This window comes from Caballeronia sp. LZ033, assembly GCF_031451265.1.
Taxonomy (GTDB): Bacteria; Pseudomonadota; Gammaproteobacteria; order Burkholderiales; family Burkholderiaceae; genus Caballeronia.
This window is the reverse complement of sequence record NZ_JARUXQ010000002.1, coordinates 965,120-1,020,120: the sequence shown is the minus strand read 5'-3', so window position 1 is coordinate 1,020,120 and position 55,001 is coordinate 965,120. Positions and strand designations below refer to the sequence as shown.

Sequence of the window (55,001 nt, the reverse complement as noted above, 5' to 3'; positions counted from 1 at the left end):
GATGATCGAGCAGCTTGCCGATGTCATGACGGGCGCGGGCGGGGTCGTCGTCGGTGGCGGCGAGCAGGTCTTCGTGATCGTCGAGCGGCACGTTGAGCGCTTCGCGGCGCGCGTGGGCGCGGAAGAAGTCCATCAGCTTGTAGCGCGCGATGGCATGCAGCCAGGCCGTCAACGGTTCTTCAGGGCGCCAGGTATGGCGCGCGTTGTGCACCGCGAGCAGGATCTCCTGCACGAGGTCTTCCACGTCATCGGGCCGATGCGGCAAGCGCTTGCGCAGATAGCCGCGCAGATGCCGCGTGAGCAGTTGCAGAAAGCCGCGATAGGCGGCCTGGTCGCCTTCGAGCCCGCCGGTGAGCAAGGCTTTCAGACGGATTTCGGCATCGTGCGCCATGGAGCGTGTTGAAGGGAAAGGGCTGGACGAATTGTTTCCAAGCGCCGCGCTGCCGCGTTTTGGATCGAGCGTTTCAGAATAGCCGATGGCATGGTGCGCCGCAATGGCGTTGTTCCGAATCATCTCCGGGCTCTCCTTTCCCTTCCCCTTTCCTTACTGTTAATTCGACGGCGGCTTGCCGGGCGTTACAGGCGGCGCCGTTAATTTTTTCGCGTCCTTGTAACCGGTGCGGCACGGGCGGCGAACTAACCCACATCGGACGAAAGGGAGAACAGGCATGGACACCTTGAATGCGCCACCCAATGCATTGCGGCAGCCCGGCGCCCCGGTGCATCCGGTCTGGCTGCGCGTCACGCATTGGCTCAATGCGTTCGCCGCGCTGATCATGATGTTCTCGGGCTGGCGCATCTATGACGCGTCGCCGGTGTTCGAACGCATCGTCATCCCGCCGTCGATCACGCTCGGCGGCTGGCTGGGCGGCGCGTTGCAATGGCACTTCGCGGCCATGTGGCTGCTGGTCTTCAACGGCTTCGTCTACCTCGCGCTCAATCTCGCGAGCGGGCGCTTCGTTTCGAAGTTCTTTCCGCTGTCGCCGCGCGCGGTGCTGCGCGACCTTGGCGCGGCGTTGAGCGGCAAGCTTTCGCATGCCGACCCGCGCCGCTACAACGCGGTGCAGAAGCTGGCTTACCTCGTGGTCATCGCTGATCTGATCGTGCTCGTGCTCTCGGGGCTGGCCATCTGGAAGTCGGTGCAGTTGCCGCTGCTGCGCGAACTGATGGGCGGCTACGACCGCGCGCGCGTCGTGCATTTCTGCGCGATGGCGATCATGGCGGCGTTCGTCGTCGTGCACGTGGCGATGGTCGCGCTCGTGCCGCGCTCGCTGCTCACGATGCTGCGCGGCCATGACTGAACACGGAATCACATCATGAAGAACGAACCGAAGCGCATCGTCCAGATAGACCGCGCGGCCGTGCTGGCGGATGCCCGACGCGAACTGGACATGCCGTCGCGCCGTCTGTTCGGCAAGCGCATGCTGACGCTCGGCGGCCTGTCGCTGCTGACCGGATGCTCGATTACCGACAACGACTCCGTGAACACCTTCCTCACGGCGGTCTCGCGTCTCAACGATCGCGCGCAGGCATTGCTGTTCGATCCGCAGCGTCTGGCGCCCACGTACACCGAGGCGCAGCTCACGCGGCCGTTTCCGTTCAATGCGTTCTATGGCATCGACGACGTCCCTGCGGTGAACGGCGACGACTATCGGCTGAAGGTGAGCGGACTCATTACCGGGCAGCGCGTCTGGACCTTGCCGCAGCTCTATGCGCTGCCGCACGCGGAGCAGATCACGCGGCATATCTGCGTGGAAGGCTGGAGCGCGATCGGACGCTGGGGCGGCACGCCGTTCTCCGAGTTCCTGCGCCGCGTGGGCGCGGACACGAGTGCGAAGTACGTCGGCTTCCGTTGCGCCGACGACTACTACGAAAGCATCGACATGCCGACAGCGCTGCATCCGCAGACGCTCCTGACCTTCGAATACGACGGCCAGCGCCTGCCCGCGAAGTACGGCTATCCGATGAAGCTGCGCATGCCGACCAAGCTCGGCTACAAGAATCCCAAGCATATCGTCGAGATCTTCGTGACGAACACGTACCCGGGCGGTTACTGGGTCGATCAGGGATACAACTGGTTCGGCGGCTCGTGAGCCCCGCGCCATTCACCGGTTCCGGATGGTCCGGATGCCATGTTTGACTGACCAAGGAGAAGCAAGATGAAACGACTGATGACGGTAGTGATCGCAGCAGCCATGGCCATCGGCACGAGCGCCGCGTTCGCGCAGACGAACGATGCGATGTCGAAGGATTCCATGGCAAAGGATTCCATGGCAAAGGATTCGATGTCGAAGGATTCGATGTCCAAGGACGGCATGAAGAAGGACAGCATGTCGCACGACTCGATGGGCAAGGGCGACAAGATGAAGAAGCACGACGCAATGGGCATGGGTCATCCGGCATCGGGCGCGATGTCGCAGTAACGCGGCGCAACACGGGGATCGGGCGCGTCCCGATCCTCCGCCACCCTTTGCGCGATGCGATCCCCGCTGGGTATGATCATCGAATCCCCACCGCACCAGGATTGCCGATGGCATCGAACAGCACACCCAAGCCCGCGCTTCCGGACAAGCACGATCTGGAAGCGATGTCGATTTTTCGCTATGAGTTGCGCAAGTTCCTGCGCGTCTCCGAGGAAATCTCGAACGCGGCGGGCATCACCACGCTTCAATATCAACTGCTGCTGCACGTACGCGGGTTTCCCGGACGGCAATGGGCCACGGTCGGCGAACTGGCGGAGCGGCTGCAAGCGGCGCCGAACGGCACGGCCGCATTGGTCTCGCGCTGTGAGGAAGCGGGCCTCGTGACCCGCAAGGCCGACAAGACGGATCGACGCCAGGTGCAGGTGCATCTGACGGCCAAGGGCGCGCGCTGCCTGCTCAAGCTCGCGGCCGAACACAAGGCCCATTACGGCTCGTTTCCCTGGGTGTTCGCAGCGCAGCCGACGTCATCTTGAAGCGCAGTTGTAACGCTTCCGCAAGGCACGAAGTCAGGACAGTTCCGATTTATGTCACAATGTGCCTTAAATTATCCTTTTCGTTTTCACGATGCGCTTCCCTGGATTCATCGACCGACGCACGATGCTGCGCGGCAGGCGGCTGTGGCTGCACTACGGCGTGTTCTGGCTGGGCGCGGTCGCGACCGGACTCATCGCGGTCCTGTATGCGCGGCTGATCGACTTCGGTTACGACGCCTTCCTGCGCTTGATTGCCGTGTATTGGTGGCTGCCGCTGCTGCTGACGCCCGCCATCTCCGCGCTGGCCGTGTGGCTCACGCGCCGCTTCTTTCCGGGGTCCGAGGGCAGCGGCATTCCGCAAGTCATCGCGATGCTGCACGACGGCCGCGAACTCGGCCCGCGACTGCTGACGCTGCGCATCCTGGTCGGCAAGATCGCCATTTCGTTTCTTTCGATTCTCGGCGGCTTCACCATCGGCCGCGAAGGTCCCACCATACATGTGGGCGCGGCCCTGATGTTCAGCCTGCGCCGCTTCTATCCGGCACGGTTGCGCAGCATGCGCGGCGGCGCGCTGGAACGTAATCTCGCGCTGGCGGGCGCGGCGGCCGGGCTCTCCGCGGCCTTCAACGCGCCGCTTGCCGGCGTTGTGTTCGCGATCGAAGAACTCACGCGCAGCTTCGAGCAACGCACGAGCGGCGTGCTCATTACAGCCATCATTTTTGCCGGTGTCGTTTCGCTTGCACTGCAAGGCAACTACACCTATTTCGGCACCATCGACCTGACCGGGCAGTTTCCCAATTCGCTCGCGCTGGCCGTCGTGCTCGTCGGCGCGCTCACGGGCGTCGCGGGCGGGATCTTCTGCTGGCTGCTGCTGAACACACATCGCTGGATGCCCACTTCAGTCCTGAGCTTTCGCCAGTTGCATCCCGTCGCGTTCGGCGCGGCATGCGGCCTGTTCATCGCGGTCATCGGCGTGGCCGCGAGCGGCCATACTTTCGGCAGCGGCTATGCGGAAGCGCGCGGCATGCTCGAAGGCAACACGCAGCTGGGCGTGAGCTATCCGCTGCTCAAGATGGCGTCGATGGTCGGTTCCTATCTGCCTGGCGCACCGGGCGGCTTGTTCGCGCCGTCGCTCGCGATTGGCGCGGGCATCGGCAACGCGCTGCATCTCGTGTTCGGCCACATGCAGTTGCCGATGCTCATCGCACTGGGCATGGTCGGCTATCTCGCGGCCGTTACGCAGAGCCCGATCACGGCCTTCGTGATCGTCATCGAAATGATCAACGGGCATGCGCTCGTTTTGTCCTTGATGGCAACCGCGCTCATTTCCAGTCAGGTTTCGAAGCTGTTTGCGCCGGCCTTGTATGAGGCGCTCGCCGAGAAATACATGAGCAAACAAGACCGCGGCACGGTCATTGCTGACTCATGATCGAGCGGGCTCTTGAGGCCTGCGCTCAAAACCCATTCAGGTCAAGGAGGGACGGATCATGAAGAAGGCAAACAGTATGCTCATCGCGGCCGTCGCCGCACTTACGCTGTCGGGCGCTGCGTTTGCACAGTCCGCCGGAGGCTCCAGCGGCGGTGGTACGTCAGGCAGCACGGCGAGCCCCGCCAATCAGGTGAATCGCGCCAACGACACAGGCGGCTATGGCACGCCGGGCATGACCAACTCTGGCAGCGGCACGGGCACGCGCGCACCGAACTCGGGTCTGCCGAGCGCGACGAACGCCAATCCGGCCGCCACGAACGCGCCGCCGACGAGCAATAACACGCTTGCCACGCCGAGCGTGAAGTCGCCTGCGGCGCAATAAGCTTCATGTAGCTGGAAGTCCGAAGCGGGTCGCGCAACGCCGCGATCCGCTTCACGCTATTGCGGCTCCGCAATGGCTCCCATGCCGATGTCCCGATTGGTTCTCCCCAACGCGCCATGCGCGTGCCTATACTGCACGCTCCCATCCGCGAGGACTTATCGACATGAGCCTTTCACTCACCATCCGCTATGCCGTTCCCGACGACTACGATGCGTGGTTGCCGCTCTGGGACGGCTACAACGCGTTCTACGGACGTTCAGGCGAGACGGCGCTGGCCCAGTCGGTCACCGACATCACCTGGGGCCGCTTCTTCGACGGCTATGAACCAATGCACGCGATGGTCGCGGAAAGCGAGGGCAGGCTTGTCGGACTGGTTCACTTCCTCTATCACCGCCATACGACGATGGCCGGTCCCATCTGCTACTTGCAAGACTTGTTCACGCTGAGTTCGGCGCGGGGCAAGGGAATTGGCCGTGCGCTGATCGAAGCGGTCTATGTCGAGGCGAAGAAGGCCAACGCGGAACGCGTCTACTGGCAGACGCACGAAACCAATGAGACCGCCATGAAGCTCTACGATCAGGTGGCGAACAAGTCGGGCTTCCTCGTGTATCGCAAGGCGCTCTGAAGACGCGTTCAGGCCGTATCGCGCGCGGTGGCCTCAAGCACGACGCCATGACGATCGCGCGCCATCTCGCGCGTCGCGTCGATTTCAGTCTGCATGCGGTCCGCGTTCCATCCCAGCGTCTGCGCGGCAATCTCCGCGACTTCCAGCAGCAAGGCATGCGTCAGCTGTCCCGAGATGGCGAGCGTCGTGCGGCGAAAGAGCAGGTCCGGGAGCCGGGTCACCATTTCGCTGCTGCACAGGTACGCAAGTTCCCGCGCGGTAAGGCCCGGTTCGCTGACGAGCGGCTTGTCCGGCCCCTGTGCGCAATATGCAGCGACGCGACTCGCGGTCGTGCCATAGCGCGTCAACAGCGACTCGGCCCGCAACGCAGATACGCCATACCGCTGCATGGCTTCATCGATCCATCCGGCGCGCGCCTTCGCATCCTGCGGAAAGCCGCGTCCGCCGCCTATCGCCTCATGCCGCGTGCCTGTCTTGCGCGCGCGGCCGAGCCGGGTCAGCACGGTATCGGCCGAGGTTTCCGCGAAGCCGCGAAACGTCGTCCACTTGCCGCCGACGAGCGAGAGCACCGGCGTCTGCGCATCGGGCAGATGGTCGGCATGCATCACGTGATCGCGGCTGACGTCGCCGGGGTTCGCGGCGTCGGAGAAGGGTAGCGGGCGCACGCCGCTATACCGGAAGCGAATGTCTGACTCCCTGAGCATCACGCCTGGAAACACCTCGCGCAAGACGTTCAGCATGTAGGCCACTTCGTCGTCGTCGCAGCGGACGTTGTCGGGATCGCTCACGCGGATATCGGTCGATCCGATCAGCAGCTTGCCCATGAACGGATAGACCAGCGAGATGCGCCCGTCGTTCGAGCCGTAGTACACCATGCGTCCCTGCAACTGCTTGTAAAGCTCCGCATGGTCGACGACCAGATGCGAACCCTTCGCCCCGCCGATGTACTTCCGCTCGATGCCAAGCGCCGCATTGACGCTGTCGATCCATGCGCCACCTGCATTGACGGTCACTGCCGGTTCAACTGCGACGAGCGTGCGCGTTTCGAGATCGCGCAGCCAGACGACGCCACCTTCCGCCCGATCCACGTTCATGTAGTTCGCTGCCGCCGAACCATCGCAGGCTGCGAGCCCGTCGGCGACGAGTTCGAAGTTCAGGCGCTCGGCGTGCGTGACCTGCGCGTCGTAGTACGTGGCCGTCGCCTTGATGGTCGGATCGAGCAGGGGCAGCGAGGCGAGCGAACGCGCTCGCAGTGCAAAATGGTGACGCGGCATCGTGCGATCGTGCCGCCCGAGAAAGTCGTACAGCGCGAGACCGATCTTCGAGATGATCGCGCCGCGTTCGGTGAGCTTCGCCTTCATGCCGAAGAAACGCCGCGCCGAAGCGATCAAGCCGCCGAAGTACGAATGAATCGGCAGGACCGTCTGCAGCGGCAACACGAAATGCGGCGCGTTCTTCAACAGGAGATTGCGTTCCAGCGTGGATTCGGCGACGAGACGAAACTCGCCGGTCTCCAGATACTTCACGCCGCCATGAATCAGCCGCGACGGCGCGCTGCTCGCGCCCGCGGCGAAATCGGTCTTGTCGATCAGCAGGCAGTCCACGCCCTGCATGGACAGATCGCGAAACAGCCCGGCGCCGTTGATCCCGCCGCCGATGATCAACACGCTGACCTTCGGGTTCTGCCTGAGCCGGTCGAGAAAGAAGTCGCGGCTTCGTTCGGTCATCGGTTCTTCTCCTTCTTCAATGCGCGCTTGCCGAGCGATCGAGCGAGGCCCACAGCGGTTGAACGGCCTGGGCAAGTTGCGTCCACAGGCGGTACGCATCGTCGAGACGGGCCTGACGCTGACGATCGGGCGTATGCGTGCGCTGCACGCGGCATGCGCGGGCGGCGGCATCGGCGAGCGATGCATACACGCCCACGCTGACGCCCGCACACAGCGCCGCGCCGAGTGCGCTGGCTTCCTGGCTTTCGGGGATATCGACGGCGACGCCGAGCGCATCGGCGAACAACTGCGCGAGCAACGGACTCGACGAGCCTCCGCCCGTCAGCCCGGCGCGCGCGGCGGGGAACGCGCTGGTCAGCGCCTCGACATGCCAGCGATGGTTGAACACCATGCCTTCGAGCACCGCGCGCGCCAGATGCGCCCGGCGATGCCACGAGCGCACGCCGAAGAACGATGCGCTCGCCGGCTCCTCGAAGGGCGAACCAAACAGGAACGGATGGAACATGACCGAACTCGGCTCGCTGAAGGCCGCTTCCACTTCGTCGCCGATCAGATCGAACAGCGAGCAGCCGCGCCGCGTGGCTTCCTGCGCCTCGTGCCGGAAGAGTTCGCGCGTGGCCCAGTCGACATTGCTCGACGACGCCGGCGAAATCGACATGTTCATCCACTGGCCCGGACGCGTGCCGTTGCGGCACGCCCAGCGCGCATCGGTGCGCGGTTGATCCGAAAGGATCTCGTTGATGCTGAACGTTCCCGCCGTGATCGAGAGCACGCCGGGTTCCGTGTTGCCCATGCCCACCGCGCTCGACGTGACATCGTGCAGCCCGCACGCGACCGGCGTTCCTTCCGCCAATCCCGTCTGCGCGGCGGCAAGTGCGCTGACCCGCCCGGCCTGCGCGGCGGACGGCACGATCTCCGGCAACGCGCCGCGCATCGCTTCGAGTCCGTAGAGCGCGAGGACATCGTCGTGATAGGTCTGCGAGCGCACTTCCGTGAACGCTGAACTGGCCTCGGTCGGGTCCGTCGCGGGCACGCCGGTCAGGCAGAGCCGCAGCCAGTCCTTGCAGAACAGCGCATGGCCGATGCGCGCAAAGCGCTCGGGCTCGTTGAGCTGAATCCATTTGAGCAGGCTCACGGCTGCATACGGATAAGGCTGCTGCCCCGTCAGCGTGAGCGCCGCATCGAGCACGCCGGCCTCGCGCCACTGTTCGCGCACGCCGAACGCGCGGCTGTCGAGCGACAGGATGCCCGGCCCCAGCGGCGTGCCCGCGGCGTCGGCGAGATAGAGACCGTCGCCATGACCCGTCACGCCGACCGCCGCAATCGACACGTCCGGCATCTGCGCCAGTGCATCGCGGATCGCGCCGCAGGCGGCCAGCCAGGTGTCGTGCATGTCGCGCTCGACATGCCGCGCGTGCGGCTGGCGCTGTTCCACACGCCGGCTGCCGGTGGCGAGCGCGCGCCCGGCGGTGTCGAAGATGACCGCCTTGGTGGCCGTCGAACCGCTGTCGACGCCCAGCAGATACGTCTCCATCGTGTCTCCGAATGATTTTTGTTGCGTCGCAGCAGGGACTGTCCGGTCTCTTCCGCCCGCGACGCTCATCTAGGGTTACTGCCGATGTTAATCGAGGTAGCACGCGAATATCGTGGGCAGACTGAAAAAAATTTCATCGCGTGGAAAAAATATCACTTCACGCAAAATGGAGAGCACATGACGAAGTCCGTCGAAAGGCGCGATGGAGATGAAAGCCTGGCGATCCGGGCGGCGTGGCTGCATTACGTCGCCGGGCAGACCCAGGCGGACGTCGCCGCGCGCCTCGGTGTGAGCAGTCTCAAGGCACACCGGCTGATCATGCGTGCCAACCAGAGCGGCGCGGTGAAGTTCTCCATCGACGGCGATGTGGCGGAATGCGTGGGGCTCGAAGCCGAACTGGCGCAGCGCTATGGTCTGAGTTATTGCGAAGTGGTGCCGGACCTGGGCGAGGACGATCTGCCGCTGCGCGCGCTCGGCGTCGCGGGCGCGCAGTTCCTGCAGCGCGAAATCATGGCGTGCCAGGACGGCGTGATCGGCATCGGTCATGGCCGGACGCTGGCGGCGGTCGTCGCGAGCATGCCGCGCATGGACGCGGGCACGGTGCGCTTCGTGTCGCTGCTCGGCGGCGTGACGCGCAAGTACACCGCCAATCCTTACGACGTGATCCACAAGCTGGCCGAGCAGACCGGCGCGGTGTCCTATGTAATGCCGCTGCCGTTCTTCGCCAACACCGCTGAGGATCGCGAAGTGCTGATGTCGCAGCGCGGCGTACGCGAGGTCTTCGATCTCGCCGCGCACGCGGATCTGATGGTGGTCGGCATCGGCACGGCGAATGCCGAAGCGCAGCTCGTCGCGTCGCAGATGATCGAGCCCGCCGAGATCAGCGAAGTGCACGAGCGCGGCGGCCGCGGCGAACTGCTGGGGCATTTCTTCAGCGCGGCGGGCGAGTCCGTCGAAACCTCGCTGGCGGCGCGCACCGTTGCGCCCGCTCTCGCCGACGTGAAGGGCAGGCGCATCGTCGCCATTGCGGGCGGCACGTCGAAGATCGCGGCGATCCGCGCGGTGCTGAAGAGCGGCCTGCTGAGCGGACTGATTACCGACGAAGCCTCCGCGCTCGCACTGCGCGAAGACTTCGACGACGCGGAGCAAGGGTGATGAACGGCGACCTTCTGATCGGCATCGATGCGGGCACCTCGGTCATCAAGGCCGTGGCCTTCGACCTGACGGGACGGCAGATCGCCGTCGCGTCCGTGCCGAACCGCTATGCAACGAGCGCCGACGGCGCCGCGACGCAATCGCTCGATCAGACCTGGGCCGACTGCGCACAAACGCTGCGCGATCTCGGCACGAAGGTCGACGGACTGGCGCAGCGCACGCTCGCGCTGGCGGTCACGGGACAAGGCGACGGCACCTGGCTGGTCGGCGCGGACAACCGTCCGGCGGGCGATGCCTGGCTCTGGCTCGACGCACGCGCCGCCGCCACCGTGCGGCGTTTGCAGGAAGCGCCTGCCAGCTGGGCGCGCTTCGAAGCGACGGGCACCGGCCTCGCGTCATGCAGTCAGGGCGCGCAGATCGCGCACATGGCCGCGACGACGCCCGAGGTGTTGCAGCGGACCGAAGTCGCGCTGCATTGCAAGGACTGGCTGTACCTGAAGCTGACCGACGTGCGCGCCACCGATCCTTCGGAAGCGAGCTTCACGTATGGCAACTTCCGCACGCGCCGCTACGACGACACGGTGATTGACGCACTCGGCCTGACGTCGTTCCGGCGCCTGCTGCCGGAAATCGTCGATGGCACGGAAACCACGCATCCGCTCTCGGCCGAAGCCGCGGCGGCGACGGGCCTCGCCGAAGGCACGCCCGTGTGCCTGGGCTTTGTCGATATCGTGCTGACCGCGCTGGGCGCGGGCATCCACACGGAAGGCGCGGCGGGCGCGAGCTGCTCGATCGTCGGCTCGACGGGCATGCACATGCGCGCGATGCGCAACGAAGACGTGCATCTCAATGCCGAAGGCACGGGCTATGTGATCGCGCTGCCGCTGCCGGGCATGTCGGCGCAGGTGCAGTCGAACATGGCCGCGACGCTGAACGTGGACTGGGTGCTGAACCTCGCGTCGGACCTGCTGCAACAGTTCGGCACGAGCCTGTCGCATGCGGACCGGATGAAGTGCATCGACGGCTGGCTGCACGCCGGCCGTCCGGGTGCGCTTCTGTATCACCCCTATATCTCCGATGCCGGCGAGCGCGGCCCGTTCGTGGATCCGAACGCGCGCGCGGACTTCATCGGCCTGACGAGCGAGAGCCGCTATCCCGACCTGTTCCGCGCGGTCGTCGAAGGGCTCGGCATGGCCGCGCGCGACTGTTATCTCTCGATGGGCGTACCGATGCCCGAAGAACTGCGCCTCACCGGCGGCGCGACGCGTTCGCGTGCGTTGCGCGGCGTGCTCGGCGCGGTGGTCGGCGCGCCGACGCGTATCTCCACGCGCGACGAAGCCGGCGCGGCGGGTGCGGCGATGATGGCGGCCGTCGCGCTGGGCGTGTATCCGGACATGGAGGCGTGCATCGCCGAATGGGTGACGCCTTTGCTCGGCCAGCCCGAGACGCCCGACGCCGACCTCATGCAGTTGTATGCGCGGCTCTTTCCCGCGTACCGGCAGGCGCGGCAGGCGCTGGTGCCGACGTGGGACGAAACCGCGCGGCTGCTGAAAGCGCGGCAGCGGCCCGAAACACTGCCCGCGAGCCTGAACTAACGTCGAACATGGAACGCTGAGATGAGCAACAACGACATGGTGGACCTGTGTGTCATCGGCGGCGGCATCAACGGCGCGGGCATCGCGCGCGATGCGGCGGGTCGCGGGCTGTCGGTGATCCTGTGCGAGAAGGACGATCTGGCGCAAGGCACGTCGTCGCGCTCCGGCAAGCTGGTGCATGGCGGGCTGCGTTATCTCGAGTACTACGAGTTCCGGCTCGTGCGCGAGGCGCTGATCGAACGCGAAGTGCTGCTCAACGCCGCGCCGCACATCATCTGGCCGCTGCGTTTCGTGCTGCCGCACAGTCCCGGCGACCGGCCCGCATGGCTCGTGCGCACCGGACTGTTTCTCTATGACCATCTCGGCGGCCGCAAGAAGCTGCCGGGCACGCGTTCGCTGGACCTGCACCGCATGCCCGAAGGCGCGCCGATCAAGGACGAGTATCGCCGGGCGTTCGAGTATTCGGACTGCTGGGTCGATGACGCGCGCCTCGTCGTGCTCAACGCGCTCGATGCCGCGCAGCGCGGCGCGCAGGTGCTGACGCGCACGGCCTGCGTGGCGGCGCGGCGCGAGAACGGCGCGTGGCGTGTCGAGCTGCGCGATACGCGCAATGGTTCCACGCGCACCGTCACCGCGCGGGCGCTGGTCAACGCGGCGGGGCCTTGGGTGTCGGACGTGATCGGCCGCGCGAATGCGCAATCGACGCGCAAGGTGCGGCTTGTCAAGGGCAGCCATATCGTTACGCCGAAGTTCTGGGACGGTCCGCATTCTTATCTGGTGCAGAACCATGACAAGCGCGTGATCTTCATCAACGCCTACGAAGGCGACAAGGCGCTGATCGGCACCACGGATGTTCCCTGGGACGGCGCGCCCGAAACCGTGCAGATTTCGAGCGAGGAAATCGACTATCTGCTGTCGGCGGTGAACCGCTATTTCAAGCATCCGTTGCGCCGCCAGGACATCGTGCAGACCTTCTCGGGCGTGCGTCCGCTCTACGACGACGGCAAGGGCAACCCGTCCGCCGTCACGCGCGACTACGTCTTCGATCTCGACGACAGCGGCGGCGCGCCCTTGCTGAATGTGTTCGGCGGCAAGATCACGACCTTCCGCAAGCTCGCCGAACATGCGCTGCAAAAGCTCCAGCCGGCCTTCCCGAAGATGGGCGCCGACTGGACCGCGTCCGCGACGCTGCCGGGCGGCGATATCGAAGGCGCGGACGTGCCGCGTTTCATGGCGTCGCTGCAGGCGGCGCACGAGTGGTTGCCGCGCCCGCTCACGCGCTACTACACGCAGACCTACGGTTCGCTGACGTCGGAAGTGCTGAACGGCGCGACCTCGCTCGCGGGTCTGGGCGAGCAGTTCGGGCCGAACTTCTACGAAGCCGAGGCGCGCTATCTGATGGCGCACGAATGGGCCGCGACGGCGGAAGACATGCTCACGCGCCGCACCAAGCATGGACTGCACATGAGCGCGGCGCAGAAGACTGCCTTCGAAACCTGGCTCGACGGCCTGATGCGCAAATCCGCCTGAACGTTACGAGACGAACATGCCCTTTACGCTTTCACTCAACACGAACCCGCTGGTGAACCGCTTCGCCGAGCCGGCGGATCTCATCGACAGCATCGCGCACGAGATGAAGATCCGCGACGTGCAGCTGACGCACGAGTTCATCAATCCGTCGTGGCCGGCGGCGGTGACGCGCCGTCTCACGCGCGAGATGCGCGCCGCGCTGAACCGCACCGGCGTGCGCATCACCTCGGGCATGACGGGACCGTACGGGCGGCTGAATCACTTCGGCCATCCGGACGCCGACGTGCGCCGCTATTACATCGACTGGTTCAAGACCTTCGCGGACATCACGGCGGATCTGGGCGGCGAGTCCATCGGTACGCAGTTCGCGATCTTCACCTATCGCGATTTCGACGACGCACAGCGCCGCGAAACGCTCATTCAGACGGCCATCGACTGCTGGGCCGAAGTGGCCGAGCACGCGAAGGCGGCGGGCCTGAAGTACGTGTTCTGGGAACCGATGTCGATCGGCCGCGAGTTCGGCGAGACCATCGACGCGTGCATGGCGTTGCAGCAGCGCCTGAGCGCCGCGAACATGGCCGTGCCGATGTGGATGATGGCGGACATCGATCACGGCGACGTCACCAGTTCCAATCCCGACGATTTCGATCCCTATGCCTGGGCCCGCGCGGTGCCGCCCGTGTCGCCGATCATCCATATCAAGCAGTCGCTGCTGGACAAGGGCGGTCACCGGCCCTTCACCGCCGAGCACAACGCGCGCGGCCGTATCCAGCCGGAACCGCTGATCGAGGCGCTGCACGCGGGCGGCGGCCGCGACAACGAGATCTGTCTGGAACTGTCGTTCAAGGAACGCGAACCGACCGACCGGCAAGTGGTCGCGCAGATCGCGGAATCGGTGGCCTTCTGGGCGCCGCATTTCGATACTGGCGTCGCCAGTCTCCACCTCTGAGGAACCGGCCATGTCAGGCACGATGACACAGAAGTTGATCAACGACGGCAACGCCGCCGTCGATGAAATGCTCGAAGGCATCATGGCCGCGCACGGCGATCTGTTGACCCGCAGCGAGCAGGCGCCGCGCGCGATCATCGCGCGTCACGGACCGCGCGAAGGCAAGGTGGCGTTGATCATCGGCGGCGGGTCGGGGCACGAGCCGACCTTTCTCGGCTTCGTCGGCCAAGGTCTCGCCGATGCCGCCGTGATCGGCAACGTGTTCGCCTCTCCGCCGCCGCAACCGGCCGTGGATGCGGCGCTCGCCGCGCACGGCGGCGCGGGCGTCCTGTTCATGTACGGCAACTACGCCGGCGATGTCATGAACTTCGACATGGCCACCGAGATGCTCGAACTCGAAGGCATCGAGGCGCGCACGGTACTGACCACCGACGACATCGCTTCCGCGCCGCGCGAGAAACGCGAGACACGCCGGGGCGTGGCGGGCAACGTGTTCATTTTCAAGGCGGCAGGCGCGGCGGCGGACCTGATGCTGCCGCTCGACGAAGTGGAGCGCATCGCGCGCCATGCAAATGCCCGCACCTACACGCTGGGCGTCGCGCTCGCGCCGTGCTCGCTGCCGCAGACGCGCCAGCCCAACTTCGAGATTGCCGTCGGCGAGATGGAAATCGGCATGGGCATTCATGGCGAGCCGGGCATGCGTCGCGAAAGCCTGCGTCCCGCCGACGCCATCACCGACGAAATCATGGACGCCATCCTTGCCGAGATGAACGCGGCCCGAGGCGATCGCGTCGCGGTGCTGGTGAACTCGCTCGGTTCCACGCCGCTGATGGAGCTGTACATCCTCAACCGGCGCGTGTCGCAACGCCTGAAGGACGCGGGCCTCGTCGTGCATCGCACGCTGGTGGGGCCGCTGTGTACGTCGCTGGAAATGGCGGGTGCGTCGATCACCGTGATGCATCTCGACGACGAGTTGCAACGCCTGATCGATCATCCGTGCGAGTGCGCGATGTTCCAGCAGAGGACCGCATGATGCCCGCGCTGACTACCGCCGACATCGCTCAATTGTTCCGCGAACTGGCGCGCACGATCGCCGCCGCCCGCGACGAACTGTGCCGCCTCGACGGCGTGATCGGCGACGCGGACCACGGCATCGCGATGGAGCAGGGCTTCACGGCGGCATCGAAAGCCATCGATGCGCTGCCGCCCGACGCCACGCTCGCGGATCAGTGGAACGCGGCGGCGAAGGGCTTCCTGAACGCGGTGGGCGCATCGTCGGGGCCGCTGTACGCGACCGCCTTCATGCGCGCCGCGAAAGCGGCGGGCGCGCGCACCGAGTTGCCGCTTGCCGAGGCGCCCGGTTTGATCGTCGCGATGGCTGAAGGCATCCAGTCGCGCGGCAAGGCCGAAACCGGCGAGAAGACCATGGTGGACGTGTGGGCGCCCGCCGCAGCAAGTGCATCGCAAGGCATGGCGGACGGCTTGCCCGTGCGCAACATCATGCAGCGCGTGCGCGAAGCAGCGACGCAGGGCGCGGAAGCCACCAAGACGATGGTCGCCACCAAGGGACGCTCCGCGCGCCTCGGCGAACGCAGTCTGGGCCATATGGATCCGGGCGCGGCGTCGGCGTCGATGGTGCTGGCGGTCATCGCCGCCGACTGGGGCAAGCGTGACACCGAATGAACGGGCTGCATGCCAGCCACTTTGTGATTCCTTCGAGACGGAGGTGTGTCGATGAATGCAGTCGCTTCAACCAAGGGGTCGTCCTCGCGCGGCCTGCGTATCGCGATCGAAGTGATCGTGGTGCTCGTCGTGCTGGTCGCGATGGCCATGAGCACGAAGGTCGTGAAGATCGGTTCGGGTCCGGATGCGACGAGCAAGGAGTTCGAGCCCGCCGCCTACGGCGCGAAACAGTTCCCGAAGACGCAGGCCGCGATCTCGAAGCGCGCCGTCGATGCCGCGACGCTCGCCGCCGCCATCGCCAAGGATCAGGACGCGGCCGGCAAGCAGTACGGCATTGCGGGCGGCGGCATCGGGCCGGAGATGTCGGTGAAGTTCACCGGCGTCGCGGGCAACGACGACTCGGGCATCTATGACGTGAAGGTGCCCGGCCTGCCGGATACGCTCAAGATCCGCGTGCAGACCGGCCCGGCCATCAATGGCACCGATCTGCGCGACGCCACCGGCGACATCAGCTTCGGCCAGTTCACGAATCAGATCGACTATCAGAACGCGGGTTACGCGATCAACGCGGAGATGAAGAAACAGGTCCTGTCGAAAGTCGATACGGCCAAGCTGTCCGGCAAGACCATCGAGGTCACCGGCGTGTTCCAGCTCGTCAATCCGAACGGCTGGCTCGTGACTCCCGTGAAACTGGACGTGAAATGAGCACCGCCACTCCCACTCCAACCGGCGCGGCGAAGGACAGCGTGTTGCTGTCGGCGCGCGACATCGTCAAGTCCTATGGCGGCGTGCATGCGCTGAAGGGCGTGAACTTTGAGATTCATCGTGGCAAGGTCACGACGCTGTTCGGCGAGAACGGCGCGGGCAAGTCGACGCTGATGAAGATCCTCTCCGGCGTCGAGAAGCCGACCTCCGGCGAGATCGAACTCGATGGCGCGTCCGTCGCCTTCACGTCTTCCACCGATGCCCGCAACCACGGCATCTCGATCATTCACCAGGAGCTGAGTCTCGCGCCGAACCTGAGCGTGCGTGACAACATCTTCATGGGCCGCGAGATCCGCACGCGCACCGGCGTGAACTTCGCCGAAGAGGCGCGCCAGACCCGCGAGCTGATGCAGGAACTCGAAGAAGACGTCGATCCGATGACGCTGATCCGCGACCTGCGGCTCGGCCAGCAGCAGGTGGTCGAGATTGCACGCGCGCTCTCGGTGGACTCGCGCATCCTCATCATGGATGAGCCGACGTCCGCGCTGAGCGCGTCGGAAGTCGAAGTGCTGTTCAAGGTGATCCGCGACCTGACGAGCCGCGGCGTGTCCATCGTCTACATCTCGCATCACCTCGAAGAAGCCTTGCAGGTCACGGACTACGCCGTGGTGTTGCGCGACGGCCGCATCACCGCGACGGCCGAGCGCAAGGACATCGACCTTGGCTGGATCGTGCGCAACATGGTCGGCGAGAACTTCGATCTTGGCTCGCCGCCGACGGGCTATGCGTTCGGCGAAGTGGCGCTCGATATCGACGAAGTCAGCGTTGCCGACGAATCCGGCTCCGGCGCCTCGGTGGTCGATCACCTGTCGCTGCAAGTGCGCGCGGGCGAGATCGTGTGCATCTACGGACTGATGGGCGCGGGCCGCACCGAACTGCTCGAAGCCGTGGCCGGACGAAAGCGCCTGCCCGTCACCGGCGGCACGATCCGGCTCGAAGGCGAGAACCTCGCGGGCCTGAGCATCGCGCAGCGCATCGGCCGGGGACTCGTGCTCGTGCCCGAAGACCGTCAGCGCGACGGCCTCGTGCCGACCATGAGCGTCGGCTCCAATCTGTCGCTGGCCAGCATCCGCAGCTTCGTCAAGGGCGTGCTGATGTCGCCGCCCGCCGAGCGCGAACTCGTCGGCGAGTCGATCCGCAACGTGCATGTGAAGACCTCGGGCGCGGGCGCCTCCATCCGTTCGCTTTCGGGCGGCAATCAGCAGAAGGTGGTGATCGGCAAGATGCTCGCGACCGGCCCGAAGGTGATCCTGCTCGACGAACCAAGCCGGGGCATCGACATCGGCGCGAAGGCCGAAGTGTTTCGCCTGCTCGCCGAGAACGCGAAGAAGGGCCTCGCGGTCGTCTATTCGACTTCCGAAGTGGGCGAATGCCTGAGCGTCGCGCATCGCATCATCGTCATGCGGCGCGGCAAGATTTCCGCCGAATTCGGCCCCGACGCCGACAAGGACGACATCATGGCCGCCTCCGGCGAAGCCGTGGTGGCCTGAACGCAGCACAAGGAGACATTCAACATGAACGACGCCGCCAAGACTTCCAGGTCGACTCACTCCGCATCGAACGGAGAAGGATTCGATCTCGGCCGCATGCTGCTCGAAGGACGCGCGTTCTTTGCGCTGATCGCGATCATCATCATCTTTTCATTCCTTTCGCCGAATTATTTCGCATTGGAAAACTTCCTGACGATGGCCTCGCACGTGGCCATCTACGGAATCCTGGCGATCGGCATGCTGCTCGTGATCATCAACGGCGGCATCGACCTTTCGGTGGGCTCGACGCTCGGTCTGTCCGGCGTCGTCGCGGGCTTCTTCATGCAGGGCGTCACGCTGAACCTGTTTGGCGTGGTGCTGTATCCGTCGGTCTGGGTCGTCGTGGTGCTGTGCTGTCTGCTGGGCGCGTTCATCGGCCTGGTCAACGGCATTCTGATTGCGCGCTTCAAGGTGCCCGCGTTCGTCGCGACGCTCGGCGTGATGTATGTGGTGCGCGGCTTCGCGCTGCTGATGACCAACGGCCTGACGTACAACAACCTCGGCGGCCAGGCGGACCTCGGCAACACCGGCTTCGACTATCTCGGCTTCGACCGCCTGTTCCACGTGCCCGTGGGCGTGCTGATCCTCGCCGTCATCGCGATCCTCGGCAGCATCGCGCTCAACCGCTCCGCGTTCGGCCGCTGGCTCTATGCGTCAGGCGGCAATGACCGCGCCGCCGAACTGTCCGGCGTGCCCGTGAAGCGCGTGCTCATCAGCGTGTACATGCTGTCGGGCGTCTGCGCGGCCATCGCCGGGCTGATCCTGTCGTCGCAACTGACCTCCGCTGGCCCGACCGCCGGCACCACCTACGAACTTACGGCCATCGCGGCGGTGGTGATCGGCGGGGCGTCGCTGATGGGCGGCACCGGCAACATCCGCGGCACGCTGCTCGGCGCGTTCGTGATCGGCTTCCTGTCCGATGGCCTCGTCATCATCGGCATCTCGTCTTACTGGCAGACGGTCTTCACCGGCGCGGTCATCGTCCTCGCGGTGTTGCTCAACGCCATTCAGTATCGCCGCCGCGTCAAGCGTCCCGCGCCGGGCGGCGGCCAGCTGGCTTCTCCGCAAGGCGGCAGCAAGGCATGAGCGGTACGTCCGCGAGAAGTATCACGTAGTTCTGCATCCACAACTGACTCTGGAGAGAGACATGAACATGAAGAAGAAAACGCTGCTCCTCGCCGCCGTTGCGCTGGCTGCCCCGCTGTTCGCCGCGCAAGCCCAGGCGGCGGGCGGACTCATCAGCATCATCGTGAACGATCCGGCCAATCCGTACTGGCTCGCCGAAGGCAACATCGCGGCCGCCGAGGCGAAGAAGCTCGGCTATAGCGCGAACGTCTCGGCATCGAAGGGCGACACGAACACGGAAAGCCAGCAGATCGACACGGCCATCACCAACAAGTCGGTGGCCATCATCCTCGATCCGGCCAATGCGAGCGGTTCGGTGGGCGCGGTGAAGAAGGCGGTGGCCGCGAACATCCCGGTGTTCCTCGTCAACGCGGAAATCAACCAGACCGGTCTCGCCAAGGCGCAGCTCGTCTCGAACAACGCGCAAGGCGCGGCGCTCGGCGCGCAGCAATGGGTCAAGGACGTCGGCTCGAAGGGCAACTACGTGGAACTGCTCGGCGCGCCGTCCGACAACAACGCCGCGACGCGTTCCAACGGCTACAAGTCGGTGCTCTCGCAGTATCCGGATCTGAAGATGGTCGGCTCGCAAGTGGCGAACTGGGACCGCACGCAAGGCTTCAATGCGACGCAGAGCCTGATGCAGGCGCATCCGGACGTGATCGGCATCATCAGCGGCAATGACGAAATGGCGCTCGGCGCCATCGCCGCGCTCAAGCAGTCCGGCAAGCTGAAGAGCGTCAAGGTGGGCGGCTTCGATGGCTCGCCCGCCGCCGTGGAAGCGGTCAAGGCCGGCGACCTGCAATACACGGTGCTGCAACCGGTGGCGGAGTTCTCGGCGAAGGCCGTGCAGGAAGCCGACCAGTTCCTGAAGACCGGCAAGACGGGCGCGGCGAGCGAGAAGCAACTGTTCGATTGCGTGCTGATCACGAAGGCGAACGTGTCGAAATACACCGCACCGTTCGTGCTCTCGAAGTGAGGTGACGGGTTCGGCCCGCGTCGAAGAGGGCGCGGGCCGTTCGATGAAACTTTCCGATCGGCCAGGAAATCATGTCTGAATCTTTGTTCTGGGTCGGCACGAGCTGGAAGATGAACAAGACTCTGTCGGAGGCGAGTGCCTTCGCCGAGGGCTTGCTCGTCAGTCACGACGACCCGCGTATCCAGTGCTTCGTGATTCCGCCTTTCACGGCGATTCGCGAAGTGAAGTCGATCCTCGCCGAGACCAACGTCAAGGTCGGTGCGCAGAACATGCACTGGGCCGAGCGCGGCGCGTGGACCGGCGAAATCTCGCCGCTGATGCTGGTGGATTGCGGCATGGATCTGGTCGAACTCGGCCATTCCGAGCGGCGCGAGCACTTCGGCGAAACCGATGACACCGTCGGCCGCAAGGTCGAAGCCGCCGTGCGCCATGGGCTGACGCCGCTGATCTGCGTCGGCGAGACGCTCGCCGACCGGAACGGCGGCCACGCCGAGGAAGTGCTGGCCGCCGAGGTGCGCGGCGCGCTCGCGCGTCTCACGCCTGAGCAGCAGGCGGCGCCCATCCTGTTCGCTTATGAACCGGTATGGGCGATTGGCGAGAACGGCATTCCGGCCAGCCCGGACTATGCCGATGCGCGCCAGGCCGAAATCAGCAGGGTGGCGGAAGAGATGCTCGGCCGTCGCGTGCCTTGTCTCTACGGCGGCTCGGTGAATCCGGACAACTGCGCGGAACTCGCCGCGTGCCCGAACGTGGATGGCCTGTTCATCGGGCGTTCGGCATGGAACGTCGAGGGCTATCTGGACATTCTCAAACGCGTGGCAGCGGTGCTGTGACGCCGGATGCAAGCGCCCATTCATACATCAAGGAGTTCATCATGAAGGTTGCCATTGGCGGAGACAGCGCCGGCGTCGGTCTGGCGCGGGTGCTGGCGGACTATCTGAAAGACCGCTACGACGTGTTCGAGGTATCGAACAACGAGAAGAACCCCGGCGAGTACTACGCCGACCTGTCGGACCGCGTTGCGTCCGGCGTGGTCAGCGGCGAGTATGACCGGGCCATTCTGGTGTGCGGCACGGGCATCGGCGTCAGCATCTCGGCGAACAAGGTGCCGGGGATACGCGCGGCGCTGTGCCACGACACCTATTCGGCCGAACGCGCGGCGCTCTCGAACAACGCGCAGATCATCACGATGGGCTCGCGGGTGATCGGCCCGGAAGTGGCCAAGGCCATCGCCGATTCGTTTTTGACCAACACCTTCGATGAAAACGGCCGCAGCGCGGGCAATGTGAAGGCCATCGATCAGGTGGATGCGAAGTATCATCGTTGAACTTGCATCACCGTTTGGCCCGGCGTCCTCTCCGGCATAATGGACCATCCAGTCCAAATAAACATCGGAGAAGTCGATGCTGCTGTCTGAACAAAACGTACTGGTGACCGGTGGCGCGCGGGGACTCGGCGCGGCCATCACGGAAGCGCTGGCTCGCGAAGGCGCGGGCGTCGTCATCAACTATCGGCAGAGCGAGACGCAGGCGCACGCGCTGGCCGAGCGTCTCGGGCCGCGCGTGGTGGCCGTGCAGGGCGACGTCACCGACGCCGCTTCGGTCGCTCGCCTGTTCGACGAAGCCAACGCCAAGACCGGCCGGCACATTCATGCCGTGGTGAACAACGCGCTGGCCGATTTCAGCTTCGACGGCGACGCGCGTCCGAAGCTCGGCGACATCGAATGGACGCGCTTCCAGCAGCAGATCGAGGGCGCCGTGAAAGGCGCGCTGAACACGATCCAGGCCGCGCTGCCCGCGATGCGCGCGGCGGGCTTCGGCCGTATCGTGAATGTCGGGACCAACCTGTTCCAGAATCCGGTCGTGCCGTATCACGACTACACCGCGGCCAAGGCGGCGTTGCTGGCGCTGACGAGAACCGCATCGAACGATCTCGGGCCGGACGGCATCACGGTGAACATGGTGTCGGGCGGACTGCTGCGCACCACCGACGCCAGCAGCGCGACGCCCGAAGCCGTCTTCGACATGGTCGCGGGCTTCACGCCGCTGCGCCGCGTCACGACGCCCGCCGAATTCGCCGACGCGGTCCTGTTCTTCCTGTCGCCGTGGGCGCGCGCGGTGACGGGGCAGAACCTCGTCGTCGATGGCGGTCTGGTCAAGGGCTGAGCCAGACCGCGCGCGCTTACAGCTTCGCGTAGATCGAACTGCCCAGTGTCAGGGTCGAGTCGTTGCCTGGCGCGAAGCGGATCTCGTACAGATCGCGGCCGAAGTTGCCGGGCACTTTCACCGACATGAAGCCGCGCTCGTCCTCCAGCGGCACGATGAGCTGATAGCGCAGGTCCTCATTGCCATACAGCACGTAGCCCGGCAGTTCCGGGAGGCTCGTGAGAAAGGCAGGCTCGTTGCCGAGCACGACGATCGGCACGGCGGACGGCGCGTCGTTCGTCAGCGTCCATTGCGTGCCGAGGCGCTGTTGCCAGGCGGCGTCGAGCGCGGCGAGCGGCGCGAGCTGCTGGCCGAGCGGCAGCGTGAGATAGGCATAGCCCGCGCCGGGCACCACGCGCTTCATCAGATAGCGGAAGTTGTAGGGATTACCGCCGCTGTCGGTTCCGGTCACGACGGTGAATTGATAGGACGAAGTGGGATCGGCGCTGCTCGCCCACCAGCCGTCGCTGCGATACTGATACGCGCCGAGCTGCTTCCACACGCGCGTCTTCCCGTTCCACTGGTTCAACTGCACGCTGCCGTCCGCATTGGCGATGACCTGCAGCGGCGAGTCCGAATTGCCATAGATGCCGCCGGCCGCCGCGATATTCGGCCCCGACGCTACCGGCGCCGCCGTGGTGCCCACCTTGGGCGGAAGCGTGGCGATGGTGCCGTCTTCTTTCAGCGCGGAGAGCACCAACGCTTCCGCGATGCCGCGCGCGTCATAGCCGGAATTGCCGGTGATGAGCAGGGCCAGCTGCGCCTTCGGCACGACGAAGAACTCGGTCGAGTAGTACGCGGTGCCGCCGTCCTTTTCCCAGCCGAGCACGCCGGCGGCGCCCAAAGCCGGCTGCTGCACCGAATCCCAGCCGAGACCCCAGTGGAAATCGGGCGCGGGGTTGATCGTGAGGGTCGTGGTCTGGTCCATGCCCATCTCCGCGATGCCCGCCGACGACACCACGCGCGTCCCCTGGAACACGCCGCCGCCGAGGAACATCTGCGCGAGATTCATCATGTCGGTCGGCGTTGAGCTGAGGCCGCCGGTGGCATACGCGTTGACGAATTCCTGATACTGCGTGCCGTTCACGAAAGGATAAGAGAACGAGCCGCTCGAGGGCACGCTCGTCAGATAGCTGGAGCTCGTCATCTTGAGCGGCGCAAGGATGTTCGTCTGGACGAAATCCGCGTAGGTCTGCCCGCTGAGGGCCAGCACGAGCTGTTCGACCATCGTGAAGCCGTCGTTGCAATACACGGCCAGCTCGCCCGGCAGATGTTTCAGGTGCGTGTTGGCGAGTTCTGCTTGCGTGTCGGCTGCGTAGCCCGCCACCGGCGCGAACGTGAACAGGTTGCGGCCATTCGTTCCAGGAAACCCCGACGAGTGCGACAGCAGATGCCGCGTGGTGATCTGCGCGAATTCCGGCGAGAGCATGGTGAAGGTCGGCAGATACTTGACGATCGGAGTATCGAGCGCGAGGAGTCCGCGGTCCTGCAGGATCGCCGCCGACAGCGCCGCGAACAGCTTGCTGACCGAGCCGATGTTGAAGCGCGTCTGGGTCGTCGCGGCGGTCTTCGCCGGCACCGACGACACCCCGAAAGCCTGCTGCCAGAACACCGTATTGCCCTTGAGCATGGCGACGGAGATGCCCGCCACCGGTTCTTCCGGATCGTTGATGGCCTGCTGGATCATCTGCTGGCCCATCGCGACGGTCTGCGGATACGACGAATGATCGTCGTCGTTACTGCCGCAGCCGGGCAGCAGGGTGGCGAGCAGGCCGGCGCCGGTCATGCCAAGGAAGTGGCGGCGCTGGAGGCGAACGGGGGCTGGGTTGATGCGCTTGATGTCGGACACGGCAGTTCCTCTCACAGGGCGGAGAAATGCGGTTGGGATGGCAACGTGCGCTGCGTGACCTGGGAGAAGCTGGTGCGGCCGGGGCCGGAAAACGGGACATCGCAATTGCTGTGTTGCTTGTTCATCGTGCGCAATGCGACGGACGTCGCCGCTCGAGCGAGCAGGCGACGTCCGGTCCCTTCGATGACGCGCTTCTTAAGTCACTGCCGAGAAATATACGTTAGGAATGGGAATGAGGGTAGGTAAATGAGGGCCCCGGCCGTCAATGACGCGTTACCGGCACTCCGCCTGATACCACTGGTCCACGAGACGCTGGGCCTGATGCAGGTCGTCCGGGTAATACGGGTCGAAGAACAGCGACGGGTTGTAGCCCGCTTCCTCGAGGGCGGCCAGTTCGCTGTCGTTGCGCGCGCGCGTGAGGGGCGCCTGGCTTTTGAGCGCGGTGAGATCCACGCATTGCTGGGGACTCAGGTGCCGGCCATTGGCGCCGGTGCCGTATTGTCCAGCGGAGGTGACGCAGCCGGCCAGCGCGACGGCCAGCGCACCGATGGTTATTGTTAGTCGTGTTCTTGACAGCTTCATGGTGCGTCTCCGCTGATGGCGCTGCCGGCAGTATGAACGATGGCTGCGCGGCCGGCAGGCGCGGCGCACGCCGGCATCGCTCTCAGGATGGATCGGCGTCAGGCTCGTCAGGCTTGCTGGGCTCGTCAGACCTGGCTTGCTCGTCCTCGACTTCGACCGGCGCCTCCGGTTCCAGCGCTCGGGCGGCATGGATGGCATCGTCCTTCTTGGCCGTCACCACCACGAAGGTATGGTCGTCCCGAGGGATTTCGGCTTTCCAGCCGGGCTTCGCAGGGGTCACTTTCACGTCTTTGCTCATGTCCGGCTCCCGTGTACGTTGAGACATTCATGGAGCATCGGGAATGCCCGCCCGGTTCGTCACGCGGGAATGATGCGTTCGCGCTTCAGGCGGTCGAACAGGTCGAAGAACGCATCGGGCGTGCTCTGATAGTCGAGAAAGCCGAGCTTGCGGCTCTTTGACATGTCGGTGAGCACTTCCATCGGGCGGCCGAGGTCGGCGTCGGTATGCCACCAGGACACCAGCCGATCGATGTCCTGCTCGGCCAGACCATGCCGCGCCGCAATATCCGTCCACTGGGCGCGCGCCTGCTGCATGCGGCTGTCGAGCGGACGCGTCTCGCCGTCGAAAGGCGCCGGCTCGATGCCGAAATACCCGGCGATGCGCGCCCACATCCAGTTCCAGCGGAACACGTCGCCGTTGACGACATTGAACGCCTCGTTGCGGGCCGGCGCGGACGTCGCGGCCCATTCGAGATGGCGGGCGAGCAGACGCGCGTCGGTCATGTCGGTGAGTCCGTTCCATTGCGCGGCCGAGCCGGGGAACACGAAGGGCGCGCCGGTTTCCTTGCACAGCGTGGCGTAGACGGCAAGCGTCACGCCCATGTTCATCGCGTTGCCGACCGCATAGCCGATGATCGTATGCGGCCGATGCACGCTCCAGCCGAAGCCATAGCGGCGGGCGGCCTCGAAGAGCCGGTCTTCCTGCTCGTAGTAGAAGTTGTCGACGGGCTGGCGGCCCTGTTCCTCGCGGAACGGCGTCGTGGGCACGCTGCCCTGGGCATACGCTTCGAACGGACCGAGATAGTGCTTCAGGCCGGTGACGAGCGCGGCATGCGACAGCGCACCGCCCGGGCCGAGCGCCGCGAGCACGTTCCCGACCATGGCGCCGTTGACGCGGATGTTCTCGGCTTCGGTCGCCTGACGCGCCCATGCAGTAAAGAAGACGTGGCTGAACTGGCGTTCCTTGAGCGCGTCCGCCACCGAAGCCGCCGACGTGAGGTCCGCCGTGATCGATTCCATGCCGGCGGGAACGGGCGTGCGGCCGCGCGACAGTCCGGCAATCGTCCAGTCGCCGCGCGCGTGAAGGTGCTCGGCGAGGTTGCGTCCGACAATACCGGTGCCACCGATGATCAGTGCTCGTTTATCCATTGCTTCTCTTTGTGTTCGGGTGGGTGAATGCGGTCGGCTCTGGCCGACGCGGGTGCGTATCGCACCAGTGTGCCGCCTCGCCGGGAAACCTGCTGACACCGCCCGATGACTCGCGCACGCCCCGTTCCACCTAAAAAACCGCTTGCAATGTATTTTGTTTGAGTATCATCGGAATACATTGAAGCCCGAACCAGATACAGAGAGGGCGGGTTTCCACCACTGAACCGAAGGCACGCACCACAAGGAGCAGTCAATGAGCGACACGCTGCATGCGCCGGGCGACGTAGCGCAGGCGCAGATGATCGAGGACCGCACTTACCGCAAGGTCACGCTGCGGCTGATCCCGTTCCTGATCCTCTGCTATGTCGCGGCCTATCTGGACCGCGTGAACATCGGCTTTGCGAAACTCCAGATGCTGAGCGACCTCCAGTTCAGCGAAACCATCTACGGCCTGGGCGCGGGCGTGTTCTTCATCGGCTATTTCCTCTTCGAGGTGCCGAGCAACCTGATGATGCAGCGCGTCGGCGCCAAAGCCTGGATCGCCCGGATCATGGTGACGTGGGCGCTCATTTCCGGCGCCTTCTTCTTCGTGCAGACGCCCACCCAGTTCTATGTCCTGCGTTTCCTGCTCGGCTCGGCCGAGGCCGGCTTCTATCCCGGCATCGTGCTCTACCTCATGCAGTGGTATCCGGCGCGCCGCCGCTCGCACGTGCTGGCCATCTTCATGGTGGGCATTCCGCTGGCGGGCATCATCGGCGGGCCGCTGTCGGGGTGGATCCTCGAAGCCTTCAATGGCTCGCACGGGCATCCGGGCTGGCGCTGGCTGTTTCTCATCGAGGCGCTGCCGTCGCTCGTGCTGGGCATCGCGGCGTTCTTCTATCTGGAGAACCGTCCGGAGAAGGCGAAGTGGCTGACTCGCGAGGAAGCCGCGATCATCGCGAATGCGCTCGACTCGGTGCCGCCCAAGCACACGCGCATCTCGCAGACGGTCGGCCAGGTGTTCCGCGACCCGCGCATGCTGCTGATGGCGCTGATCTACTTCTGCGTCATCATGGGCCAGTACGGCCTGACCTTCTGGATGCCGACGCTCATCAAGGCATCGGGCGTCTCGGGCGCGCTGCATATCGGCGTGCTCTCGGCGATCCCGTTCATCTTCGGGGCGATCGCCATGGTCTCCTGCGGCCGCAATTCGGACCGTACTGGCGAGCGCCGCTGGCATCTGATCGTGCCGATGCTCGTCGGCGCGGTGGGCTATGCCGTCACGGCCGGCGCGGGATCGAACGTGCCGCTCGCGTTGCTCGGCCTCTCGCTGGCGGCGGCGGGCGTGCTGACGCCGGGGCCGCTCTTTTGGGCGCTGCCGTCCGCGATCCTCGCCGGCACGGGCGCGGCGGCGGGCATCGCGGCAATCAATGCATTCGCCGGGCTCGCGGGCTTCGTGAGTCCCTATCTGATCGGCTGGCTGCGCGATCTCACGCATACCTCCGTGATCGCCATGTATGTGTCGGCGGGCGTGCTGGTCGTCGGGGCCGCGATGATCCTGCTGATTCCCGCCAAGCTCGTGAACCGCTGATTTTTCGAATCTCGCAGTAGGGAAGCCGGCATGCTGCCTTGCGCGCATGCCGGCTTTTTTTCGTCCGTAGCAGTGTGCATTTGTATTTCTTCGTGTTAGTTTATGTATTCATATAAACCGAATGGAAATACATAAAGGAGGAGAGTCATGGACTTGAACCTGAAAGGCAAATCGGCGCTGATCACGGGCGCATCGAAAGGCATCGGGCTGGCGACGGCGTGGGCATTCGCCGCGGAAGGCGTCGCGGAGCTGCACTTGGCGGCGCGTTCGGCGGATGCGCTGCATCGCGCGCAGGACGAAATCGCGACTAAGCACGGCACGCGCGTCCACGTGCACGCGACGGATCTCTCCGTCACGCAGAACGCCATCGATCTGGCGCGCGCCTGCTCGAACGCGGACATCCTGGTGAACAACGCGGCGGATTCCAGCCCCGGCCCGCTCGACAAGATGAGCGACGCCGAGTGGCGCGCGAGTCTCGACATGAAGATCTTTTCGTACGTCACGCTGACGCGCGAACTGTATGCGTCGATGAAGCAGCGCGGCAGCGGCGTGATCGTCAACGACATCGGCAATTCGGGCGAGAACTGGGACGCGAACTACATCATCGGTTCGACGGGCAATGCGGCGATGATGGCCTTCACGCGCGCCATCGGCGGCTGGGCGCTGGACGACGGCATCCGCGTGGTGGGCGTGAATCCGGGACCGGTCTCCACCGACCGCATGGTGAAGCTGATGAAGCGCCGCGCGCTCGACTGGTACAACGACGAAAGCCGCTGGGAAGAACTGTTCGACAAATATCCGGGCAAGCGTGCAGCCCGTGCCGATGAAGTGGCCGACCTGATCGTGTGGCTCGCGTCGGATCGCGCGGCCTATATCACGGGCACGATCGTGACCATCGACGGCGGCATTGCGTCGCGCCGTTCCATCATCTGAGGGGGACGACATGCGTCGATTCGAGGAACGCAACGCCTATTTCGACCGGCTCTGCAACAGCGAAGGGCTAATGTGGCTGGGCCAGAACACCAATCACTTCGAGCCGCATCCTGCCGTGCGCCAGGCCGTCATCGATGCACTCGATGGCGGCGAATACCACGCCTATGCGCCGCCGCTCGGCTTCGAGGAACTGCGGCAGCTGATCCGCGAGGACATCGGCTTGCCTGACGCGTCGGTGATGGTCACCGACGGCGCGGTGGAAGCGCTGTACAACGTCTGCCGCAACATCTGCGAAGCGGGCAAGGATTTCGTCACCACCAATCCGAGCTGGGCCTGGCCGATGCAGTTCGCCGCGCGCGCCGGTTCGCGCGTGATCGAACTGCCCATCTACTCGGCCGGCCAGCACTACAAGCTCACGCCCGCGCAATTGCGCGCGGCGGTGAACGAGAACACCGGCGTGATCTATCTGGTGGATCCGAACAATCCGCTCGGCACCTGTCATACGGAAGACGAGATTCGCGAGTTCGCGGAGATCGCGCGTTCGGTCGGCGCGTATTTCATTCATGACGCCACCTACTTCCAGTTCGCCGACAGCTTCACGCCCGCGTACCGCTTCTATCCCGAGAAGACCATCGTCACGTACAGCTTCTCGAAGTGGCTCGGTCTGGCGGGCATGCGGCTCGGCGCGGTGATCGCGCATCCGGATCTGATCGAACGCTTCGCTTCCGCGCCGCCGAACAATCTCGGCAGCAACGTGCTGTCGCAACGCGCGGCGATCGCCGGGCTGCGCACGAAGAACGATTGGTTTCCCGAGATCAACCGGCGTCAGCGGCGCAATCAGGCGGCGGTCGTCGAGGCGGCGAAGAATGTGGAAGGATTGAGCGTGCCGGTGTATCCGTCGCAGGCGAATCTGCTGGTCGTGGAAACCATCAACGCCGGCATCACGCCGGAAGCGCTGGTGGAGGCGTTCCAGGCCGAGCGCGTGATGATCCGTCAGGGCGCGTACCACACGAAGGAATTCGGGCATCGCTTCGTGAAGGTCAGTCTGACGGTGCCGGAAGCCTGGGCCGACCGCTTCTGCGAACTGCTGCCTTCGATGGTCGAGCGCGCGCGGTCCATCAAGCAGCCCGCGAATCAATTCTGACGAGGCCGGAACCGACATGCCGTATCTGAAAACCACCGACGATGTGAACCTGTACTACGAAGAAGCCGGCGAAGGCACGCCGCTCGTCTTCGTGCATGAATTCGGCGGCGACCTGCGCAGCTGGGAACCGCAGATGCGCTACTTCAGCCGGCGTTATCGCTGCATTGCCTTCGCGGCGCGCGGCTATGCGCCGTCCGACGTGCCCGACGACATCGAGCGCTATTCGCAGTCCATCGCCGCGCGCGATATCCGCGACGTGCTCGACGCATTGAAGATCGACCGCGCGCATATCGTGGGTCTGTCGATGGGCGGTTTCGCCACGCTGCACTTCGGGCTCGACTATCCGGAGCGTGCCCGTTCGCTGGTGGTCGCGGGCGCGGGCTATGGCGCGGAGAAGGCCTTCGAGGATCACTTCCGCGACGTGTCGCTGGAAGTCGCGAAGCAGTTCGAGGCGCAGGGCGCCGAGCAGTTCTCGAAGACCTATGCGCTGGCGGCATCGCGCATTGCGTTCCAGGTGAAGGACCCGCGCGGCTGGCTCGAATTCGCGACGATGCTCGGCGAACATTCCGCGCGCGGCTCGGCGCTGACGATGCGCGGCGTGCAGGCGCGCCGTCCATCCATCTATGACCTCGAAGCCCGTCTCCAGGCGATGACTGTGCCCACGCTGATCGTCGTCGGCGACGAGGACGATCATTGTCTTCAGCCCGGCATCTTCTTGAAGCGCACGGTGCCGGCGAGCGGACTCGTCGTGATGGCGAAGACCGGCCATACGCTCAATCTCGAAGAACCGGCGCTGTTCAATCAGCATGTCGCCGAGTTTCTCGCGATGGTCGAGCAGGACCGCTGGTTGCCGCGCGATCCGCGCGCGGTGCCCGCGCAGATCATGAAGACATCATGAGCGCGCCGGCACAGACCCGTGCGAGCGCGTTCGTCGATGAACAGCGTCTCGCCGGCCGGCTCGACGCGATGGCGCGCATCGGCGCCACGGAGAAGGGCGGCGTGAACCGGCAGGCGCTGTCGGCGGAAGATGCGCAGGCGCAGCGCGAACTCGTGCGCTGGGGCGAAGCGCTGGGGCTCAAGCCGTCCGTCGATGCCATCGGCAATCTGTTCCTGCGCCTCGAAGGCACGGACGCGGACGCGGCGCCGGTGATGTCGGGATCGCATCTCGATTCGCAACCGACCGGCGGCAAGTTCGACGGCGTCTATGGCGTGCTGGCCGCCTTCGAGGCCGTGGAGGCGATCATCGCTTCGGGCGTGAGGCCACGTGCGTCCATCGATATCGTTGCGTGGATGAACGAGGAGGGCTCGCGTTTTGCACCCGGCATGATGGGGTCGGCGGTGTTTGCGGGGGCGCGTGAACTGGATCAGGTACGCGCCGTGACGGACCAGGCTGGCGTCAGCGTGGCGGCGGCGCTCGCGGACGTGCGTGAATCCTTGCACGATGTGCCCGAGCGCGCGCTGGGGCTGCGGCCGGCCGCGTTCGTCGAAGCGCATATCGAGCAAGGGCCGATGCTGGAGAAGGAGGGATTGACCATCGGCGTCGTGACGGGCATTCAGGGCAAGCGCACGTTCAAGGTGCGCGTGGACGGCGAGGCCGCGCATGCGGGCACATCCACGCGCGCGGAACGCAAGGACGCGCTGCTCGCTGCCATCGCAATGGTGCAGGCGCTGGCCGATGCGATGCACGACGCCGAGGACATCGTTAAGTTCACAGTCGGACGTTTCGACGTCAAGCCGAGCGCGCCGTCGGTGGTGGCCAGTTCGGTGGACTTCTCCATCGACTTGCGGCATCCCGACTCGGACACGCTGACGCGTCTCGGCGATCGCATCGCGCCGATCTGCGAGGCGCATGCGGGCGTGTGCACGGTGCAGGTGACGGAGCTTTCCACGGCGATGTCGCTCGACTTTCCTGAACGGATGCGCGCGGTGATCCGTGAAGCCGCGGCAAGGCTCGATCTGCCGCATCGCGACATCCTGTCGACGGCGGGCCACGATGCACGCTATCTGCACGCGGTGTGTCCGAGCGGCATGATCTTCGTGCCGTCGCATCTCGGGCTGACACACTGCGAGGCGGAATTCACGGCGTCGGCGGATCTGGCTGCCGGGACGCGCGTGCTTGCGGATGTGCTCGTCGAACTGGCTTCCTGACGGCGGGAGCGGGGCTTGCTGATTCAGCGTGCAAGGTCCGTTCGGCGTCAAAGGAGGCAAGCATGACCGCGCATCAGGATTCATCGGACGACGATGCAGAGACGTACGCGACGTTCAAGGCACTCGTCAACATGACGGCGTCGCAACTCGACAAATGGCTCGATACCGACGAGTCCCGCGAAGTTGGACAGAAGAACGACGGCGGAGAGTCGGTGGGGCACAAGTCGGGGCGGCACATCATCGAGATTCTCGGCAAGAAGAAAGCCGATCTCGGCACGGACGACTACGCGCACATGCGCAAGGTGAACGGCTATGTGAAGCGTCACCTCGCGCAGCGTCCGCATGAGGTCGAGCATTCGCATTGGCGTTACTCGCTGATGAACTGGGGACACGATCCGCTCAAATGAGCGCGCGTGCCCTCAGCCGTTCACGAACACGATGCGCTCGCGTCCGGCATCGTCATTCCAGTGGTCGGCGAGATGCGGCATCGGCACGGCTTTCGTATCCACGCGCAAGCCGCCTTCCGCCGCCGCATTCAACACCGCCTGCATGGCCGCGAACAGACGCGGCATGGCGACGCTCCCCAGGCCGCTGCCGAGCAGGCTGATCGCGCTCGATCGCAATACGGCCGCCGGCAGCGCGATCTCCTGTGCGCTCATCGAACCGATCTGCACGAAGCGCAGCGCGCGTTGTGCTTCGGATGCACGGGCGGCGGCAATCAGCAACGCCCGCGCGCTCGGCCCCCACAGATAGTCCAGCACGATATCGACGCCTTCCACGCAATGTGCTTCGAATGCGCGGCTCAGTGAGGCTTCGTCACTCTCCAGCGTGATGATCGTGTCCGCGCCCATGTCTTGCAGTTTCTCGAGCATCGCGCGATTGCGTCCCGTCGCGATGATCTTCCCCGCGCCGAGCCGCTTCGCCACCTGTATGGCAAGCTGCCCCGACGCGCCGGTCGCGCCGTTGATCCACACGGTCTCGCCGGCGACGAACTTCGCCCGCTCCGTGAGCGCCGCCCATGACGACATGCCAGGAATGGCGATGGCGGCGGCATCGATGTCGTCGATGGAATCGGCCAGCGGCAAACAATGTTCGAGCGGCACACGCGTGCGCTCGGCCATCGCGCCGAATGGCGCTACCGGACCGAAGAAGTAGACGCGCCGGCCATCGTCGAGACGGCCGGCACCATCGACGCCCGCGACGAACGGATAGGTCTTCGACGACGAATAATGCTCGCCCGATGCCCGTCCGCGCGTCAGTCGGCTCAATGCCGAAGCGCCGACCTTCACGACGCCCTGTTCACGCGAGGCCACCGGTTCATCGAATTCAGCCCACACGGGCTGGGTGCCTGCCTGCTTGACGACTGCTGCTTTCATGCTTGCTCCTGTTTGATTGAGGCGCCGAGTTCGGCCAGCCATGCACGCAAATCGGGATCACGGATATCCAGCACGTCGAACAGGCCGAGCGCGAGCAACGCCGGCAAGGCTTCCTCGATGTCGCGTGCGGCCTCGGCGCGGCTCGCGGCACTCGCGTGCGGATCGCTCCACACGCGCGCGTTGACGAGGAACGCGCCGACCGTGCCCTTGCGGATCGTCGTGCCGTTGAGACGGGTTTCGTCGAGATGGTCGGGAAGCATCTGGCTGGCTTGCATTGCAACTGGCTCCGTGAGTGAAACAATGAAGCCGAGTCTAGACGTGCGCCCGAGGCCCGTCTCCGGTATAAAGGCCATTCGATACCGAAATCCGGCCATGAATACACCCCTGATTCGCCCCGAACTGGTGATGTCGCAGGACGGCCCGTTCCTCGCCGCCGCCGAGCTCACGCAAAGCGAGCCGCGCGAAGTGGCTTCGCACAGCCACGCGCGCGGCCAGTTGATGGGGGCGTCGAGCGGGCTGGTGTCGATTGGCGTCGATACGCGCCAGTGGGTCGTGCCCGCGGTTCATGCCATCTGGATTCCGCCGCATCGGGCGCATTCGGTGCGGTCCTACGGACCGTTCTCGGGATGGAGCGTGTTCGTGGCCGAGGCGCGTTGCGCGGCCTTGCCCGCCGAGCCGCGCGCCATTCGCGCCACGCCGCTGCTGCGTGAAGCGGTGCATCGCGCGTCGTCATGGCAGGACGACCTGCTCGATGCGGCGCGGACGCGCATCGCCGACGTCATCCTCGATGAACTCGCCGCCGCCCCTGAAGCGCCGTTTCATCTGCAGCGTCCGCGCGATCCCGCGTTGCTGAAGATCACCGACGCGCTCGCCAACGACCTCGCCGATAACCGCCGTCTCGAAGAATGGGCCGCGTGGGCGGGGGTATCGCCGCGCACGCTGAGCCGCCGCTTCATGGCCGACACCGGGCTGACCTTCGCGCAATGGCGTCAGCAGGCGCGCATGCTGCGGGCGCTGGAGCGTGTGGCCGATCGTGTCCCGGTGACGACCATCGCGCTGGAAACGGGCTACGAGAACATCAGCGCGTTCATCGACGTGTTTCGCCGCACGTTCGGGACGACGCCTGGGCGGTATCACGCAAGCGGCTGAACGCGTGAAGCTTGCCGGCGGGACGGTTCGGGATACTATCGTCGAACGGACAAGCGATGGAGGAGACATGAACCAGACGAACTGGTACGACGAGCACGCCTGTTCCCTCGATGACTTCGAACGCGACCTCGCGCAGGAAGAGGCGCATCCGCCGCGTTACGCTGCTTCGATTCAGCGAGGCATTCCGCTCTACGATTGCGCCGCGCTGGGCCGCGACCTGTCCGAACGCATGGCCTTGCAGGCTGAATGGGCCGAGGTCTTGCGCGCGGGCGCCGGCGTGCTGGTGCTGAAGCACGCCTATGCCGACACCGCCCCGATCGACGACGCCACCGCCGTCTTCGAAGACATCATCCGGCAGGAGCGCGAGCAGGGCACGAGCCGCGCGGATCACTTCGCGAAGGCCGGCGCGAACGACCGCATCTGGAACGCGCAGGAAAAACTCTGCCTGCACGCGCCCGATGTCTTCGCGCGCTACTTCGCGAACCCGATTCTCGCGTGCATGGCCGAAGCGTGGCTCGGCCCGGCGTATCAGATGACGTCGCAGGTGAATGTCGTACGGCCGGGCGGCGCGGCGCAGGAGGCGCATCGCGACTATCACCTCGGTTTCCAGACCGAAGAGGAAGTGCGCCGCTATCCCGCGCATGTTCACGCGATGTCGCCTTTCCTGACCTTGCAGGGCGCGGTGGCGCACAGCGACATGCCGGTGGAAAGCGGACCGACCAAGCTGCTGCCGTTTTCGCAGCGCTATGCACCCGGCTATCTCGCGTGGCGGCGTGCGGACTTTCGCGCGTACTTCGAAGCGCATTGCGTGCAATTGCCGCTCGAAAAGGGCGATGCGCTGTTCTTCAGCCCCGCGCTGTTCCATGCGGCGGGCGCAAACCACACGCGCGACGTGCAGCGCATGGCCAACCTGTTGCAGGTGTCGTCGGCCTACGGGCGGGCGATGGAATCGGTCGATCGCGCGCGCATGTGCGAAGCCGTGTATCCGGTCCTGAGCGAAAGCAAGTCCACGGGCCGCATGAGCGATGCAGAGATCGAGGCGGTCATCGCTTCGTGCGCCGAGGGCTATGCGTTCCCGACGAATCTCGATCGCGATCCGCCTTCGGGCGGTCTCGCGCCGCCGAGCCAGCAGGCGCTGCTGCGCGAGGCGCTGCATGAAGGCTGGCCCGTCGAGCGCTTTACCGATGCACTACGCCAGCACGCGTGGAAACGCATCACATAAAACAATCCGTAACGCGTGGGTAATGCCTCGTAAGCACTGACGAAAAGCGCATTTTTCTCAACCGATTGCTGTGCCTCGCGCCCGGAGAAGATGGCTGCCGTTGCAAGACGCAACGTCCATTTTCTTCAGGAGCGCGCAGCATGAACGTCAACAGTCCCCTCAACAGCCACGCGGTGCCGCAGACGGCGAACACCCTGCCGATCCGGCGCAACACCGAAGTCCCGGCCGCCGAAAGCATTCCCTCTACCACGACGAAGACGCCGGTGAGCAATCCCGCGCATCTCGGCAATCACGTCGATACGACCGCCTGATCCATGCCTGCGATCGTTCGATTCGCGCTCGCGTGCGCGGCGCTCGCCTCCTGTCCGCTGACGCTCGAAGGCTGCGCGCTCGCCGCGCTGCCGTGCCGCGTGACGGCGGCGACGCTCAAGGTCGTGCCGGTGGTCGGCCACGCGGCGGCCACGCCGTTCGATGTGTGCGCCTCGGCGATTGACTGACATGAAGCGCCTCCTTCTCCCCTGCGCGCTGTTCGCCGCGATGCTGTTGCCCGCGGCAGCACACGCGCAGCAGCCGTTCGACTTTCGCGGGCTGCGGCTCGGCGTGCCGCTGGATGTATTTCGCCGCGACGAGCCCGCGCGCGCCACGCCGCCGCGCAGCGTCGCGCTGTGCGACACCGACGTCGAATCGGCGGCGCTCGGCATGGTGCTGCGCGATCCGCACAGCCTGACCATCAGCTGCAAGTGGGCGCATCGCGGCGAGGCGGGATGGCAGGCGTCGCAAGCGGTCGTCGACGGCGCTCCCGCACGCGATCACGTGCTGCGTTTCGCCGCGATGCCGGGCGATCCCGCGCCGCGTTTGTATCGCATGTCGTTCGTGATCGATGCCCGCATGGCCGACGACTTCGGCGCGGCCTTGTCGTCGCGGTTCGGTGCGGGCCGCGTCGTGCGTGCAAACGGCTACCGGACGCGTCGCTGGGAGAACGCGTCGAGCTCCATCACGCTGGAGGCGAACGGCGCGTCGGCGACGGCGCGCGTGATCTATCGCCTGAAGGCCTACGAAACCTGGTTGCGCGAGACCGACGACAAATGGCGTCTCGCCGCCTTGCATGACACCCCTTGAATCCCGGAAAGCATCGTCATGAAATTGCCAGTCTTGTTGTGCGCATGTGCGCTGTCGGCGTGTTCGTCGTCGCGGTCCATCGTCGAGATGCCGACTTATGCGCCGGCCGTCGCGCAGCCGGTCAACGTCAACACGCTCGGCGCGATCTATCAGGCGGGCAATTCCGTGTCGCTGTACGAGACCTCGCGGGCGCAGCGTGTCGGCGACGTGCTGACCATTCGCCTCGCCGAGTCTTACTCGGGCAGCAATACCGCCGATGCCAGCGCGAGCCGCGCGAGCAGCATCAGCGCCACGGCCGCCGATCAATCGACCGGCGCGGCCGCGCGCCTTGCACGCCTCTTCAACGTGGGCTCGGCGGATACGTCGTTCAAGGGCAACGGCAGCACCCGCAACCTGAGTGCGATGAGCGGCACGCTCGCGGTATCGGTGATCGGTACGCTGCCGGGCGGAAATCTCGTGGTCGCGGGCGACAAGATCATCGCGATGAGCGGCAATCAGGATCAGCTGCGCTTCTCCGGCATCGTCAATCCGAAGGACATCGAGGCGGGGAATTACGTGGCGTCGAACAAGGTGGCGAATGCGCGCATCGAACAGGCGGGCGTGGGCATGCTCGCCGATTCGACCACGATGGGATGGTTGCAGCATCTCTTCATGAGCGTGCTGACGTTCTGAGCTCAAGACATCGCGTCAGTGTGGCGGCCGCGCGGCAATGCGTCCCGCCGCGCTCGGATCGCCATGCGGCACGAAGATATAGCCTTGGCCCCAGACAGTCTGCACATAGCGCGGCTCGGACGGGTCGGTTTCCAGCAGACGGCGCAGCCGCCAGATCGATACGTCGAGACTGCGATCGCGATGCGCTCCCGCGCCGCGCAGATGCTCGTTCAGCTGAGCGCGCGAGAGCACGGTCATCTGATTCTTCACGAGCGTCTTCAGCAGCGCGAATTCACCCGAGCGCAGCGCGATGCGTTCGCCGTCGCGGCGCAGCTCACGCGTGCTGAAGTCCATCTCGAAAGGACCGAAGCGATAGCTCGGACGCATCTCCGGCGCGCCCGGCACGAACGACGATGCGCCGTTGCGGCGTCGCAGGATGGTGCGGATGCGCGCCAGCAGTTCGCGCGGATCGAAGGGCTTGCCGAGATAATCGTCCGCGCCGAGTTCGAGTCCGATCACGCGATCCAGTACGTCCGAGCGCGCGGTGAGCAGGATCACGGGAACGTCGTCGTGGGCGTGGCGCAGTTCACGCAGCGCGCTGATGCCGTCCTTGCCGGGCATCATCACGTCGAGCACGACCAGCGCGGGCCGCAGGTTCTGCACGGCGCTTTTGAGCGCGATGCCGTCGTCCAGCACCGACACTTCGAGGCCGTGTTGCGTCAGGAAGCCGCGCACGTGTTCGCGCACGACGGGGTCGTCGTCGACCATGAGTACATGTGATGTCATGCGCCGATTCTATGTTCGGCATCGGCGGCCTGGCCATCGCGCGAAACTTTCCATTTCTTTCTGTTACGGGATTCCGGGAGTGTGACGAACGCCGCTTGCGTCCGTGGCGAAAGGCCTGACGGGCCATGGCGTGCAGGGAAGCAAGGGCGCGGCGCGTACTGCCGTAAGAATCGGTAATGTGCCGAATAAAGTGGCGCGCGCCGATTGGAATAAGCACCGAATAAAATTTCGATATGGCTACATCGGTTCTGATCGTCGACGACGATTCCGCGGTGCGCGATCTGCTGCGCCGCTTCTTTCATACGCAAGGCATCGAGGTTTCCGTGCTGCATGACGGCGCGGGGCTGCGCCGTCGGCTGGAACTGGAGCGTCCTTCCATCGTCGTGCTGGACATCATGATGCCGGATACCGACGGCCTGCGCGCGCTGCGCGATCTGCGCGCGGCGGGCGAGGACATTCCGGTGATCTTCGTGACGGGCTGCGACAGCGTGGCCGAGAAGATCGCGGGACTGCAAACCGGCGCGGACGATTACCTCGCGAAACCCTTCGATCCGCGCGAACTGCTCGCGCGCATCGAAGCCGTGCTGCGGCGTCGCGCGAGCACGCCGAGCCAGCCCGAACGCTGCGCGCGCGAACGCTTCGGACGCTTCGAGGTGGACTTCGTCACGCGCGCGCTGATCTGCGGCGAGAAGCGCATTCCGTTGCGCGAGAGCGAGTTCGCGTTGCTCAAGGTCTTCATCAAGCATCCGTACAAGGTGCTGTCGCGGGTCTTGCTGCACGATCTCGTCCATCGCGACGACCTGCCGTTCCGCGACCGTGGCCTCGACGTGCCGGTGTGGCGGCTGCGTCGTCTGATCGAAGACGATCCGTCGCAACCGCGTCACTTGCAGACCGTGCGCGGACAAGGCTTTGTCTTCGTGCCCGATGGGGAAGACGCCGCACACGAACGCATCCGGACCTAAGGCGATGCGTCTGGCTGCTTTCTCGCCGCGCGTCATTGCGGATACCTTGTTCGGGCGCATGGCGCTGCTGTCGGTCTGCGTGCTGCTGGTGCTGCAGGGCGGATGGTTCGCGATGCTGCATATACAAGCGCCGCACAAGGAAGCCGATGGCTACGCACGCGCGCTGCTGATCGTGCTGGAAGCCGCGCACAACGACGTGACCCTCGGCGGCAAGCTGATGCGCGAGACGCGTGTGCATATCGTGCCGGTCTGGAACATGCCGGAGCCGCTCGAACTCCAGGATCCGCTGACGACGCGGCACGCGCATCTCGCGAAGCAGATTGCCGATGGCTTGCCGCCGGGCTCGCAGATCGCCATCGACAGCATCGGGCGCAAGATGCCGCGCCTGTGGGTGCGCTATCCGTCGAGCGCGTTCTGGATCGTCACGCCCATCGACCTGCCGCCGCCCGCGCCCATCTTCACCGAGTCCCTCGTGTTGCTGTGCGGCGCGTTGCTGCTGTCGCTGTTCGTCACCTGGCAACTGCAACGTCCGCTGGCGCGGGTCGCGCAGGCCGCGCGGCGCTTCGGCGGCGGCGAGCGTCCGGTGCCGGTGGGCGAACGGGGTCCGCGCGAGTTGCGCGATCTGATCGGTGCGTTCAACCAGATGGTGAGCAAGATCGCCGAGGCCGATGACGACCGCGCGGTCATGCTCGCCGGCATCGCGCACGATCTGAAGGCGCCGCTCACGCGTCTGTCGCTGCGCGCGACGGTGCTCGCGAAGGACGAGCGCGAACGCGCGCATTTCCTGCGCGACATCGATTCGATGACGCGCATCGTCCAGCAGTTCCTGGAGTTCGCCGCGCGTGCGCCGTCCGAAAGCGCGCCGGCGGGCGTGGATGCCTTCATCGCGGAACAGTTCGCTGCGCCCGAGGATGGCGACGATGCGCTGTTCCGGCTGTCGCTGCATGCGGGCGATGGGTTCGTGCTGCCGCGCACCTTCATCGACCGGCTGCTGACCAATCTCGTCGATAACGCGTTCGAGCATGGCGAGCCGCCGGTGGAGATCAGGACTGCGCGGCTGCGTGCCGACTGGCTGATCGAAGTGCGCGATCACGGTCCCGGCATTCCCGACGCGCAACTCGACGACGCGCTGCGCCCGTTCGTGCGGCTCGATCCCGCGCGCAGCGGCAACGGGCATTGCGGGCTGGGTCTTGCCATTGTCGAGCGTCTTGCGCGCGAACAGCAGGGCCGCTGTGAGATCGGCAATGCCGAGGGCGGCGGGCTGATCGTGCGTATCGTCATTCCCGTTCAATCAACATGATCGTCACTTCGCTCCCTCCGACCTCGCGTCGCGCCTTCCTGCGCGGCGCCGCGCTCCTCTCGACCGCATTCGGCGCGAGTGCGCTGCTGTCCGCATGCGGCGGGGGAAGCGATGAAGCCGCCGTGGCGGAGACGCCGCGCGTGGCATCGGTGGAAAATTTCCGCGACGTGGCGGGTATCGGCGATGGCTATGCTTCCGTCGATGGACGCCGTCTGCGGCGTGGCGTGTTCTATCGCTCGGGCGCGTTCACGCCCAATGACGCCGACGCCGCCACGCTGGCGCGGCTCGGTCTGCGCGCGCTGCATGATCTGCGCATGGTGGCCGAGGCTTCGCTGGCGATGGATCGCGTGCCGGCGAATGCGGTGCGCGAGACGCATGAAGTCGCGCCGATCGACGTCGTCTCCGCGATGCCGCGCGACGCGGCGGCGGCAAGCGCATGGATGATCGATCGGCAGCGCAAGCTGGTCACGGATCCGGTGGCACGGTTGCAATTCGGTCTGCTGCTGACGCGGCTGGCGCGCGTCAGCGGGCCGCAAGTGATCCATGGCGCAGTGGGCAAGGACCGGACCGGCTGGGCGGCGGCACTGCTGCTGGCCATCGCGGAAGTGCCGCTCGACGTGATCATCCAGGACTATCTGCTGACCAACACGGCGGCCCAGCCGCAGATCGCCGCGCGCATGCAGGCGCACGCGGCGCGGCTCGGTACGGCTACGGCAATCGTGGCGCCGCTGTATCAGGCGCAGAGCGCGACGATCGAAGCCGCGTTCGACGAGATGGTGGGCAGCTTCGGCACGCTCAATGACTATCTGTCGCAAGGGCTGTCGTTGAGCGGGGACGACATCGGCATGTTGCGCGCGAAGCTGCTGGCCTGATGCCACGCGCTCATTGCATAAAAAAACGGCTCGCCTGAGACAGGTGAGCCGCAAGAGGGATCGGTACAACTCGTACTACGCAGGCAGATTAGCACCGCCGCATTGTTCCTTGAGCCGATGGAAAGATGCGGAAAGGAAGGTGCATTTCATCGTGCATTTCATGGCGCCTGCGCCACCACCATGCGCTCCACCAGCGCGTCCAGCTTCTGCCGGGCGCTGGCGAAGCGGTCCATGCTGAGGCCGTTGGTTTCATAGCGCGCGGTGACGAGGATCTGGCCGCGCCGCACCAGCGTCAGATCGATGGCGGACAGATACGACACCGGATTGCTGCTGAATGCATGCTTGTCCCAGCTCGTGGTCGCGGCATAGACGAGCATGGCCTCGCAGCCGGGCGGCGACGTGCCGGGGTTATAAACGGTCGAATTGACGCCGCGCCGCTGCAACGAGACTTGCAGATTCGGCACGAAGTCGCCGGTCGCGACTGTCTGGTTCAGTTCGATGCAAACCGATTGCAGCGCCGCCGGCTCGCCCGTCACCGAAGTCGGCGACGAATAGTTCGACGCCACCGAAAAGCCGGCCTGCACGAGCGAGCCGGCGGCATCGGCTGCGGTGATCAGCGTCCATGTGCAGCCGGTCAGCGCGCTCGCGCCGAGCGCGAGCGTCAGCGCGAGAGAGAAGCGCCCGGGCATGGCGGTGTCGTTGTGTCAGGGTTGGCTCAGCGCACGACGCGCAGGCGCACCGTGTTCGCCCCTTCGATCGTGGCGGTGAGCGTCGTGGCGCGAGTCGTCTCCGCCGTGCGCAGGACGAAGCGCTGGCGCGTGGCGGTGTTGATGTCGTGACGCACATCCGGGAAGCATGAGGCGATGTCCGCACCGAGTTCCTGCAACGGGTCGGCGACCACGCCGTCCGCTTGCCAATGGGCACGCCAGCGGCAATCGTAGGTGTGCGCGCTGCCGCGACACACGCCCTGGCCCGGCGAACCGGCGGGAAGCAGCGGGCGGCCTTGCGCGAGCGTGCCGAACGACGGCGCGGCGACGATCGTCTGCAATGCCGTGCAGACGTCAGGCAGATCAACGGCCGCGGCGGGGAGCATCGGCGCGAGCAGCACGGCGGCGGCGAGCGCGCGGCCCAGCGCGAGAGTGAAGGAGCGGGTGGCGATGTGTTGAGCTTGCATGACCTGGCGTAATTGTCGAATGAGGAACAGCATCGTCGCGCATGGACGCGTGTCCCGATCCGGCGAGCAACACGCCGATTCGACAAGTTGTTTCCAGGTATTAACCGGCAGCTTCAGGCTCGAGCTCTGACGCAAACTCAAACGAACAGCGAGATGATGCCGCCGATCGTCGCCGCGGCCGCGACCCATTTGCCCGCGGTGTAGAAGCCGTTGGCATCGGTGGCCTGCACCTCGGGGCGTTCGAGGCCCAGCGCGCCATACGCGAACGACTTCACCGACGAAGGGTCGGTCGTCTGCGTCGCGGTGTCGTCTGACGAGGTGTCTGCATCAGTGCTTGTGGTATCAGCATCGGCCATGCGGCGCGGTGCGGGCGCGTCCGCGCTCACGTAGGCACTCGTGGTGGTCGCACCGGAGATCTGCATCGCTATCCTCGTCGTTATCGGTCTGGCGGACTGCAATAACGGCGAGCCGCGCGCATGCTTGAACGCGCGGTCCTTTCCCTTTCTTACTTACATCGGGTGGCTTTGCACGAAGCTCTTGTACGAGTAGTACGCGGGCTTCTTCGTGGTGCCGTCGCCCTCGATCAGACCGTAGTTGCCTTCGCTGTCGTCGTAGAGCTGGAAGCCCTGGATGGACTGGATGTTGTACTTCGACGCGACGTTCACATACTGCGCCATCATCGTGTCGCCGGTGATGTACGACGCGATCTGGTTGTACGAGCCATAGTCGGGCCGCACGCCGAACTCGTTGATCCAGATGGGCTTGCCCATGTTGTGCAGCACCTGCAGCACGTCATGGCAGCCCGTGCCGCCGCAGGCGTTGGTGATGTCGCCTTCGTTCGAGTACCAGTGCCACGAGGTGATGTCCCACGACACGGCGGGATGTCCCCACGTACCGTCCGGCTGCGAGCCGTCCGCGAGCATCTGGAAGAACGCATAGTGCAGCCAGGTGCCGCCGAGCACGATCTTCGCCGAAGCATCCACCGACTTCACGCCTGCGATCATGCCGCGAATCGCGCCGCGCGCAAGCATGTACGAGCTGTTGTTGTAGTGGTTCCAGAGCACGCCGTCCACGTTGCCGTTGAGCGTCTTCGCTTCGAGTTCGTTGCCCACCTCGTAGTACGCGTAGTGATACGAACTGGCGGTCTGCTGGCCGAGCTGATAGCCGGCGTGATAGGCATCGTCTTCGCTGTTGTAGTTCAGGTTCGCCATCAGCACGGGATACATCGTCACGCCGCCATCGGCCATGACCTTCGCGACCTTGGCCAGCGCCGCCGCCGATGTCGAGCTATAGACGTCGTTGCGATAGATGGTCGCGCCGAGATCCTGGAGCTGCGCGAGCTGGGTCTGCGGACTGGTGGCGTCGTATGCGCCGCCGTTGGTGTTATGTCCGTTCATGCCGTAGAAGATCGAGCCGTTGCTCGCGGCCTTCGACGTGGCCTTGGGCGTCGCGGTCTTGCCCGTGGCGGCATCCACTGCGCTGTCGTTGCCGCCGCCGCAAGCGGCGAGCAGTGCGCTCGCGAGCATCGTGGCGATCAACGCGGCGCGTCTGGGTGTGTGAAGGGACGAGGATGTTGAAGCTTGGGTCGATGGTTTCATGAACATGAGGATGGCGAATCAAACGGTTCGAATTGAGAGCTTCCAGTTCGGTAAAGCCGCCAGTCTTATTTCGAACGGGCGTTAGTTATCCGAAGAACAACAGGCGAACGAACGCGGCTCCCGGTCATGTGACGGGGAGTCGTGCGGTCCAGGTTGTACTGGCTTGGCTTATCCACATGCCGACGCGCATGGATCACCATGCGTTCGGGGCGCGGACGCCGCCGGGCCATATGCATGGCGAGCGGCTTGACGAGTCACGCCGAACGGATTCGACGTGACGTCGGTAACATGTGCTGTGATGGCCCGTGAGATACGTCAGATTTACTAACGAACAGGCGGATTGGGTGTGCCGTCGAAAACATTGCGGGACAACCATCGCAGCGGGGGAAAGGTTACTTCGATACGAGGTGGAAGTAAACCGGACAGCCGGAAAAAACATCTTCGTACGAAGGCGGCCGCGAAAGTTTGTTCTGTGTTTAATGGTCCTTATCGCAGCCGTTTTCATGCATCAGGCGTGATACCGATTACGTCTTTTCTCCTCATAGGAATACGTGGTTCAGGGAAGTACCGGCGGAGCATAAGCAAGCGTTGGCGCGAGCAGCCACAGCAGAGTGAGCACGTGCACGGTGCTGCAGATGAACTGCGCGAACGTGAAGCCGATGACCACCCAAACGACTCGCGAGCCGCACCGCATGAGAGGCGGTGCGGCTGGGGCGAGTGCTCAGGGCGCCGCTACACCCTGCGTCTTTGGCGTGTACGAGGTATAGAAGCTCGCACCCGCCCACGCCGGCAACGCGTCGGTGACGAGCGGCGCACCCTGCGTCCAGTTGGCGCCGTCGTGCCAGTCACCATTGCCGCTGAACTTCGCGACCGCCGGATACGGATACACCGGACGCGAAGCGGTCACCTTGCTGTCGGCATCGGTCTGATAGCTCATGACCGCATTCGGCGCCGATCCCTGCTCGACCCAGCCCGTGATCTGCGACACCAGGTCGATGTTCGGGAAGCCTTCGCCGCCGCCGCAATGCCCGACGCCCGGCACCACATACAGCCGCGAGAACGCGCTGGCGTTGGCTTCGCCCATCGTCTGCTGCACGGCCTCGTAATAGCGGATCGTGAAGAGCGGCGAGATGTGCTGGTCGGCCCAGCCATGCCACAGGATCAGCTTGCCGCCCGCGTTCTTGAACGCCGAGAGGTCGGGACTCGTGGCGTCGTTGAGCGGATGGTTGGCTTGCAGATAGGTCGGATAGAAGCTCGCGTCCTGATAGCCGAAGGTATCGACGGTCGGTATAGCCGGCGATCCCGTGAAGATCAGGTTGTATGCGCCGCTCACGATCATGTAGCTGAACAGGCTCGTGACGGGCACCGCGGCGTCCGTGGAGTTCGAGGTCGGCACTTCCACGCCGATCCAGTTCGCTTCCGAGCCATATTGCGGCGAACCGCCGAGCATCGGCATGCCGGTGCTTGCATCGCTGGGGCCGCTGTAGATCTTCGTCGCGGTGGCGACTTCGGCGGCGGTGAGACACGTGCTGGTGTCGGTCGCGCTCGCGGCGCACTGGATGGTCGCGGGATTGAAGTGGCACGTGCGCGGATCGGCGAGCAGGCCATCCGGCACGCCCGCCTGACCGCCGCACGCCGCGACCACCGCCTGGTGCAGCAGCTGCGCCTTGTCGGCGTACAGGACGGCCTTGCCCGCGCTGGTGCCGGTCGTGCTGTTCGAGACCACGTTCCAGCCGTGATAGAGCGAGTTCTGAATCTGGAAGTGCGCGGCCGGCGCGCCCGCGACGATGCCGTTGTAGTCCGACGGATAACGTTGCGCCGCCATCAGCGCCTCGCGCCCGCCGTCCGAGCAGCCGACGAAGTACGAATACTTCTGCGTTTGCCCGTAATAGGCCTTGATGAGCTTCTTCGCGGCGAGCGTGGTGATGTGCTGGCCGCGATAAGCGAAGTCGGCCTGCTTCTGCGGATCGGTGCTCCAGGACGCATCCTGTCCCGAGTGGCCCATGTCGGTGGCCGCCGTCACGAAGCCGCCCTGCTGTACGAGCGGGCAGGTGTAGCTGAAGCTGAACGAGCTTTGTTTGGTCGGATCGCTGAGATTGCCGCACAGGCCGCCGCAGCCGAGCGCGGCGAAACGCTGGGTCCACGAATCGACCGGCAAGGCGACTTCGAAGGTGTTGGCCGGCGCGAGCGTGCCCTTCACCGTGCAGAAGTTGACCGATGCGCCATTGACGGTCGCGGCCGTGACGGTCGCGGAGGTGATGGTGCTGCCTGCGCCGCCTACGTCGCTGAGATCGACGGATGCCAGTTTCGAACAGTCGGTGACGGGCTTCACGACTGTCAGCGGAGTGTTCGAAGCTGTCCCGCTACTGTTATTGCCGCCGTTGCCGCCGCACGCGGCGAGGAAGGCAACGGCGAGGCCGCACGCGAACACCGAACACAACGATGCGGCCCGCGCGCGCGTGGCCGCGACGAGCCTTCTGGAAACCAGAGCTCTCATGGTTCTCTCCTGAAATTTCTTGTGATGTCGAACAGCGGAAGACAGCCTGCGCGACTGTGCGTTAATGTCCGTCACTGTCTGCGCAGACTGGATGACACTGGATGTCAGAAGCGATGGATGATGCCGACACCAGCCGCGAACATGCTGCGCGAGGCCGAGGGCGCGCCCTGGAAGCCATCGCCGATGGACGCGTTCGCCGCGGTCTGACGGTTGGCCGTCGTGCCCGACGGCACCGCCAGCGTGCGGCCGTTGGCGCGCTGGAAGGCTTCGAGCGCGTAGAGTCCGGTGCGTTTCGAGAGCGAGTAATACTGCGAGAGGTTGAACTGGTGATATGAGGCGGCATCGTCGATGCCGTTCGCCTTGCTCGCCCACGTATAGCTGTAGCCCGCCGCGAAGTCCCAGGCGGCCGTCGCCTTCCAGTGCAGCACCGAACCGACTGTGTTGAACACGGCTTCGTCGGTGAAGAGCGAATTGACGCCGGGAATGTATTGCACGTTCGAATACGTGACCGAGACGTCCCACGCACTGTTGATCTGATAGCCGCCCGCGACGGCGAAGCGCTGTTGCGCCTGGGCCCGCTGGTAGCCCGCCGTGATCGCCGAGACGCCGGCCTGACCGGAGCCATCGGTGGCGCTGGTGCTGTTGATCGTGGTCGAACTGCTGCTGTAGATGCCGCCGCCGTTCGCCGCGTTGTTGATCCGCGAGAACGCCACCGTGCCGCCGATCGGGCCCTGCTGATACTGGATGGCAGCGGACCATGTCGAGCCCTGATACGCGCTGTCCGGCACGCCGGCGAGCGAATACGAGCCGCTGACGGTGAAGCCGTATAACTTCGGCGAGGTGTAGACCACCGAGTTGTTCGCCCGGTAGATGGTGTCCATGCCGTCGAGATCGCCGGGGTGCGCGCCGAAATAGCCGGTCAGCCAATTGGTCGGGCTATAGGGCGAAAGCAGCGTGTAGTACGACGCGTACTGGCGTCCCAAGGTGAACGTGCCATAGGCCGGATTGGTCAGCCCGACCCAGGCCTGGCGGCCGAACATCGCGTTGGTGAACTGCTGGCCGCCGCTGTTGATGTCGAAGCCGGATTCCAGCTGGAAGATGGCCTTGTTGCCGCCGCCGAGATCTTCGGCGCCCTTCAGCCCGAAGCGGCTGCCTGCCCAGATGCCCGAGGCCATCTTGACGTTCGAGCGCCCCGCATTGGATTTCGCGAGATTCGTCTGGCTGCTTTGATAGACGATCGAATCGTCGACGATGCCATACAGCGTCACGCTGCTCTGGGCGAATGCGGGCGCCGCGACGACCGCCGTGCCTGCGATCATGCCCGCACCCAGACGCTGCAACGGCGTCAGCTTTTTCAGTGAATGTCTCACTCTTGTATGCCCCTTCCTGGATTGTCGTTGGTGTGCATGTGCGAAGGCGGGATGCATGGTGCGCCGCACGCCTGCGGAACCGAACGTACTCCGATGGATCGGGGCAAACAGAAAGGGTTAACCAGCGGGTGAATCCGCTTGCGAGATGCGCGAGACGTGCCCGGGCCTTGTCCGAAGCGGCGCATGCGGGCGCTACGCGCGTCGCGAGCCGGATCGAAGGCGATAAACAAAACTGATGGGGTCGACAATGCTTCGCAAAGCGTGGTCACATCGTCCTTGAATCGAATCAAATGGACCTGGCCGACCGCCTCCCATGCGCGCGGCCGCGATCAGCAAAAGAGATACGACCTCATGTCCGTCGCCGGCGCGGCCGGGCAGCAGGCTGATCGGGGCTGGCGTCGGCGTGTTCGCGGATCATGTCGATCAGCGCGCGCAGCCCCGCTGGCACATGGCGGCGACCGGGATAGTAGAGACACAGTCCATCGAGCGGCGGCGTCCAGTCTTCGAGCACACGCTTCAGCGTGCCGTTGGCAAGATCGGCGCGCACGTTCCATTCGGTCAGATAGGTGAGCCCGAGGCCGGCGCGCGCCGCCGCGAGCATGAGGCCGGGATCGTCGAGCGTCAGCGCGCCCGCGCCGTCTATCCGCACGGCCTGGCCATGCTTCTCGAACTCCCATTGGTAGATGGAGCCGCTCGGCATGCGGCTGCGGATGCAGTCGTGGACGGCGAGATCGGCGGGCGTGCGTGGCGGCTTGCGGCGCGCGAAATAGGCCGGGCTGCCGACCACCGCGAAGCGCTGCCGCCGCCCGAACGGCACCGCGATCATGTCTTGCGGCACGGTGTCCCTCAGGCGAATGCCGGCATCGAAACCTTCAACGACGATATCGATCAGCCGGCCCTCGGTGACGATATCCAGCTTCATGTCCGGATAGCGCTCGAGGAACGCGATGAACACAGCCATGACCTGATGCGCCGCGCCCGCCGACGTGTTGATGCGCAGCGTGCCCGAGGGCGTGTCGCGGAAGCTGCCCGCCTGCTCCAGCGCGTCGCGGATGCTCGTGAGCGCGGGCGCCACGTTCTGCACGAACTGTGCGCCGGCTTCCGTGAGCGACACGCTGCGCGTGGTGCGGTTGAAGAGCCGCACGCCGATGCGCGCCTCCAGTCCCGCGACGGTGTGACTCAGCGCGGACGTGGACATGCTCAGGTCGCTTGCCGCCGCGCGAAAGCTGCGATGACGCGCAACGGCGAGCACCGCTTCGAGTTCGGTCATGCCGGTGGTCTTCATTATCCTGAATGGCTCAACAAGGCGTCCTTGATTGTACGGCTAGTTGAGTCAATCGACCGGCTCTATCTTGTTCGCATCGGCTTTTTTATAAAGGATCGGACATGCGAACTATCGAGCATATTTATATCGACGGCGCTTTCGTCACGCCGCATGGCGACGAGTTGTTCGAGCTCGTCAATCCCGCCACGGAACAGGTGATCGGCCGGGTGCGGCTGGGCGATGCACGGGATGCGCGGCTCGCCATTGCCGCCGCGAAACGGGCGTTTCCGACGCACTCGCAAACCAGCAAAGGAGAGCGCATCGACATGCTGAAATGCATGCACGAAGCGGTGAGTGCAAGAGAGGATGAGCTGTTCGAGGCGATCATCGAGGAATACGGCGCGCCCATATCGCGCGGACGCTGGATGGCCCGGCATGCCGCCGCCGTGCTGCTCGACGCCGCCCGCGTGCTGGAGGACTATGCGTTCGAACGCCGCGCGGGATCGGCACGGGTCGTCATGCAGCCGCTCGGCGTGGCAGGGCTGATCACGCCCTGGAACAGCAACGCGGGCTTCATCTGCGGCAAGCTTGCAGCGGCGCTGGCGGCGGGCTGCACCGCCGTCATCAAGCCGAGCGAGATGAGCGCCATGCAGACGCGCGTCGTGACCGAGGCATTGCATGCGGCCGGGTTGCAGCCGGGCGTGTTCAACATCGTCACGGGTCGCGGCGAGACGGCGGGCGCGGAGATCGGCACGCATCCGGATGTAGCGAAGCTGTCGTTCACCGGATCGACGGTGGTCGGCAAGTCAATCCTGCGCAACGCCGCCGACACGCTCAAGCGCGTGACGCTGGAACTGGGCGGCAAGTCGCCGATGATCATTCTCGATGACGCCGATTTCGACCTCGCCGTGCCGCTCGCTCTCGAAGCCGGCTTCATGAACAGCGGACAGGCGTGTATCGCGGGCACGCGCATTCTGGTGCCGCAGGCGCGCTTGCGCGAGTTCGAGGACAAGATGGCGTGCGCCGTCGCGGACGTGCAGGCAGGCGATCCGCACGATCCGCGCACGACAGTCGGCCCCATGGTGAGCCGCAAGCAATGGGAGCGCGTGCAGCGTTATATCGGCATCGGCATCGAGGAAGGGGCGCGGCTCATTGCGGGCGGCGCGGGGCGGCCGGACGGCGTGAGTGCGGGCTGGTTCGTGCGACCGACCGTGTTCAGCGGCGTGCGCAACGACATGACCATCGCGCGGGAGGAAATCTTCGGGCCGGTGCTGTCGATCCTTCCCTATCGCGATACCGAAGAAGCCATCGCGATTGCCAACGACACGCCGTATGGCTTGCAGGCGTACGTCTGTTCCGCCGATCAGGCCCGCGCCGGCGCAGTGGCGTCGCGCATCGAGGCGGGACGCGTGCTGGTCAATACGCTGACGCATGAGCCGGCCGCGCCGTTCGGCGGCTTCAAGCAATCGGGGATCGGGCGGGAGTATGGGGTGTTCGGCATCGAGGCGTTTCTGGAGCCGAAGTCGTTGCTGGGCATGAGTTGATCCAATAACGATGCAGCGGGAGCCGCGCCGGCTTCCCGCATCGGAGGGTAATCCCGAATCCGCGCTGCCTTGTCTCGATACAAAATATAAATTATATTTTCGGGCAACGGAAACCGGACCATGGAGACAACGCATGACTCAACCTTACGAGGGCCTGAAGATCCTCGACCTGACCGATGACCTCGGCCGCTACGCCACGCGTCTGTTCGCCGATCTCGGCGCGGACGTGCTGCGCGTGGAACCGCCGCAAGGCGCGAACGACCGGCGCGCGGCGCAATCGCCGAACGATCCGGCGGCGCGCTGCGAGTTCGAATTCTTCAATGCCAGCAAGTCTGCGGTCGCGCTCGACGCGAGCACGGCCGAAGGGCGCCGCGCATTCGCGGAACTGGCGCGTGATGCCGATGCGATCGTCGTCGAGCGCGGCGCGGCGTTTTATGACGCGTTCGACTGGCTGCGTGAAGTCGCGCCGCGCGCGGTGCTCGCTTCGGTGTCGCCGTTCGGCCGCACCGGCCCGCTCGCCGATGCGCCATCGAGCGATCTGGTGTTGCAGGCGGCGGGCGGAATCGCGTGGCTGTCGGGACGTCTCGACGACGCGCCGCTGCGCCTGCCCGGCTCCCAGTCCACGATGGTCACGGGCGTCTATCTGGCGGTCGCGTTGTCGGTTGCATTGTTCGATGCGCAGGCGAGCGGCGAGGGACATGTCATCGAGATCTCGGCGCAGGAGGCCATCGCGCATTCGCTGCAGAACTCGATCCAGGTCTACGACTTCGAGAAACGCATCTCGATGCGCGGCGGCGAAGGCACGCGCGACGCGAGCGAGAACGTCTTCGCCTGCAAGGATGGCTATGTGTTCCTCGCCGCGCCGCGCACGCTCGGCGTCTCGTGGAACGCGCTGATGAAGTGGATTGAAGAGACCGGCCACGTCGCGCTGCAGGAGTTCGAGACGCCGCGCTGGGCCGACCGTCAATGGCGCCTGACGCGCGAAGCGAAGGACGCGTTCCGGCGCACCATCGAACCATTTTTTGCACGGTTCACGAAGGACGAAATCACCCGCGAAGGGATGCAACGCAAGATCGTGCTCGGGCCGGCCTCGACGCTCCGCGACGTGCTCGCCGATCCGCAACTCGCGCATACAAATTATTTCCGCGTGCTCGACGACACGCTCACGATGCCCGGCGCGCCGTATCGCTTCTCGGAGGACGTGTGGAGGGTGTCGCCCGCGCCCGGGCTGCCCCAACGCGTGGCTCATATCGATACCGAGGAGGTGCAGTAATGCGGCAGGACCTGTTGAAGGGCATCCGCTTCGCGGATCTAACCTGGGCGGGCGCCGGCCCGTTCGGCACCAAGGTGTTCTCGGACTTCGGCGCGGAGGTCGTCAAGGTAGAGAGCATGACGCGTCCCGATTCCGTGCGCACGGCGGGTCCGTTCAAGGACGGCATCGCGGGCACCAATCGCAGCGGCTACTTCGCGTCGCGCAATACGGGCAAGAAGAGCATTGCCGTCGACATGAAGACGCCTGAAGGCAAGCAGCTCGTGCTCGACCTGATCGCGCGGTCCGACGTGGTGACCAATAACTTCGGCCCCGGCGCGATGGACCGTCTCGGTCTCGGCTATGACGCGCTCAAGGCCCTGAAACCCGATCTCATCTATCTCTCGATGCCGATGTACGGCCAGGACGGGCCGCGCGCCTCGCTGCTCGGCGTGGGCATGACGATCAGCGCGGTGACCGGCATCATGATGCACACCGCCTACGATGCAGCCGAGCCCATCGGCCCGGGCACGCACTTTCCAGATCACGCCGCCAATCCGTATCACGCGGCCTTCGCGGTGCTGGCCGCGCTGCGGCACCGGCGCAAGACGGGCCGGGGCATGAAGATCGATCTGTCGCAGGTCGAATCGACGGCGAACTTCATGGGACCGTTGTTGGTCGAGGCTGCCCGGAGCGGCAAGGAGCCGCCGACCGTCGGCAACCGGCATCGCGCGCACGCGCCGCACAACATCTTCCGTTGCGCGGGGCAGGACGGCTGGGTCGCCGTCTCAGTGCTCGACGACGCGCAATGGCGTGCGCTCGCAGCGCTCATCGGCGCCACGGATCTCGCTGACGACGCCGCCCTGAAGCATGCATCAGGACGGCTCGCGCAGGTGGACCGCGTGGAAGCCGCGGTGTCCGCGTGGACCCGGGACAAGCAGCCCGCCGAAGCGGCCGCGCTGCTGCGCGCAGCCGGCGTGCCGGCGGCGGCCGTTGCGAGTTCGCGCGATCTCATCGAGAAAGACGAACAGCTCGCCGCGCGCGACTACTGGCAGCACGTGCCGCATCCGGAAGTCGGTCCGACGCTCATCAGCTCGCCGCCGTTCCTGGTCGATGGCGCGCGCATCGCGCTTGCACCGCCGCCGCTGTTTGGCCAGCACACGCAGCAGGTCTTGCGCGACGACCTCGGTCTGTCGCCGGAACGCATCCGCGAACTGGAAGAACGGGAGGTGCTCAAGTGACGCAGACATCGACAAGCCGGCTGAGGCATGCGGCGGCAGTCGTGGGCATCGGCCATACCGACTGGCCCGGCGACTGGCAACGCGCGCGCCGCGATGAAAAGCCCGCCGACAGCTACGGCTACGGCGCCGCCGCCTTTCGCGCGGCACTCGACGACGCCGGCCTGACCCGCGACGACATCGACGGCCTGATCGTCGGACCGACGACGGCCTACGAGCGCATGTCGGAAGTGCTCGGCATCAATCCGCGCTGGGGCGATCAGGCCGACGCGGTGCTGTCGGTTGCGCAGGCGGTCTCGGCAATCGAAAGCGGCCTGGCCGAGACCATCGCGCTCGTCTACGGGAACGACCAGCGCACGGCGAAGATCCAGTACGGCGGCCCGCAGGCGATGGGCGGCGACATGTTCCTCTCCTACGTCTATCACGCGCCGTGGGGCATGACGTCGCAGGGCGCACTGTATGCACTGACCTTCCAGGCTTACAAGGCCGCGCGCGGTTTCGAGGATGCCGATCTCGGCCACGTGTCCGTGGCGCAGCGCGCTTGGGCCTCGATGAACCCGAACGCGGTGATGCGCAAGCCCATCACGCTCGACGATTACCTCGCGGCCAAGACCATCTGCGCCCCGCTGCGCCTGTACGACTACTGCATGATCAACGACGGGGGCGTGGCGCTGATCGTCACCAGCCGCGAGCGGGCGAAACGCGCGAAGCAGAAGCCGGTGTTCATCGAAGCCCTCGGACGGCGCGACCTGAATGCGGGCGCGACGAGTCTCGAGCCGCGTCTCACGGAGTTCTACTTGCCTGCGCAGCAGGATTGCGCGCGCCAGGCGTTCGACATGGCGGGCATCGGACCGCGCGACATCGACGTGTTCCAGGTCTACGACAGCTTCTCGGTGCATGTGCCGCTCGCGCTCGAAGGTTATGGCTATTGCGAGGTCGGCGAGGCGGGACGCTTCCTGCGCGAGCAGGGCATCGGGCCCGGCGGCGCGCTGCCCACCAACACGAGCGGCGGGCATCTGTCGGAAACCTACATGCAGGGCTGGGCGCATCAGATCGAATGCGTGCGCCAGTTGCGCGGCCAATGCGGCGAGCGCCAGGTGCGCGATGCGCGCTTTGCACACTATACGTCGGACGTGGCGGGCAAGGCCGTGTCGATCATCTACGGTAACGAGGGCTAGGACATGGACGCAGACAATCTCTCATTCCCGCCGGGCGCGGTGCTGGGGCATTACGACCTGCCCATGTGGCGAAGCATCGCCGGCCGTGCGATGGAGCTGCCGTGCTGCACCGATTGCGGCCGCTTCCACTATCCGCCGGGACCGTCGTGCCCGCATTGCCTGTCGCCTTCGCTGGTCTGGAAGCCGCTGTCGGGCAAGGGCGAAATCATCTCGTGGGTGCGTTTCGAACGCACCTATCTCGAACGCTATCCCGCGCCCTACAAGGTGATCGCGGTGCGGCTGGCGGAGGGCCCCGTGATGATCTCCAATCCCGAGCCGCTCGACGAAGCCGCGTGCGCCATCGGCGCAACAGTGCGCCTCGTGTATGCCGAACTCGACGACCACACCGTCCTGCCGCGCTTCAGGCTCGAATGAGCGCGGCGCATGACCGACCGGCAATATAAATAATATCGGAGACCCATTGTGAACGATGCAGCGTTGTCACGCGCCACCGCCAAGGTCGAGCGCCGCCTCATTCCTTTCCTGATGCTCATCTTCCTCGTGTCGTTTCTCGATCGCGCCAACGTGGGCTTCGTGAAGGGCGACCTGCAGGTGTCGGTGGGGATTTCGGAGAGTGTGTTCGCGCTCGGCGCGG

General features: G+C 65.3%; 58 protein-coding genes (2 of these 58 running past the window's edge). 41 read left to right on the top strand and 17 right to left on the bottom strand.

Translation table 11 applies throughout. The features are described 5' to 3' along the window. On the bottom strand, positions 1–391 hold the 5' portion of the coding sequence (locus tag QCE62_RS20355) for a sigma-70 family RNA polymerase sigma factor (RefSeq protein ID WP_309922907.1). It extends 158 nt beyond the left edge of the window; 391 of the gene's 549 nt are visible here — the first part of the coding sequence; its start codon is at positions 389–391; its stop codon lies beyond the left edge, outside the window. Positions 392–668: 277 nt separating this feature from the next. Here QCE62_RS20355 and QCE62_RS20350 point away from each other — a divergent pair, with 277 nt between their 5' ends. The 7 genes from QCE62_RS20350 to QCE62_RS20320 all read left to right on the top strand — a co-directional run bounded on the left by QCE62_RS20350 (position 669) and on the right by QCE62_RS20320 (position 5,392). Further along, complete coding sequence (locus QCE62_RS20350) at positions 669–1,301, top strand: cytochrome b/b6 domain-containing protein (RefSeq protein ID WP_309922374.1); 633 nt, start codon at positions 669–671, stop codon at positions 1,299–1,301. Positions 1,302–1,316: 15 nt separating this feature from the next. Further along, entirely contained in the window at positions 1,317–2,093 is a 777-nt protein-coding gene (locus QCE62_RS20345; protein WP_309814788.1) for a molybdopterin-dependent oxidoreductase, read from the top strand. A 66-nt stretch (positions 2,094–2,159) separates the two neighbouring features. Then, positions 2,160–2,423 carry a pentapeptide MXKDX repeat protein gene (locus tag QCE62_RS20340; RefSeq protein ID WP_309922371.1) on the top strand — a complete coding sequence of 88 codons (264 nt, stop codon included), beginning with the start codon at positions 2,160–2,162 and terminating at the stop codon, positions 2,421–2,423. 107 nt (positions 2,424–2,530) lie between these two features. Continuing rightward, positions 2,531–2,956, top strand: a complete 426-nt coding sequence (locus QCE62_RS20335; protein WP_309922368.1) for a MarR family winged helix-turn-helix transcriptional regulator — start codon at positions 2,531–2,533, stop codon at positions 2,954–2,956. Between the two features lie 91 nt (positions 2,957–3,047). Continuing rightward, entirely contained in the window at positions 3,048–4,385 is a 1,338-nt protein-coding gene (locus QCE62_RS20330; RefSeq protein ID WP_309922366.1) for a chloride channel protein, read from the top strand. A gap of 58 nt (positions 4,386–4,443) precedes the next feature. After that, positions 4,444–4,767, top strand: coding sequence for a hypothetical protein (locus tag QCE62_RS20325; protein ID WP_309922362.1), 324 nt, complete (start codon positions 4,444–4,446; stop codon positions 4,765–4,767). 163 nt (positions 4,768–4,930) lie between these two features. Beyond that, positions 4,931–5,392 (top strand): GNAT family N-acetyltransferase, encoded by a 462-nt coding sequence (locus tag QCE62_RS20320; RefSeq protein WP_309922359.1) that lies wholly within the window; start codon positions 4,931–4,933, stop codon positions 5,390–5,392. A gap of 8 nt (positions 5,393–5,400) precedes the next feature. Here the strand turns inward: QCE62_RS20320 and QCE62_RS20315 are convergent, their stop codons facing one another. Further along, entirely contained in the window at positions 5,401–7,119 is a 1,719-nt protein-coding gene (locus tag QCE62_RS20315) for a glycerol-3-phosphate dehydrogenase/oxidase (RefSeq protein WP_309922356.1), read from the bottom strand. A 16-nt stretch (positions 7,120–7,135) separates the two neighbouring features. After that, positions 7,136–8,653 (bottom strand): FGGY-family carbohydrate kinase, encoded by a 1,518-nt coding sequence (locus QCE62_RS20310; RefSeq protein WP_309922353.1) that lies wholly within the window; start codon positions 8,651–8,653, stop codon positions 7,136–7,138. Between the two features lie 177 nt (positions 8,654–8,830). Between QCE62_RS20310 and QCE62_RS20305 the strand changes: the two genes are divergently transcribed. The 13 genes from QCE62_RS20305 to QCE62_RS20245 all read left to right on the top strand — a co-directional run bounded on the left by QCE62_RS20305 (position 8,831) and on the right by QCE62_RS20245 (position 22,125). After that, on the top strand, positions 8,831–9,808 hold the full coding sequence (locus QCE62_RS20305) for a sugar-binding transcriptional regulator (protein ID WP_309922350.1): 978 nt from the start codon (positions 8,831–8,833) through the stop codon (positions 9,806–9,808). Further along, on the top strand, positions 9,808–11,403 hold the full coding sequence (locus QCE62_RS20300) for an FGGY-family carbohydrate kinase (RefSeq protein WP_309922346.1): 1,596 nt from the start codon (positions 9,808–9,810) through the stop codon (positions 11,401–11,403). The genes QCE62_RS20305 and QCE62_RS20300 overlap by 1 nt, the downstream gene beginning before the upstream one ends. A 21-nt stretch (positions 11,404–11,424) precedes the next feature. Next, a complete protein-coding gene (locus tag QCE62_RS20295) occupies positions 11,425–12,933 on the top strand; it encodes a glycerol-3-phosphate dehydrogenase (protein ID WP_309922343.1) in 1,509 nt (502 codons plus the stop codon). Between the two features lie 16 nt (positions 12,934–12,949). Beyond that, complete coding sequence (locus QCE62_RS20290) at positions 12,950–13,882, top strand: TIM barrel protein (RefSeq protein WP_309922340.1); 933 nt, start codon at positions 12,950–12,952, stop codon at positions 13,880–13,882. 10 nt (positions 13,883–13,892) lie between these two features. Continuing rightward, complete coding sequence (locus tag QCE62_RS20285) at positions 13,893–14,915, top strand: dihydroxyacetone kinase subunit DhaK (RefSeq protein ID WP_309922338.1); 1,023 nt, start codon at positions 13,893–13,895, stop codon at positions 14,913–14,915. Continuing rightward, complete coding sequence (gene dhaL, locus QCE62_RS20280) at positions 14,915–15,565, top strand: dihydroxyacetone kinase subunit DhaL (RefSeq protein ID WP_309922335.1); 651 nt, start codon at positions 14,915–14,917, stop codon at positions 15,563–15,565. Before QCE62_RS20285 ends, dhaL begins: the two co-directional genes overlap by 1 nt. A gap of 51 nt (positions 15,566–15,616) precedes the next feature. Beyond that, positions 15,617–16,270 carry a DUF2291 domain-containing protein gene (locus QCE62_RS20275; RefSeq protein WP_309814744.1) on the top strand — a complete coding sequence of 218 codons (654 nt, stop codon included), beginning with the start codon at positions 15,617–15,619 and terminating at the stop codon, positions 16,268–16,270. Further along, entirely contained in the window at positions 16,267–17,820 is a 1,554-nt protein-coding gene (locus QCE62_RS20270) for a sugar ABC transporter ATP-binding protein (RefSeq protein WP_309922332.1), read from the top strand. Before QCE62_RS20275 ends, QCE62_RS20270 begins: the two co-directional genes overlap by 4 nt. Positions 17,821–17,844: 24 nt before the next feature. Further along, positions 17,845–18,945, top strand: coding sequence for an ABC transporter permease (locus QCE62_RS20265; RefSeq protein ID WP_309814739.1), 1,101 nt, complete (start codon positions 17,845–17,847; stop codon positions 18,943–18,945). A 61-nt stretch (positions 18,946–19,006) separates the two neighbouring features. Continuing rightward, positions 19,007–19,960: a D-ribose ABC transporter substrate-binding protein gene (locus tag QCE62_RS20260; protein WP_309814736.1), complete on the top strand. Its 954-nt coding sequence runs from the start codon at positions 19,007–19,009 to the stop codon at positions 19,958–19,960. A 71-nt stretch (positions 19,961–20,031) separates the two neighbouring features. Then, positions 20,032–20,793 carry a triose-phosphate isomerase gene (locus tag QCE62_RS20255; protein ID WP_309922330.1) on the top strand — a complete coding sequence of 254 codons (762 nt, stop codon included), beginning with the start codon at positions 20,032–20,034 and terminating at the stop codon, positions 20,791–20,793. 41 nt (positions 20,794–20,834) lie between these two features. Continuing rightward, a complete protein-coding gene (locus tag QCE62_RS20250) occupies positions 20,835–21,287 on the top strand; it encodes an RpiB/LacA/LacB family sugar-phosphate isomerase (RefSeq protein ID WP_309922328.1) in 453 nt (150 codons plus the stop codon). 76 nt (positions 21,288–21,363) lie between these two features. Beyond that, complete coding sequence (locus QCE62_RS20245; RefSeq protein ID WP_309922325.1) at positions 21,364–22,125, top strand: 3-oxoacyl-ACP reductase; 762 nt, start codon at positions 21,364–21,366, stop codon at positions 22,123–22,125. A gap of 16 nt (positions 22,126–22,141) precedes the next feature. Here QCE62_RS20245 and QCE62_RS20240 read toward each other — a convergent pair whose 3' ends face one another. The 4 genes from QCE62_RS20240 to QCE62_RS20225 all read right to left on the bottom strand — a co-directional run bounded on the left by QCE62_RS20240 (position 22,142) and on the right by QCE62_RS20225 (position 26,023). Continuing rightward, positions 22,142–23,950, bottom strand: a complete 1,809-nt coding sequence (locus QCE62_RS20240) for a serine hydrolase domain-containing protein (protein ID WP_309922905.1) — start codon at positions 23,948–23,950, stop codon at positions 22,142–22,144. A 336-nt stretch (positions 23,951–24,286) separates the two neighbouring features. After that, positions 24,287–24,595, bottom strand: a complete 309-nt coding sequence (locus QCE62_RS20235) for a DUF4148 domain-containing protein (protein WP_404987381.1) — start codon at positions 24,593–24,595, stop codon at positions 24,287–24,289. 82 nt (positions 24,596–24,677) lie between these two features. Beyond that, a complete protein-coding gene (locus QCE62_RS20230; protein ID WP_309922322.1) occupies positions 24,678–24,893 on the bottom strand; it encodes a hypothetical protein in 216 nt (71 codons plus the stop codon). A gap of 59 nt (positions 24,894–24,952) precedes the next feature. Next, positions 24,953–26,023 carry an SDR family oxidoreductase gene (locus QCE62_RS20225; protein WP_309922321.1) on the bottom strand — a complete coding sequence of 357 codons (1,071 nt, stop codon included), beginning with the start codon at positions 26,021–26,023 and terminating at the stop codon, positions 24,953–24,955. 253 nt (positions 26,024–26,276) lie between these two features. On the opposite strand from QCE62_RS20225, the gene QCE62_RS20220 reads away from it, so the two are divergent. The 6 genes from QCE62_RS20220 (at position 26,277) to QCE62_RS20195 (ending at position 32,225) form a co-directional block, all read left to right on the top strand. Then, positions 26,277–27,593: an MFS transporter gene (locus QCE62_RS20220; protein WP_309922319.1), complete on the top strand. Its 1,317-nt coding sequence runs from the start codon at positions 26,277–26,279 to the stop codon at positions 27,591–27,593. Between the two features lie 147 nt (positions 27,594–27,740). After that, complete coding sequence (locus tag QCE62_RS20215; RefSeq protein ID WP_309922316.1) at positions 27,741–28,526, top strand: short-chain dehydrogenase/reductase; 786 nt, start codon at positions 27,741–27,743, stop codon at positions 28,524–28,526. A gap of 10 nt (positions 28,527–28,536) precedes the next feature. Then, on the top strand, positions 28,537–29,670 hold the full coding sequence (locus QCE62_RS20210; protein ID WP_309922313.1) for a pyridoxal phosphate-dependent aminotransferase: 1,134 nt from the start codon (positions 28,537–28,539) through the stop codon (positions 29,668–29,670). Between the two features lie 16 nt (positions 29,671–29,686). Further along, positions 29,687–30,568, top strand: coding sequence for an alpha/beta hydrolase (locus QCE62_RS20205; RefSeq protein WP_309922310.1), 882 nt, complete (start codon positions 29,687–29,689; stop codon positions 30,566–30,568). Continuing rightward, on the top strand, positions 30,565–31,818 hold the full coding sequence (locus tag QCE62_RS20200) for a M20 family metallo-hydrolase (protein WP_309922308.1): 1,254 nt from the start codon (positions 30,565–30,567) through the stop codon (positions 31,816–31,818). Before QCE62_RS20205 ends, QCE62_RS20200 begins: the two co-directional genes overlap by 4 nt. A gap of 62 nt (positions 31,819–31,880) precedes the next feature. Continuing rightward, positions 31,881–32,225 carry a DUF3140 domain-containing protein gene (locus QCE62_RS20195; RefSeq protein WP_309922305.1) on the top strand — a complete coding sequence of 115 codons (345 nt, stop codon included), beginning with the start codon at positions 31,881–31,883 and terminating at the stop codon, positions 32,223–32,225. Positions 32,226–32,237: 12 nt separating this feature from the next. Here the strand turns inward: QCE62_RS20195 and QCE62_RS20190 are convergent, their stop codons facing one another. Continuing rightward, positions 32,238–33,194: a zinc-binding alcohol dehydrogenase family protein gene (locus QCE62_RS20190; protein ID WP_309922302.1), complete on the bottom strand. Its 957-nt coding sequence runs from the start codon at positions 33,192–33,194 to the stop codon at positions 32,238–32,240. Beyond that, positions 33,191–33,469 (bottom strand): hypothetical protein, encoded by a 279-nt coding sequence (locus QCE62_RS20185; RefSeq protein ID WP_309922300.1) that lies wholly within the window; start codon positions 33,467–33,469, stop codon positions 33,191–33,193. Before QCE62_RS20185 ends, QCE62_RS20190 begins: the two co-directional genes overlap by 4 nt. A 97-nt stretch (positions 33,470–33,566) precedes the next feature. Here QCE62_RS20185 and QCE62_RS20180 point away from each other — a divergent pair, with 97 nt between their 5' ends. From QCE62_RS20180 to QCE62_RS20155, 6 genes are all read left to right on the top strand, one after another. Next, positions 33,567–34,343: a helix-turn-helix transcriptional regulator gene (locus tag QCE62_RS20180; RefSeq protein WP_309922297.1), complete on the top strand. Its 777-nt coding sequence runs from the start codon at positions 33,567–33,569 to the stop codon at positions 34,341–34,343. A gap of 67 nt (positions 34,344–34,410) precedes the next feature. After that, the gene (locus tag QCE62_RS20175; RefSeq protein ID WP_309922294.1) at positions 34,411–35,565 is read left to right on the top strand and encodes a phytanoyl-CoA dioxygenase family protein; all 1,155 of its coding nucleotides are present in this window, start codon (positions 34,411–34,413) and stop codon (positions 35,563–35,565) included. Positions 35,566–35,705: 140 nt separating this feature from the next. Next, a complete protein-coding gene (locus QCE62_RS20170) occupies positions 35,706–35,876 on the top strand; it encodes a hypothetical protein (RefSeq protein WP_309922290.1) in 171 nt (56 codons plus the stop codon). A gap of 3 nt (positions 35,877–35,879) precedes the next feature. Further along, positions 35,880–36,062, top strand: coding sequence for a DUF6726 family protein (locus QCE62_RS20165; RefSeq protein WP_309835155.1), 183 nt, complete (start codon positions 35,880–35,882; stop codon positions 36,060–36,062). A 1-nt stretch (position 36,063) separates the two neighbouring features. Further along, entirely contained in the window at positions 36,064–36,684 is a 621-nt protein-coding gene (locus QCE62_RS20160) for a hypothetical protein (RefSeq protein ID WP_309922287.1), read from the top strand. 18 nt (positions 36,685–36,702) lie between these two features. Beyond that, a complete protein-coding gene (locus QCE62_RS20155; protein ID WP_309922285.1) occupies positions 36,703–37,356 on the top strand; it encodes a flagellar basal body L-ring protein FlgH in 654 nt (217 codons plus the stop codon). 15 nt (positions 37,357–37,371) lie between these two features. Here the strand turns inward: QCE62_RS20155 and QCE62_RS20150 are convergent, their stop codons facing one another. Then, positions 37,372–38,121, bottom strand: a complete 750-nt coding sequence (locus tag QCE62_RS20150; protein ID WP_309922282.1) for a response regulator — start codon at positions 38,119–38,121, stop codon at positions 37,372–37,374. A 233-nt stretch (positions 38,122–38,354) separates the two neighbouring features. On the opposite strand from QCE62_RS20150, the gene QCE62_RS20145 reads away from it, so the two are divergent. The 3 genes from QCE62_RS20145 to QCE62_RS20135 are packed head-to-tail and all read left to right on the top strand — an operon-like array spanning position 38,355 to position 41,255. Then, positions 38,355–39,083 (top strand): response regulator, encoded by a 729-nt coding sequence (locus tag QCE62_RS20145; protein ID WP_309814658.1) that lies wholly within the window; start codon positions 38,355–38,357, stop codon positions 39,081–39,083. Between the two features lie 4 nt (positions 39,084–39,087). Next, entirely contained in the window at positions 39,088–40,383 is a 1,296-nt protein-coding gene (locus QCE62_RS20140) for an ATP-binding protein (RefSeq protein WP_309922279.1), read from the top strand. Continuing rightward, complete coding sequence (locus QCE62_RS20135) at positions 40,380–41,255, top strand: tyrosine-protein phosphatase (RefSeq protein WP_309922276.1); 876 nt, start codon at positions 40,380–40,382, stop codon at positions 41,253–41,255. The genes QCE62_RS20140 and QCE62_RS20135 overlap by 4 nt, the downstream gene beginning before the upstream one ends. Positions 41,256–41,413: 158 nt before the next feature. Here QCE62_RS20135 and QCE62_RS20130 read toward each other — a convergent pair whose 3' ends face one another. The 7 genes from QCE62_RS20130 to QCE62_RS20100 form a co-directional block, all read right to left on the bottom strand. Continuing rightward, positions 41,414–41,944 carry a hypothetical protein gene (locus QCE62_RS20130; RefSeq protein WP_309922273.1) on the bottom strand — a complete coding sequence of 177 codons (531 nt, stop codon included), beginning with the start codon at positions 41,942–41,944 and terminating at the stop codon, positions 41,414–41,416. 26 nt (positions 41,945–41,970) lie between these two features. Beyond that, positions 41,971–42,429: a hypothetical protein gene (locus QCE62_RS20125; protein ID WP_309922271.1), complete on the bottom strand. Its 459-nt coding sequence runs from the start codon at positions 42,427–42,429 to the stop codon at positions 41,971–41,973. A gap of 137 nt (positions 42,430–42,566) precedes the next feature. Continuing rightward, positions 42,567–42,851: a hypothetical protein gene (locus tag QCE62_RS20120; protein ID WP_309922268.1), complete on the bottom strand. Its 285-nt coding sequence runs from the start codon at positions 42,849–42,851 to the stop codon at positions 42,567–42,569. An 87-nt stretch (positions 42,852–42,938) separates the two neighbouring features. Next, a complete protein-coding gene (locus QCE62_RS20115) occupies positions 42,939–43,955 on the bottom strand; it encodes a lipopolysaccharide biosynthesis protein (RefSeq protein ID WP_309922265.1) in 1,017 nt (338 codons plus the stop codon). Between the two features lie 793 nt (positions 43,956–44,748). After that, the gene (locus tag QCE62_RS20110; RefSeq protein ID WP_309922262.1) at positions 44,749–46,524 is read right to left on the bottom strand and encodes a tannase/feruloyl esterase family alpha/beta hydrolase; all 1,776 of its coding nucleotides are present in this window, start codon (positions 46,522–46,524) and stop codon (positions 44,749–44,751) included. A gap of 104 nt (positions 46,525–46,628) precedes the next feature. After that, a complete protein-coding gene (locus QCE62_RS20105) occupies positions 46,629–47,843 on the bottom strand; it encodes a porin (protein WP_309922902.1) in 1,215 nt (404 codons plus the stop codon). Positions 47,844–48,243: 400 nt separating this feature from the next. Next, positions 48,244–49,179, bottom strand: a complete 936-nt coding sequence (locus tag QCE62_RS20100; RefSeq protein WP_309922259.1) for a LysR family transcriptional regulator — start codon at positions 49,177–49,179, stop codon at positions 48,244–48,246. 101 nt (positions 49,180–49,280) lie between these two features. Between QCE62_RS20100 and QCE62_RS20095 the strand changes: the two genes are divergently transcribed. From QCE62_RS20095 to QCE62_RS20070, 6 genes are all read left to right on the top strand, one after another. Beyond that, positions 49,281–50,702 carry an aldehyde dehydrogenase family protein gene (locus tag QCE62_RS20095; RefSeq protein WP_309922257.1) on the top strand — a complete coding sequence of 474 codons (1,422 nt, stop codon included), beginning with the start codon at positions 49,281–49,283 and terminating at the stop codon, positions 50,700–50,702. A gap of 133 nt (positions 50,703–50,835) precedes the next feature. Beyond that, complete coding sequence (locus tag QCE62_RS20090; protein ID WP_309922254.1) at positions 50,836–51,975, top strand: CoA transferase; 1,140 nt, start codon at positions 50,836–50,838, stop codon at positions 51,973–51,975. Continuing rightward, entirely contained in the window at positions 51,975–53,192 is a 1,218-nt protein-coding gene (locus tag QCE62_RS20085; RefSeq protein WP_309922251.1) for a CoA transferase, read from the top strand. The genes QCE62_RS20090 and QCE62_RS20085 overlap by 1 nt, the downstream gene beginning before the upstream one ends. Continuing rightward, positions 53,189–54,367: a thiolase family protein gene (locus QCE62_RS20080; RefSeq protein WP_309922248.1), complete on the top strand. Its 1,179-nt coding sequence runs from the start codon at positions 53,189–53,191 to the stop codon at positions 54,365–54,367. Before QCE62_RS20085 ends, QCE62_RS20080 begins: the two co-directional genes overlap by 4 nt. Before the next feature lie 3 nt (positions 54,368–54,370). Further along, on the top strand, positions 54,371–54,781 hold the full coding sequence (locus QCE62_RS20075; protein WP_309922245.1) for an OB-fold domain-containing protein: 411 nt from the start codon (positions 54,371–54,373) through the stop codon (positions 54,779–54,781). A 63-nt stretch (positions 54,782–54,844) separates the two neighbouring features. Beyond that, positions 54,845–55,001 carry the start of an MFS transporter gene (locus QCE62_RS20070; RefSeq protein WP_309922243.1) on the top strand. Its footprint extends 1,172 nt past the window's final position, so 157 of the gene's 1,329 nt are visible here — the first part of the coding sequence; the start codon lies at positions 54,845–54,847; its stop codon lies beyond the right edge, outside the window.

Bases quoted from the DNA above. Each gene is read 5' to 3' on its own strand.
- QCE62_RS20305 (WP_309922350.1), top strand. From the start codon at position 8,831: ATGACGAAGTCCGTCGAAAGGCGCGATGGAGATGAAAGCCTGGCGATC.
- QCE62_RS20180 (WP_309922297.1), top strand. From the start codon at position 33,567: ATGAATACACCCCTGATTCGCCCCGAACTGGTGATGTCGCAGGACGGC.
- QCE62_RS20335 (WP_309922368.1), top strand. From the start codon at position 2,531: ATGGCATCGAACAGCACACCCAAGCCCGCGCTTCCGGACAAGCACGAT.
- QCE62_RS20260 (WP_309814736.1), top strand. From the start codon at position 19,007: ATGAACATGAAGAAGAAAACGCTGCTCCTCGCCGCCGTTGCGCTGGCT.
- QCE62_RS20275 (WP_309814744.1), top strand. From the start codon at position 15,617: ATGAATGCAGTCGCTTCAACCAAGGGGTCGTCCTCGCGCGGCCTGCGT.
- QCE62_RS20210 (WP_309922313.1), top strand. From the start codon at position 28,537: ATGCGTCGATTCGAGGAACGCAACGCCTATTTCGACCGGCTCTGCAAC.
- QCE62_RS20155 (WP_309922285.1), top strand. From the start codon at position 36,703: ATGAAATTGCCAGTCTTGTTGTGCGCATGTGCGCTGTCGGCGTGTTCG.
- QCE62_RS20195 (WP_309922305.1), top strand. From the start codon at position 31,881: ATGACCGCGCATCAGGATTCATCGGACGACGATGCAGAGACGTACGCG.
- QCE62_RS20225 (WP_309922321.1), bottom strand. From the start codon at position 26,023: ATGGATAAACGAGCACTGATCATCGGTGGCACCGGTATTGTCGGACGC.
- QCE62_RS20140 (WP_309922279.1), top strand. From the start codon at position 39,088: ATGCGTCTGGCTGCTTTCTCGCCGCGCGTCATTGCGGATACCTTGTTC.
- QCE62_RS20315 (WP_309922356.1), bottom strand. From the start codon at position 7,119: ATGACCGAACGAAGCCGCGACTTCTTTCTCGACCGGCTCAGGCAGAAC.
- QCE62_RS20250 (WP_309922328.1), top strand. From the start codon at position 20,835: ATGAAGGTTGCCATTGGCGGAGACAGCGCCGGCGTCGGTCTGGCGCGG.
- QCE62_RS20345 (WP_309814788.1), top strand. From the start codon at position 1,317: ATGAAGAACGAACCGAAGCGCATCGTCCAGATAGACCGCGCGGCCGTG.
- QCE62_RS20115 (WP_309922265.1), bottom strand. From the start codon at position 43,955: ATGCTCGCGAGCGCACTGCTCGCCGCTTGCGGCGGCGGCAACGACAGC.
- QCE62_RS20095 (WP_309922257.1), top strand. From the start codon at position 49,281: ATGCGAACTATCGAGCATATTTATATCGACGGCGCTTTCGTCACGCCG.
- QCE62_RS20130 (WP_309922273.1), bottom strand. From the start codon at position 41,944: ATGCCCGGGCGCTTCTCTCTCGCGCTGACGCTCGCGCTCGGCGCGAGC.
- QCE62_RS20230 (WP_309922322.1), bottom strand. From the start codon at position 24,893: ATGAGCAAAGACGTGAAAGTGACCCCTGCGAAGCCCGGCTGGAAAGCC.
- QCE62_RS20215 (WP_309922316.1), top strand. From the start codon at position 27,741: ATGGACTTGAACCTGAAAGGCAAATCGGCGCTGATCACGGGCGCATCG.
- QCE62_RS20100 (WP_309922259.1), bottom strand. From the start codon at position 49,179: ATGAAGACCACCGGCATGACCGAACTCGAAGCGGTGCTCGCCGTTGCG.
- QCE62_RS20255 (WP_309922330.1), top strand. From the start codon at position 20,032: ATGTCTGAATCTTTGTTCTGGGTCGGCACGAGCTGGAAGATGAACAAG.
- QCE62_RS20330 (WP_309922366.1), top strand. From the start codon at position 3,048: ATGCGCTTCCCTGGATTCATCGACCGACGCACGATGCTGCGCGGCAGG.
- QCE62_RS20340 (WP_309922371.1), top strand. From the start codon at position 2,160: ATGAAACGACTGATGACGGTAGTGATCGCAGCAGCCATGGCCATCGGC.
- QCE62_RS20075 (WP_309922245.1), top strand. From the start codon at position 54,371: ATGGACGCAGACAATCTCTCATTCCCGCCGGGCGCGGTGCTGGGGCAT.
- QCE62_RS20145 (WP_309814658.1), top strand. From the start codon at position 38,355: ATGGCTACATCGGTTCTGATCGTCGACGACGATTCCGCGGTGCGCGAT.
- QCE62_RS20110 (WP_309922262.1), bottom strand. From the start codon at position 46,524: ATGAGAGCTCTGGTTTCCAGAAGGCTCGTCGCGGCCACGCGCGCGCGG.
- QCE62_RS20285 (WP_309922338.1), top strand. From the start codon at position 13,893: ATGTCAGGCACGATGACACAGAAGTTGATCAACGACGGCAACGCCGCC.
- QCE62_RS20240 (WP_309922905.1), bottom strand. From the start codon at position 23,950: ATGACCGGCGCCGGCCTGCTCGCCACCCTGCTGCCCGGCTGCGGCAGT.
- QCE62_RS20320 (WP_309922359.1), top strand. From the start codon at position 4,931: ATGAGCCTTTCACTCACCATCCGCTATGCCGTTCCCGACGACTACGAT.
- QCE62_RS20200 (WP_309922308.1), top strand. From the start codon at position 30,565: ATGAGCGCGCCGGCACAGACCCGTGCGAGCGCGTTCGTCGATGAACAG.
- QCE62_RS20300 (WP_309922346.1), top strand. From the start codon at position 9,808: ATGAACGGCGACCTTCTGATCGGCATCGATGCGGGCACCTCGGTCATC.
- QCE62_RS20125 (WP_309922271.1), bottom strand. From the start codon at position 42,429: ATGCAAGCTCAACACATCGCCACCCGCTCCTTCACTCTCGCGCTGGGC.
- QCE62_RS20295 (WP_309922343.1), top strand. From the start codon at position 11,425: ATGAGCAACAACGACATGGTGGACCTGTGTGTCATCGGCGGCGGCATC.
- QCE62_RS20150 (WP_309922282.1), bottom strand. From the start codon at position 38,121: ATGACATCACATGTACTCATGGTCGACGACGACCCCGTCGTGCGCGAA.
- QCE62_RS20235 (WP_404987381.1), bottom strand. From the start codon at position 24,595: ATGAAGCTGTCAAGAACACGACTAACAATAACCATCGGTGCGCTGGCC.
- QCE62_RS20160 (WP_309922287.1), top strand. From the start codon at position 36,064: ATGAAGCGCCTCCTTCTCCCCTGCGCGCTGTTCGCCGCGATGCTGTTG.
- QCE62_RS20120 (WP_309922268.1), bottom strand. From the start codon at position 42,851: ATGCAGATCTCCGGTGCGACCACCACGAGTGCCTACGTGAGCGCGGAC.
- QCE62_RS20245 (WP_309922325.1), top strand. From the start codon at position 21,364: ATGCTGCTGTCTGAACAAAACGTACTGGTGACCGGTGGCGCGCGGGGA.
- QCE62_RS20090 (WP_309922254.1), top strand. From the start codon at position 50,836: ATGACTCAACCTTACGAGGGCCTGAAGATCCTCGACCTGACCGATGAC.
- QCE62_RS20290 (WP_309922340.1), top strand. From the start codon at position 12,950: ATGCCCTTTACGCTTTCACTCAACACGAACCCGCTGGTGAACCGCTTC.
- QCE62_RS20220 (WP_309922319.1), top strand. From the start codon at position 26,277: ATGAGCGACACGCTGCATGCGCCGGGCGACGTAGCGCAGGCGCAGATG.
- QCE62_RS20170 (WP_309922290.1), top strand. From the start codon at position 35,706: ATGAACGTCAACAGTCCCCTCAACAGCCACGCGGTGCCGCAGACGGCG.
- QCE62_RS20105 (WP_309922902.1), bottom strand. From the start codon at position 47,843: ATGATCGCAGGCACGGCGGTCGTCGCGGCGCCCGCATTCGCCCAGAGC.
- QCE62_RS20265 (WP_309814739.1), top strand. From the start codon at position 17,845: ATGAACGACGCCGCCAAGACTTCCAGGTCGACTCACTCCGCATCGAAC.
- QCE62_RS20175 (WP_309922294.1), top strand. From the start codon at position 34,411: ATGAACCAGACGAACTGGTACGACGAGCACGCCTGTTCCCTCGATGAC.
- dhaL (WP_309922335.1), top strand. From the start codon at position 14,915: ATGCCCGCGCTGACTACCGCCGACATCGCTCAATTGTTCCGCGAACTG.
- QCE62_RS20085 (WP_309922251.1), top strand. From the start codon at position 51,975: ATGCGGCAGGACCTGTTGAAGGGCATCCGCTTCGCGGATCTAACCTGG.
- QCE62_RS20190 (WP_309922302.1), bottom strand. From the start codon at position 33,194: ATGAAAGCAGCAGTCGTCAAGCAGGCAGGCACCCAGCCCGTGTGGGCT.
- QCE62_RS20165 (WP_309835155.1), top strand. From the start codon at position 35,880: ATGCCTGCGATCGTTCGATTCGCGCTCGCGTGCGCGGCGCTCGCCTCC.
- QCE62_RS20205 (WP_309922310.1), top strand. From the start codon at position 29,687: ATGCCGTATCTGAAAACCACCGACGATGTGAACCTGTACTACGAAGAA.
- QCE62_RS20310 (WP_309922353.1), bottom strand. From the start codon at position 8,653: ATGGAGACGTATCTGCTGGGCGTCGACAGCGGTTCGACGGCCACCAAG.
- QCE62_RS20135 (WP_309922276.1), top strand. From the start codon at position 40,380: ATGATCGTCACTTCGCTCCCTCCGACCTCGCGTCGCGCCTTCCTGCGC.
- QCE62_RS20325 (WP_309922362.1), top strand. From the start codon at position 4,444: ATGAAGAAGGCAAACAGTATGCTCATCGCGGCCGTCGCCGCACTTACG.
- QCE62_RS20185 (WP_309922300.1), bottom strand. From the start codon at position 33,469: ATGCAAGCCAGCCAGATGCTTCCCGACCATCTCGACGAAACCCGTCTC.
- QCE62_RS20270 (WP_309922332.1), top strand. From the start codon at position 16,267: ATGAGCACCGCCACTCCCACTCCAACCGGCGCGGCGAAGGACAGCGTG.
- QCE62_RS20350 (WP_309922374.1), top strand. From the start codon at position 669: ATGGACACCTTGAATGCGCCACCCAATGCATTGCGGCAGCCCGGCGCC.